The organism is Bowmanella yangjiangensis (genome assembly GCF_017255015.1).
Classification (GTDB): domain Bacteria; phylum Pseudomonadota; class Gammaproteobacteria; order Enterobacterales; family Alteromonadaceae; genus Bowmanella; species Bowmanella yangjiangensis.
This window is the reverse complement of sequence record NZ_JAFKCS010000018.1, coordinates 57672-101915: the sequence shown is the minus strand read 5'-3', so window position 1 is coordinate 101915 and position 44244 is coordinate 57672. Positions and strand designations below refer to the sequence as shown.

The 44244-nt window shown below is 49.5% G+C and carries 36 protein-coding genes, 3 tRNA genes and 1 pseudogene; 8 read left to right on the top strand and 32 right to left on the bottom strand.

Translation table 11 applies throughout. From position 1 onward, the window contains the following. From J0A65_RS16440 to J0A65_RS16415, 6 genes are all read right to left on the bottom strand, one after another. A partial coding sequence (locus J0A65_RS16440; RefSeq protein WP_206595405.1) for a ClpX C4-type zinc finger protein occupies positions 1 to 492 on the bottom strand: 492 nt, incomplete at its 3' end. 99 nt (positions 493 to 591) lie between these two features. Then, positions 592 to 1218: an ATP-dependent Clp endopeptidase proteolytic subunit ClpP gene (gene clpP, locus J0A65_RS16435; RefSeq protein WP_416135314.1), complete on the bottom strand. Its 627-nt coding sequence runs from the start codon at positions 1216 to 1218 to the stop codon at positions 592 to 594. A 138-nt stretch (positions 1219 to 1356) separates the two neighbouring features. After that, a complete protein-coding gene (gene tig, locus J0A65_RS16430) occupies positions 1357 to 2658 on the bottom strand; it encodes a trigger factor (protein WP_206595404.1) in 1302 nt (433 codons plus the stop codon). A gap of 247 nt (positions 2659 to 2905) precedes the next feature. Then, positions 2906 to 2981, bottom strand: a tRNA-His gene (locus J0A65_RS16425). A 34-nt stretch (positions 2982 to 3015) separates the two neighbouring features. After that, positions 3016 to 3092, bottom strand: a tRNA-Arg gene (locus J0A65_RS16420). 22 nt (positions 3093 to 3114) lie between these two features. Next, positions 3115 to 3191 (bottom strand) — tRNA-Pro (locus J0A65_RS16415). Positions 3192 to 3611: 420 nt separating this feature from the next. Here J0A65_RS16415 and folD point away from each other — a divergent pair. Next, positions 3612 to 4466 carry a bifunctional methylenetetrahydrofolate dehydrogenase/methenyltetrahydrofolate cyclohydrolase FolD gene (gene folD / locus J0A65_RS16410; protein ID WP_206595403.1) on the top strand — a complete coding sequence of 285 codons (855 nt, stop codon included), beginning with the start codon at positions 3612 to 3614 and terminating at the stop codon, positions 4464 to 4466. Beyond that, positions 4466 to 5005 carry a DUF1415 domain-containing protein gene (locus J0A65_RS16405; RefSeq protein ID WP_232850011.1) on the top strand — a complete coding sequence of 180 codons (540 nt, stop codon included), beginning with the start codon at positions 4466 to 4468 and terminating at the stop codon, positions 5003 to 5005. The genes folD and J0A65_RS16405 overlap by 1 nt, the downstream gene beginning before the upstream one ends. On the opposite strand, the gene J0A65_RS16400 is transcribed toward J0A65_RS16405, so the two are convergent. The 5 genes from J0A65_RS16400 to J0A65_RS16380 all read right to left on the bottom strand — a co-directional run bounded on the left by J0A65_RS16400 (position 5002) and on the right by J0A65_RS16380 (position 12237). Then, on the bottom strand, positions 5002 to 7626 hold the full coding sequence (locus tag J0A65_RS16400) for a DUF2339 domain-containing protein (RefSeq protein WP_206595402.1): 2625 nt from the start codon (positions 7624 to 7626) through the stop codon (positions 5002 to 5004). The genes J0A65_RS16405 and J0A65_RS16400 overlap by 4 nt on opposite strands. Before the next feature lie 108 nt (positions 7627 to 7734). Next, positions 7735 to 8754, bottom strand: a complete 1020-nt coding sequence (locus J0A65_RS16395; protein WP_206595401.1) for a DUF4340 domain-containing protein — start codon at positions 8752 to 8754, stop codon at positions 7735 to 7737. Continuing rightward, positions 8747 to 10582 carry a GldG family protein gene (locus tag J0A65_RS16390; RefSeq protein ID WP_206595400.1) on the bottom strand — a complete coding sequence of 612 codons (1836 nt, stop codon included), beginning with the start codon at positions 10580 to 10582 and terminating at the stop codon, positions 8747 to 8749. The genes J0A65_RS16395 and J0A65_RS16390 overlap by 8 nt, the downstream gene beginning before the upstream one ends. A 3-nt stretch (positions 10583 to 10585) precedes the next feature. Then, positions 10586 to 11314, bottom strand: a complete 729-nt coding sequence (locus tag J0A65_RS16385; protein ID WP_206595399.1) for an ABC transporter permease subunit — start codon at positions 11312 to 11314, stop codon at positions 10586 to 10588. Continuing rightward, positions 11314 to 12237 (bottom strand): ABC transporter ATP-binding protein, encoded by a 924-nt coding sequence (locus J0A65_RS16380; RefSeq protein ID WP_206595398.1) that lies wholly within the window; start codon positions 12235 to 12237, stop codon positions 11314 to 11316. Before J0A65_RS16380 ends, J0A65_RS16385 begins: the two co-directional genes overlap by 1 nt. A 259-nt stretch (positions 12238 to 12496) precedes the next feature. Between J0A65_RS16380 and tsaA the strand changes: the two genes are divergently transcribed. From tsaA to J0A65_RS16355, 5 genes are all read left to right on the top strand, one after another. Further along, a complete protein-coding gene (gene tsaA / locus J0A65_RS16375; protein ID WP_232850010.1) occupies positions 12497 to 13231 on the top strand; it encodes a tRNA (N6-threonylcarbamoyladenosine(37)-N6)-methyltransferase TrmO in 735 nt (244 codons plus the stop codon). A gap of 182 nt (positions 13232 to 13413) precedes the next feature. Further along, entirely contained in the window at positions 13414 to 15123 is a 1710-nt protein-coding gene (locus tag J0A65_RS16370) for a proline--tRNA ligase (RefSeq protein ID WP_206595397.1), read from the top strand. A gap of 272 nt (positions 15124 to 15395) precedes the next feature. Next, complete coding sequence (locus tag J0A65_RS16365; RefSeq protein ID WP_206595396.1) at positions 15396 to 16244, top strand: MBL fold metallo-hydrolase; 849 nt, start codon at positions 15396 to 15398, stop codon at positions 16242 to 16244. A 9-nt stretch (positions 16245 to 16253) separates the two neighbouring features. Beyond that, a complete protein-coding gene (locus J0A65_RS16360; protein ID WP_206595395.1) occupies positions 16254 to 17381 on the top strand; it encodes a patatin-like phospholipase family protein in 1128 nt (375 codons plus the stop codon). Positions 17382 to 17481: 100 nt separating this feature from the next. Continuing rightward, on the top strand, positions 17482 to 19902 hold the full coding sequence (locus tag J0A65_RS16355) for a two-component system response regulator (RefSeq protein WP_206595394.1): 2421 nt from the start codon (positions 17482 to 17484) through the stop codon (positions 19900 to 19902). A gap of 55 nt (positions 19903 to 19957) precedes the next feature. Here J0A65_RS16355 and J0A65_RS16350 read toward each other — a convergent pair whose 3' ends face one another. The 3 genes from J0A65_RS16350 to J0A65_RS16345 all read right to left on the bottom strand — a co-directional run bounded on the left by J0A65_RS16350 (position 19958) and on the right by J0A65_RS16345 (position 22690). Beyond that, positions 19958 to 22186, bottom strand: a complete 2229-nt coding sequence (locus J0A65_RS16350) for a PAS domain S-box protein (RefSeq protein ID WP_206595393.1) — start codon at positions 22184 to 22186, stop codon at positions 19958 to 19960. 78 nt (positions 22187 to 22264) lie between these two features. Beyond that, positions 22265 to 22396: a TrkA C-terminal domain-containing protein gene (locus tag J0A65_RS27925; protein ID WP_416135313.1), complete on the bottom strand. Its 132-nt coding sequence runs from the start codon at positions 22394 to 22396 to the stop codon at positions 22265 to 22267. 48 nt (positions 22397 to 22444) lie between these two features. Beyond that, positions 22445 to 22690: a cation:proton antiporter domain-containing protein gene (locus tag J0A65_RS16345; RefSeq protein ID WP_206595392.1), complete on the bottom strand. Its 246-nt coding sequence runs from the start codon at positions 22688 to 22690 to the stop codon at positions 22445 to 22447. A gap of 124 nt (positions 22691 to 22814) precedes the next feature. Between J0A65_RS16345 and J0A65_RS16340 the strand changes: the two genes are divergently transcribed. Beyond that, entirely contained in the window at positions 22815 to 23693 is an 879-nt protein-coding gene (locus J0A65_RS16340) for a GGDEF domain-containing protein (RefSeq protein ID WP_206595391.1), read from the top strand. A gap of 18 nt (positions 23694 to 23711) precedes the next feature. On the opposite strand, the gene tilS is transcribed toward J0A65_RS16340, so the two are convergent. From tilS to rpsB, 18 genes and pseudogenes are all read right to left on the bottom strand, one after another. Beyond that, positions 23712 to 25037, bottom strand: a complete 1326-nt coding sequence (gene tilS / locus J0A65_RS16335; RefSeq protein ID WP_206595390.1) for a tRNA lysidine(34) synthetase TilS — start codon at positions 25035 to 25037, stop codon at positions 23712 to 23714. A gap of 41 nt (positions 25038 to 25078) precedes the next feature. Continuing rightward, positions 25079 to 26035 carry an acetyl-CoA carboxylase carboxyl transferase subunit alpha gene (gene accA, locus J0A65_RS16330; RefSeq protein ID WP_206595389.1) on the bottom strand — a complete coding sequence of 319 codons (957 nt, stop codon included), beginning with the start codon at positions 26033 to 26035 and terminating at the stop codon, positions 25079 to 25081. 119 nt (positions 26036 to 26154) lie between these two features. Next, positions 26155 to 29621, bottom strand: a pseudogene (dnaE, locus tag J0A65_RS16325) (DNA polymerase III subunit alpha). Continuing rightward, positions 29614 to 30207, bottom strand: coding sequence for a ribonuclease HII (rnhB, locus tag J0A65_RS16320; protein ID WP_206595388.1), 594 nt, complete (start codon positions 30205 to 30207; stop codon positions 29614 to 29616). The pseudogene dnaE and the gene rnhB overlap by 8 nt, the downstream one beginning before the upstream one ends. Beyond that, positions 30197 to 31348, bottom strand: a complete 1152-nt coding sequence (gene lpxB, locus J0A65_RS16315; protein ID WP_206595387.1) for a lipid-A-disaccharide synthase — start codon at positions 31346 to 31348, stop codon at positions 30197 to 30199. The genes rnhB and lpxB overlap by 11 nt, the downstream gene beginning before the upstream one ends. An 18-nt stretch (positions 31349 to 31366) precedes the next feature. Continuing rightward, positions 31367 to 32137 carry an acyl-ACP--UDP-N-acetylglucosamine O-acyltransferase gene (gene lpxA / locus J0A65_RS16310; RefSeq protein ID WP_206595386.1) on the bottom strand — a complete coding sequence of 257 codons (771 nt, stop codon included), beginning with the start codon at positions 32135 to 32137 and terminating at the stop codon, positions 31367 to 31369. Positions 32138 to 32140: 3 nt separating this feature from the next. Further along, on the bottom strand, positions 32141 to 32587 hold the full coding sequence (fabZ, locus tag J0A65_RS16305; protein WP_206595385.1) for a 3-hydroxyacyl-ACP dehydratase FabZ: 447 nt from the start codon (positions 32585 to 32587) through the stop codon (positions 32141 to 32143). Between the two features lie 22 nt (positions 32588 to 32609). Next, positions 32610 to 33635, bottom strand: coding sequence for a UDP-3-O-(3-hydroxymyristoyl)glucosamine N-acyltransferase (gene lpxD / locus J0A65_RS16300; protein ID WP_206595384.1), 1026 nt, complete (start codon positions 33633 to 33635; stop codon positions 32610 to 32612). Between the two features lie 11 nt (positions 33636 to 33646). Further along, positions 33647 to 34165, bottom strand: coding sequence for an OmpH/Skp family outer membrane protein (locus tag J0A65_RS16295; protein WP_206595383.1), 519 nt, complete (start codon positions 34163 to 34165; stop codon positions 33647 to 33649). A gap of 50 nt (positions 34166 to 34215) precedes the next feature. Further along, entirely contained in the window at positions 34216 to 36678 is a 2463-nt protein-coding gene (bamA, locus tag J0A65_RS16290; RefSeq protein ID WP_206595382.1) for an outer membrane protein assembly factor BamA, read from the bottom strand. Positions 36679 to 36731: 53 nt separating this feature from the next. Beyond that, the gene (rseP, locus tag J0A65_RS16285; protein WP_206595381.1) at positions 36732 to 38084 is read right to left on the bottom strand and encodes a sigma E protease regulator RseP; all 1353 of its coding nucleotides are present in this window, start codon (positions 38082 to 38084) and stop codon (positions 36732 to 36734) included. Next, on the bottom strand, positions 38084 to 39268 hold the full coding sequence (gene ispC / locus J0A65_RS16280) for a 1-deoxy-D-xylulose-5-phosphate reductoisomerase (RefSeq protein WP_206595380.1): 1185 nt from the start codon (positions 39266 to 39268) through the stop codon (positions 38084 to 38086). Before ispC ends, rseP begins: the two co-directional genes overlap by 1 nt. Continuing rightward, complete coding sequence (locus J0A65_RS16275) at positions 39268 to 40131, bottom strand: phosphatidate cytidylyltransferase (RefSeq protein ID WP_206595379.1); 864 nt, start codon at positions 40129 to 40131, stop codon at positions 39268 to 39270. The genes ispC and J0A65_RS16275 overlap by 1 nt, the downstream gene beginning before the upstream one ends. 19 nt (positions 40132 to 40150) lie before the next feature. Further along, positions 40151 to 40876 carry a polyprenyl diphosphate synthase gene (gene uppS, locus J0A65_RS16270; RefSeq protein ID WP_206595378.1) on the bottom strand — a complete coding sequence of 242 codons (726 nt, stop codon included), beginning with the start codon at positions 40874 to 40876 and terminating at the stop codon, positions 40151 to 40153. Between the two features lie 34 nt (positions 40877 to 40910). Further along, complete coding sequence (gene frr, locus J0A65_RS16265; RefSeq protein WP_206595377.1) at positions 40911 to 41468, bottom strand: ribosome recycling factor; 558 nt, start codon at positions 41466 to 41468, stop codon at positions 40911 to 40913. Positions 41469 to 41491: 23 nt separating this feature from the next. After that, on the bottom strand, positions 41492 to 42232 hold the full coding sequence (pyrH, locus tag J0A65_RS16260; protein WP_206595376.1) for a UMP kinase: 741 nt from the start codon (positions 42230 to 42232) through the stop codon (positions 41492 to 41494). Between the two features lie 188 nt (positions 42233 to 42420). Next, complete coding sequence (tsf, locus tag J0A65_RS16255) at positions 42421 to 43293, bottom strand: translation elongation factor Ts (protein ID WP_206595375.1); 873 nt, start codon at positions 43291 to 43293, stop codon at positions 42421 to 42423. Between the two features lie 113 nt (positions 43294 to 43406). Next, a complete protein-coding gene (rpsB, locus tag J0A65_RS16250; protein WP_206595374.1) occupies positions 43407 to 44135 on the bottom strand; it encodes a 30S ribosomal protein S2 in 729 nt (242 codons plus the stop codon). Positions 44136 to 44244 lie beyond the last annotated feature (109 nt).

Below are 44244 nucleotides of genomic sequence, written 5' to 3'. Positions count from 1 at the left end.
CTGGATAATGTTTTCCACGTCTTCGCCAACATAACCGGCTTCGGTCAACGTGGTGGCATCCGCCATAGTGAAGGGCACATCCAGGAAGCGCGCCAAGGTTTCTGCCAATAAGGTTTTACCACTACCGGTAGGGCCAATAAGCAGAATATTGCTCTTACCCAGCTCAACACCTTCGTGTACGTCACCGTTACGCAAACGCTTGTAGTGGTTATACACCGCTACTGCCAAGACTTTCTTGGCGTGCTCTTGACCGATGACATAGTCATCCAGGTGTTTATGGATATCCTGAGGCTTAGGCAGGGCTGCCTGCTTTTTCTTGGGGGCTATTTCTTTGATTTCTTCGCGGATGATGTCGTTGCATAACTCAACGCATTCATCACAAATAAAAACTGATGGCCCGGCTATAAGCTTACGCACTTCATGCTGGCTTTTGCCGCAGAAAGAACAATACAGCAGCTTATTATCGCCGTCCCCGCTGTGACTATTACTCATTTACTCATTACCTCTGTCAGACCTGGGGCTACCTGTCTTACAAGTATTAACCCTTATCGACCAATTTCTCAATTTCTTGGCTGCAATTAGGTCAGCTGACTATTTTTCCTGGTGGGCATCAAGCCGGTTTGCCAGCACCTGATCAACCAGGCCGTATTCCATCGCTTCCTGAGCACTCATGAAATTATCCCGGTCAGTATCCCTGGCAACAACCTCGAAATCCTGCCCGGTATGCTCAGCCATTAAACGGTTCAGCTTCTCTTTAATAGACAGGATCTCGCGAGCATGAATTTCAAAGTCAGAAGCCTGCCCTTGGAATCCGCCCAGAGGTTGGTGAATCATCACTCGTGAGTTAGGCAGGCAGTAACGCTTACCTTTAGCGCCGCCAGACAGCAAAAACGCCCCCATACTGGCAGCCTGACCAACACACATGGTGCTGACATCAGGTTTGATCAGATTCATGGTGTCGTAAATAGCCATACCGGCAGTAACAGAACCACCGGGCGAATTGATATACAGGAAGATATCTTTTTCCGGATTCTCAGATTCCAGAAATAACATCTGCGCCACAATCAGATTTGCCATATGGTCTTCGACCTGGCCAACCATGAAAATAATCCGCTCTTTTAAAAGTCTGGAATAGATATCGTAGGCCCGCTCCCCTTTGGAAGTTTGCTCAACCACCATGGGTACTAAAGAATTTATGGGCTCAAAGGCGTTCTGCATCATATAAGGCTTCTCGTTATTCACCAATGGGACTTCTCCTTGTCACTAAGAATTTCGTCCGCTGAAAATAAAAATGCTCGGTAGGTACCGAGCATTTAAGCAGTTGCTGACTAGTTAAGTCAACGAACAACGAGCAAATTAGGCTTGCTTGTTCATGATTTCGTCAAAGGCTTTTTTCACTTCTTTAACTTTAGCGTCAGCCAATACACTTTCAACCGCCTGGTCTTCCAGGGCGATATTCTGCATTTGCTGCATCAACTCTTTGTTGCCTTTATAGTAGCTTACTACTTCAGCAGGATCTTCATAAGCAGAAGCGGTAGTTTCAATCAAGGCGTCAACTTTGGCCTGATCAACTTTCAACTCTTTCTGCTTGATCACTTCACCCAACAACAAACCAATGCTTACGCGACGACGTGCGTTTTCTTCAAACAGCTCGTCTGGCAGTTGTGGCAGGTTGCCTTGTTGCTGGTTACCAAAGCGCTGCATAGCTTGCTGACGCAGTACATTGATTTCCTGGCTGACCAGAGCCTTAGGCAGTTCAACTTCGTTGGTTTCCAGCAAACCTTTGATAACTTGCTCTTTCACCTGGTTTTTCAGCGTTTGTTCCAACTCACGCTGCATGTTCTTACGCACTTCAGCGCGCAGTGCCTCAACACCACCTTCTTCTACACCGAACAACTTAGCAAACTCGTCATTTACTTCTGGCAGATCCAGACCTTCAACTTTAGTTACCTTGATAGCAAACTGAGCAGCTTTACCCTTCAGTTTTTCTGCATGGTAATCTTCAGGGAAAGTGACTTCTGCTACTACTTCTTCACCAGCTTTTTTACCAACGATTGGCTCTTCAAAACCAGGAATCATACGGCCTTTGCCTAGCTCCAACTGGAAACCTTCGGCCTTACCGCCTTCGAATTCCTCACCGTCGATAGTACCAACGAAGTCGATGGTCACGCGGTCGTCTTTCTTGGCCTTACGTTTGCCTTCTTTCCAGTTAGCGTGCTGTTTGCGCAGCGTATCCATCATGTTGTCCAGATCTTTATCAGTGATCTCAACAACAGGCTTGTCCACCTTGATCTTATTCAGATCTTTGATTTCAACTTCTGGATAAACTTCGAAAGACGCAACGAACTCAAGGTCTTCGCCTTGGTTATCTTTCTTCAGTTCAAACGCAGGCATGCCAGCAGGACTCAGTTTCTCCTGGATCACGGCTTCGTAGAAATTACGCTGCATCACTTCACCAGCGATTTCCTGGCGAACAGCCTGACCAAAACGCTTCTGGATAACAGTTACAGGCACTTTGCCAGGACGGAAACCGTTAACCCGTTGGGTTCTAGCCAATTGCTGCAAACGGGATTTTACCGCAACATCGATCTTCTCTGCCGGTACGGTAATGGTAAGACGGCGCTCTAAACCTTTTGTCGTCTCAACGGAAACTTGCATTCTTCTACCTCAACTTTGCGCACTTAGGCGGCTTTTCTGTATGCCCACCCATTTCCTTATAATCACGCCCAAAATTGTGTGGCGGGGATCAGGTTTGGTGAAGGGTGAACTTGGACCTGATAAAAAGACGCAGCATTATAGCGGCAGCAATAGGTCAATTCCAGTTGTAAAAATGAAAAAATTGCGTAGATAAACGCACAATTTAAAGAAATTTAAGATTGAGATTAAAATAAGGAGGAGAGAAGAGTGGGGTGGACGATGGGACTTGAACCCACGACGACCGGAATCACAATCCGGGGCTCTACCGACTGAGCTACGCCCACCACTGATTCTCTTTTTGGTCACGCCAGATTAGAATGGCGCGCCCGGCAGGATTCGAACCTGCGACCCACGGCTTAGAAGGCCGTTGCTCTATCCAGCTGAGCTACGGGCGCTCTTCGAACCTGAAGCAAGAGATGGTCGGTGAGACAGGATTTGAACCTGCGACCCCTTGTACCCAAAACAAGTGCGCTACCAAGCTGCGCTACTCACCGACTCTTGCTGTAGCAGGGTAAACATTTACTGGCTGCTACGGGGCGCGAATATTACCCACATGACCTATGACCGTCAAACACTTTTTCAATAAAAAAAGTTCGCATGCGCACTTTTTCAGCACAATGGTGATTATTCGGCTTAATCGTTGTCGTTTTAGCCAATTTCAGTCCTTAATCCCGGTTTCTCCCCCTTTTCCTCGGCGAATTCTCCTTTGATGTTTATAGCAAAGAATCCCAGACGGTATTTTTTTTGTTTTCGCTATATAGATAAGAAGAACCCACGCTCTATATATAAGACCCTGAACCCACTTTCTCTGGAAATAATCAAACAAGCCGACGGGCCATGATCAAGTACTTAATGGAATAGCAATTCTGTGGGACAATATTGCCAATCATTTTTTGACAACTGATTCCAAACCTATGCCAGCACAACTCATCGACGGTAAACTCATTGCTAAACAACTTCGCCAGAACGTCGCCAATCAGGTTGCCTCCATCCGGGCATCAGGAAAACGGGCGCCGGGCTTGGCTGTTATCCTGGTCGGTAGTGACCCCGCCTCTCAGGTTTACGTAGGCAGTAAACGTAACGCTTGTGAAGAAGTCGGTTTTACTTCCCGCTCCTATGATTTGCCGGCCACCACCAGCCAGCAACAGCTACTAGAGTTGGTTGATGAGTTAAATAATGACAATAGTGTCGATGGCATACTATTACAGTTACCTTTACCTGCGGGTCTGAATGCCGAGCAAATTTTAGAGCGTATTCACCCGCATAAAGATGTTGATGGCTTCCACCCCTATAACCTGGGACGATTGGCACAGCGCCTTCCTGCCTTGCGCCCCTGTACACCCAAAGGCATTATGACCTTGATCGAATCCACCAAACGTCCGGTTAAAGGTCTGGACGCTGTGGTGGTTGGGGCCTCAAATATCGTCGGCCGTCCCATGTCCTTAGAATTATTATTGGCTGGTTGCACTATTACCGTCTGCCACAAGTTCACCAAAGAATTACGTGCCCATGTAGAGCGAGCTGACTTGCTGGTCGTCGCGGTAGGCAAACCGGAATTTATTCCTGGTGACTGGATCAAGCCTGGCGCCATTGTTATTGATGTAGGTATTAACCGCATTGATGATGGCAAACTGGTTGGCGATGTGCAGTTTGCCGAGGCTGCAGAGCGCGCTGGCTGGATCACCCCTGTGCCAGGCGGTGTAGGCCCTATGACTGTGGCCAGTCTGATTGAAAATACCCTGGAAGCCTACGTTAAATACCATAGCTGATGGACGACGCGCTTATCATTAAGCAAACCCGCCACTGGGTTGAAACCTTGGTGGTGGGGCTTAATTTCTGCCCTTTTGCTAAAAAAGAATTGGCCAATACCCGTTATCAAGTGTGCCATCAAAGCGGTATGGTTCAGGCTGTCGAGCGCTTGCTGGAGGAATGCGATTTTCTTGATGCGCATCCAGAAATTGTTACCAGCCTACTGATACTGCCTCATTTTGCGGACTTCGAGCTGTATTTGCAGTTGTTGGATGAAGCAAACCTGAGTCTGGACAACAATGCGCTCAGGGGCACCTATCAACTCGCCAGCTTTCATCCTGAGTATTGGTTTGAGGGCGAGGCAAAAGACTCCCCCGCCCATTTTACCAATCGAGCGCCTTTTCCAGTCCTGCATCTTTTACGTGAGTCCAGTATTGAACTGGCCGTGGCAAAATTCCGCGACCCGCAAAACATTCCGACCAGAAATATCGCCACCGCACAAAAACTTGGCCGCGAGCAACTGCAAGCCATGCTGGAGGCCTGCAAACAGCAAAGCTAATTGCTGGTCGCTGGCTCAGCGGCCTGTCTGAGCCGCTGAAACAGCCACCCCAGCAACACCAAACACAGCCCCAGACCGATAAAGGATAAGGCGCGCAGAAGTCCCTGCAGATTCGCCATATCCAGAATAAACACCTTGAGGATCACCAGCAACATCAGGCCAAAGCCAACACGTTGCCAGGTTGGACGAGACAGACGGTAGGCCAAGGCAACCAACGACGAGGCTAATATCAACCAAATCAGTGAATAGCTGTAGTGCTCAGCATCTGAGGTGGCTTGCCAGATTTGAATATCACTGCCATTCCAATACTGTCGGATCTGGCCGTTAATAAACAACATAGCCAGCAGTCCACTCCCCCACCCGGCCACCTCGGCGGCCTTACCTTGCAAGTGCTGCCGGGACAGATGCCAAACCAATAGAGCAGGAATTCCCCAAAGTGGAATTAACCAGTTAAGTAACGGCCATTCACCAATAGCTTGGTAGTCGATAAAAGGGTTGTCGCCAAACAGCAGTTGTAACTGCAACAAACCACCACCTAACCACAACAGCCCACCGGCGGTGCGGTAAAGCCCCGCCAGCACACCGGCAAATTGCATACGATACAGATACAGGCTGCCCAGCAGCCACCAGTTCATAGCCAACAAAACAGTCTCTTCAAAGATCAACTGACCTGGCCAGGGGTAATGCCCAACCAACCAATAACTGGTTTCTGTGGTAACTAGCAAAGCGACTAAATGTAAGATAGCCCCTTGTAACCAAGCTTGCAGCTCGGAGTCCTGCCATAGACGGGCGGTGGCATAGAACAAACCAATTGCCACAGGATAAATCACTAAGCTCCAATGTACGCCGAGCAATGTCAGGTCTTCATACCCTGGTGTCCAGGGCGCTAAGCTCAAGCGCAACAGCACCAAACTGACCAGCACTTTAATAATCCAATGGGGCAATGCCAAAGCACGTTGTTTGGCCAGATAGCTTACCGCCAGCACTTGTATCAACAATGCCAGCGTCAGGGTGCTGCCATCCAGCAGCATGGTTAAACTCAGCGACAGATTGGCATTACTGCCAGCCAGGTAACAAAAGGCCTGCCAGTTGTCCGTGAGTCCCTTGGCCCGCATCGCCAATACCATCGCCATCAGCAATAGCACAGTCGCCCAAAGCGGATAGAGCATGCCGGTATCGCCTTGTGGCGCCATGGCATAGCCAACACCAATGAGTACAAAAGGGGCAAAGGCGGTTAACAGATGGAAGACCAAGCGCGTTGGCTGGGCGCGCCCGTACCAAAATCCGTAAGCGAAAATCACCAGACTGCCAGCCAGCACCAACAAGTAACCGTCTTGCAATAACTGGCTGATATCCGTCACAAGGCCGGGAGGCGGCACGACCCAAACACCCACCAGCAGGCATAGCACGCTAAGTAATGCCGCATGATCAAAACGACTGCTCAGCAGCGGCAGGCTGATTAGCATGATGGCCAGCGTCAGCACCAACATCAAACTGCCAGGCTGATAAGCTAAACTCAGACAGTGCAGCAGAGCCGGTATCAATAACGCGGCCAGCGCCAGGTTAACGCGGTTAGGTTGCCAAAGCCGTTTAAATGGTTTGGCCGTACTGTCTCGCTGATTAAGTAGCCAACCACATTCCGGCACAATAACCAGCGCATAGAAAGTCAATAAAATGAAGCCAGCAAAAGTTAAGCTGTCTGCAGGCTGCCCAAGCCAAAGCGCCGCTATATACCAACCGAAGTGGCCAACAAATAAGGCATTCCACAACCAGTTCTGTTGTACCCGCTTAGCCAGCAGCAATACCGACAAGCTGACAAAACTCACATAGCTGAGTAACGCCAACAAGTTACCACTGTCGCTGCTAACCCACAGGGGAACTGTATAAGCGCCGACAATACCAATAGCAGCCAGTAAAGGCCCTAGCAGCAATGACAAATAGCTGGCAGCCAAGGCGATAACCGCCAGCAACACAAAAGCCGGCAATTGTCCCAGCATGGCATAGTTATGGTAGGACAACAGCACCATGGTAAAGCAGGTAATAAAACCACCACTGGCGAGGGCTGCGGGGGTGTAATTAGCCCAACCTTCAAAAGGCACGGCGCGGCGATGTAACCAAACTGAAGCGGCAATCAGAGCCACGCCGAATCCAGCCCCTAATATTATTCTGGCCACAGGGGACAGCAAGCCCATTTCCAGGCTGTACTTGGCCAGGAATATCCCGCCAAGGGCCAAGGCCAACGCACCAATCCACACCATACCGTTTTGCTCAAAGCGCTTTTGCCAGCCTTTGAGCGTATCAGCCAAGCTAGTCGTAATGCGGTTTTGGTGGGCAGACTCAGAGGAAATGGTCACGGCCGGTTTAGCTGGTAGGTGATCGTCCCCTGGCATCAATTGGCTGTTGCCAGGCGATGCAGCAGCATACTGCGCATCGGGTTTGGGAGCTACACTGGCGGGTTTAGCAGGCGGCCGCGCAGGTAAAGGCAAGGATTTACCTTGCTGCAGGATTTCCACTTGCTTACGCAATGCATCCAGATCCCGGCGCAATCCAAGCACTTTAAAAAAGGCCACCACACCAGCAATCAATCCCGAAATACAAATAAGGCCTATCAGTGCATCCATGCTTACCTCCGGTCACCACAGCCTGTTGAAAGCAAAGACAATACGCAATTCCTGAAAAAAAACAAACCCGCCATAAGCGGGTTTATCTTTTAGCCTGTTTATTTAGGGCTAGCGATGGGGCGCTTCCCCTTCCTCTACGTGGCCAACCGGCAATTTATTTTCAGGTGCAGGTGGCTCAGCCAGGAAGTCCTCAACTTGCTTGTCCAACTGATTGGCGGAAAAACCGGAAATCAGATAAGTCTCACCTTGCCAATACGGAGCACTACTTTGAGAGGTAAAACGCACATAATGTTTTTCCTCAGATTCGAGTAGGCTTAGGTCAACTTGCTGTCCATCGAAAGTGACTAGCTGCATGCTGGCCTGCAGGGGCGCTTGCCAGAATTCTTCGCCAACCACCAGGCGCTCCTCAAAATTAAGGTTAAGCACATTGGCTAACAGCGAATCGAGCACGCTGGCGTATTTAAGTTCCCGACCGGAGGGGAGCTTATTCAGCACAAAGTCTGTCTGCTCTGCCGACTCTCGACTGATACGCCAGCCTTTACCGTCCAAACGACTGATGCTGGCAATCTGCTGTTTATCAAGATTTAGAATAGGTTGGCGCATCCAGTCACGCACCGCCATTGGCAGCGTTAAGTCCTGATCTATCAGCCAGCTCTGGTTGTCATTGGCAAAACGCACATAACGCCCATGCCCACTGGCTGGCGTATTACCCACCAGTAATTGCCAACTGCGATCGTCAGTTTCAAGCGTTAGCTGACTTACCGTGCTGCCTGGCGCATCCAGCGCCTGTAATCCTAGACGATGAAACTGATTAACCTGTCGGGTCTTGGCCTGCAAGCGCTTGGCATCAACCAAGGCTTGCAATAGTTCAGCAAGCTTCTGCTCATCAGCAGGATACCCACCTTCACTGCTGATCAGCCACTTGCCGTCAACCTGCTCGGCTTCGATGGACAAACCTTGGGCATCCAACATTGCCAGACGCTGAATCTTACTGCCCTGCTCTGCCAACTCAGGTAGTAGAGGCCCTTGTTTCAATACATCTGGTTGGCTGTCCTGCAGAAACAAAAACCAGCCAGCACCAGTGCCCAGTAGCAGCACCAAAAACAAACTGAGAAGATGTTTAGCCATGTTTAACTTTCCCCGCTTTTCTGCGCAACAATCTGGCCATCAAGCCCAGCAACAACACCAATAAAATCGGCGCCACCGCGATATTAATAAATTTCAACCAACTACCTAGACGCTCAATATCCTTATCTAACTGATGGCGCACATCCCGCAGGGCGCGACGAATCTCAATTTTCTTCTGCATAAAGTCGTCCAGCGCTTGCTGTTGCTGCGCATCAAGTACGAGGGCTCCACCTTCGCTGCGCTGCCCCTGTAGCTGTGCCAAAGCCTGCTCGGTCTCATCCAGTTCACGCTGCAGCAATTGTTCTTGATCTCTGAACGCCTGTTCGGCTTTCACTGTGAGTGCCTGAACCACATCAAAGGGACGCGAGAAGGTACCGCGACTGCGGATACTGATCAGGGCATTGCTACCGCCTAGGTTCTCTACTGCATTGGTCAGAAAATCCCCATTATTAGCAAAAGGGGTAAAGATGGTTTGACCGAAAAAGTTGCTCTGACTAACCCAGAACCTGTCGGTTAACAGGTCTGTGTCACCCACCAGAATCACGTTGATCTCACCCTCAGCGCGCCATTGTGAGACCTCAGCACCTTCAGGAGCTGAATCAAAGGCTGACTTTACTTTGCCCGCCAGTCTTGCCGCTAACACATATTGCTGGTCACTACTGACAAAGTTATCCGCCAGTTGCTTGGCATCGCGAGTCATGGCGTAGGACATATTATCCATTAAGCGGCTGGATGCGGAGGAATGCAGCAGGGGATGCCAACTTAACCCTGGTCCTTTGGGGGCACTAAACTGACCAAAAGACGCACCGTTAATCAGTTCCAGACCACGAGTAATCACATCCGAGCTATCCAACTGCTCAGCGCCCAATCCCAAAAAGCCCATATGTCTTGTTACACCCGACTGGCTACGAATATCCAGCCCGGAGGCGGCATCCAGCACCACCTGGTCAGCATCGAAGCCGATGCCCCAGGCATCAAATAGCTTATGCAGATCCGACCCATTAGCGCCGCCCATCGCCGCCATCGGGTCTGACTCATGATGAGGGTCAACGAAGACCATCAGCTTGCCACCGTTAAGTGCATACTGGTCAATACTAAATTGCAGAGCGTCGGTCAGATTTTTGGGATGAATAAGCAACAACACGTCTGTGTCGATTGGCACGCTTGCCGCATCAGAGCCCAGCACCTGTAAATCATAAAGCTGCTGCAACTGGCTGATACTGGTCCAGGCCGGGTCAAATCGGCCGGTCATGGGGTTTTGACCGCCTTGCACCTGCAAGTCCGTTATCAACGTCACTTTCACTTGTTTTGGATCGCTCAGCTGATAAATCAGCTTACTGATTTCATATTCAAGAAAGCTTTCCTGTTGCGGATCAAAAAAGCCGATCACTTTTTCATCATCAAAGGCATTACGCGCCGCCAATCCCAGATAAATGGCATCACCGGCCGCACCAACACTGGCGGCAGTTAAACCAAAACGACTGGCTTCGTCTTCTGCCTCAGAGAAGGGTTCGGGATCCACTTTATGCAAAATGATCTTGCCCTTTGACGCGGAGCGATATTCTTCCAATAGACTTTCCACCCGGTTTGCGTAATTTCGCAGTCCGGTCATGCCCTTGGAGGCCTTATCAGAGAAAAACAAATAGAGGTGAACAGGCTCATCCAGCTCGTTCAGTACTTGTTTACTGCCCTCTGACAGCGAGTAAACCTGATTTTCTGTCAAATCCAGGCGTGCAGATCCCAGCAATTGATTGTTTAGCAGCACCAATACAAAAAACACCAGCAGCAAGAGCACACCGGCAACGAAAGTCGATAATCGGTTCAACATGGGTTACTCCGCCTTCTTCTGCTCAACGGCTAAAAAGCCACCGTATAACCAAATTCCAATGGCGATCAGGAAATACCCCACATCATTAAGCGCGATTACGCCCTTTGCCATGGACTCAAAATGGGTCAGGAAACTAAAAGAAGCCAAAGTGTCTAGCATCATGGGTGACATCCAGCCTTTAAAGGCATCCAAAACAATACCACTGCCTGACAAAACGAACAGAAAACACACCACGACGGCCAAGATAAAAGCCACCACCTGGCTTTTGGTCAGTGCCGACATGCACATACCAATCGCCAAAAAAGCGCCGGCCATCAGCCAACTACCTAAGTAGGCGGCCAGAATAATACCGTTATCCGGATTGCCCAGATAATTGACCGTTAACCACAGCGGGAACGTCAGTATCAAGGCAAGCCCCAATACCATCCAGGCGGCCAGGAACTTACCCAGCATGACCTGCCAGATAGTGACAGGCAGTGTCATAATCAGTTCTATGGTGCCGCTTTTACGCTCTTCTGACCAACTGCGCATTGCCATGGCGGGTACCAAAAACAGGTAAAGCCAGGGATGAAAGTTGAAAAACGGCAGTAAATCAGCCTGACCGCGTTCATAGAAATTACCGATGTAAAAACTGAACACGCCGCCCAGCATCAGGAAAATCAAGATAAACACATAAGCCACTGGTGTGGCGAAGTAACTGGCGAATTCTCGCCGAAATAATGTTCCAACCATTATTCACTCACCTCAGCTGTCATTTGTCTGAATACATCGTCCAAACGCCCCTGCTCTTCATACAGGCGGTCTACCTGTAATCCTCGATCTCTTATGTACGCTGATACTACCGGCATGATGTCCTGCTGGCGCTCAGGGAACAGCACGACCCGTCCGCTGTGCTTTTCAATTTCCATATCTTCCACACCAGGCAGTTCCGCCAGGCCGGAAATATCCGTCATTTGGGTGAAATGCAAGCTAATGGCCTTGTAGTAACGGGAACGGCGTTGTAAGTCGTCCGGGCTGGCATCAAACAGCATTTTGCCACCGGCGATAATCATGGCGCGATTACATACCGAGGTCACTTCCTCAAGAATATGGGTGGAGATGATCACAATTTTGTCTTTCGACAGATTCTGAATCAGTTCCCTGACCTGGTGTTTTTGGTTGGGATCCAAGCCGTCTGTGGGTTCATCCAGAATCAGCACTTGAGGGTCGTGCAAAATGGCCTGGGCCAGCCCAACCCGGCGCTTAAAGCCCTTGGACAAGTTCTCGATAGGTCGATCGAGCATACTGCGCAGTTCCACCATGTCGATAACCTTAGCCAGCCGCTGCTTTTTCTGCTCGCCCTTAAGGCCACGCACATCGGCAATAAAATTGAGAAACTGCAGCGGTGTCATGTCTCCATAGGCTGGAGCACCTTCAGGCAGATAGCCCAAGCGGCGCTGTATTTGCTTGGCAGACTGCAGAATGTCCTGGTCGAAAATACGGATCTCCCCGCTGCTGGGGGGCAAGAAGCCAGTCAACATTTTCATGGTGGTGGACTTGCCCGCGCCATTGGGTCCGAGAAAACCGACGATATCGCCCGGCCTGACCTCAAAGGAGAGGTTATCGACAGCCTTGAAACTGCCAAACTGTTTACAGAGGTTCTTTACTGAGATCATAAGATTCCTTAAATGATCAAAGAGTTAGAAAAATCATTAGCCATATGGGCACTGCCGCCCAAATTTCAACCCCTGATAGACAGTAAGCCTGGTTCAAAGGTTTCCCAAAGAGATTCAGCATGCCTGATCGACAAAAAAAAACCCACCTAAAAGGTGGGTTAAAAAAACCAGTCCGGGAATGAGCATTGGGTCTAAATCCAATACCTGATGGATAATCTACCGACAAAAGGTTTTGTAATTATTACCGCCAGCACTGAAAATGTTGCAAATTATGACACCTAATCTGGCTATGCAACTGACTCCAATCGGTATTATCCACACTCCCTACAAAGAAAAATTTGCCATTCCCCGCCAACCCGGCTTGGTAAAAGAAGCTGTGGGGGAGATTCATCTGCACGCCGATTTCGCCGATCCCAACGCGTTTCGGGGAATAGAGGAATTCTCGCATTTGTGGTTGCTGTTCCAGTTCCATCAAACCGTGCACAGGGGGTGGAGCCCATTAGTTCGTCCGCCTCGCTTGGGCGGCAATGCCAAACTCGGCGTCTTTGCAACGCGCAGCACCCACAGGCCCAATGGCATCGGTCTGTCTGTGGTTGAAAATCTAGGCCTCGCACAAAAACAAGGTAAAACATTTTTAAAAGTGCGCGGTATGGATTTGATGAACGGTACCCCGATACTGGACATCAAACCATACCTGCCCTATGCGGACGCGATACCTGGAGCGAGCGGTGGTTTTGCCAACCAGGCACCAGAACCTGACATGCAAGTGCAATACGCTGCTGAGGTAATTCCCAACCTGCTGCAAGCCGAACAGCGACAGCCAGGCATTACCGACTTGATAAAACAAGTTTTAGCACAGGACCCAAGACCGGCATATAAGAAAAAACAGCAGGACATACAAGAGTTTGGCATGCATTTGGGAGAGTTTAACATCCGCTGGCAGGTCAAATCAGGCCAAAGCCTGGTGACACAAATCATCGCCACAAACTCATAGCGGCAGATAATCCACCAGACAATACAGTTTTGCCTTTAGCCCCTCTCAAAGCGCTGCTAGAATGTCGCCACTTTTTTCTGTCAGGCACCTGACAGCAACCACAATCTGCTCCACGTAAGACGGTAAAATGGCCAAACATTACCCGTATTGGTGAGCACTTTAGATACCAGGTAAATAGAACTATGCGTAGTAGTCAGTATTTATTAGCGACTCAAAAAGAAACGCCAGCCGATGCCGAAGTTATCAGCCATCAGTTGATGCTGCGAGCAGGCCTTATCCGTAAGCTGGCTTCCGGACTCTATACCTGGCTGCCAAGTGGTTTACGGGTACTTAATAAAGTTGCCGGCATCGTACGTGAAGAGATGGATAAAGCCGGCGCTATTGAAGTGCTTATGCCTGTGGTTCAACCGGCTGACTTGTGGCAGGAATCGGGTCGCTGGGAAGAGTATGGCCCTGAGCTACTGCGTATCAAAGACCGCCACCAGCGAGATTTTGTGCTGGGCCCCACCCATGAAGAGGTGATTACCGATCTGGTTAAGCGGGAAGTAAGCAGCTACAAGCAGCTGCCTATCAATCTGTATCAGATCCAAACCAAATTCCGTGATGAAGTGCGCCCTCGCTTTGGTGTTATGCGTGGTCGTGAATTCACCATGAAGGATGCGTATTCATTCCACCTGAGCCAGGAATGTTTGGAAAAAACCTACCAGGACATGTACCAAGCCTATTGCAATATATTTGAGCGTATTGGCCTGGAATATCGTCCGGTTATTGCAGACACAGGTTCCATTGGTGGCAGTATGTCTCATGAATTCCATGTGCTAGCTGCCTCGGGTGAAGATGATATTGCCTTTAGCAATGCCTCTGAATTCGCCGCTAACGTCGAGATGGCCGAAGCATTGGCCCCTGCCGGTGAACGCGCCGCCCCAACTGCAGAGATGCAACTGGTGGATACACCTAAAGCGAAAACCATTAACGAACTGGTGGAGCAATTTAATCTGCCAGTAGAAAAGACCATTAAGACCTTAATTGTTAAAGGTAGCGAAGAGGCTGGCAGTGAATTGGTAGCCTTACTGGTTCGCGGCGATCACGAACTTAACGAGATCAAAGCGGATAAACTGCCTGAAGTCGCTTCTCCTCTGACCTTCGCCAGTGAAGAAGAAATTCGCGCTGCCATTGGTGCAGGCCCAGGTTCGTTGGGACCGGTCAACCTGAATATGCCGGTTATTGCTGACCGCGCGGTAAGCCTGTGTAGCGATTTTGGTGCAGGTGCCAACCAAGACGGTAAACATTATTTCAATATCAACTGGGAGCGTGATGTCGCGCTACCCAAAGTGGCAGATATTCGTAATGTTCAGGCTGGAGATCCATCTCCTGACGGCCGTGGCACCCTGGAGATAAAACGCGGCATCGAAGTGGGCCACATCTTCCAGTTAGGAGAAAAATACTCACAAGCGATGAACTGCGGCGTTTTAACTGAATCAGGTAAACACCAGGTACTGACCATGGGTTGTTACGGTATCGGCGTGTCACGTATTGTGGCTGCAGCTATTGAACAGAACCACGATAAATACGGCATTATCTGGCCAGACGCTATCGCACCTTTCAAGGTGGCGTTGATTCCTATGAATATGCACAAGTCGCATCGTATTCAGGAAGCGGCTGAGGCCCTCTACAAGCAATTGCAGCAAGCCGGTATTGAAGTGCTGTTTGATGATCGCAAAGAGCGCCCAGGGGTGATGTTTGCAGACATGGAACTAATGGGTATTCCCCATCATATCGTGGTGGGCGAGCGCAATCTGGATGAAAATCAGGTTGAATACAAGTGCCGCCGCAGTGGTGAAAAACAACTTCTGGATCTGAATAAGGTGCTGAGTTTTATTCAGGCACTGTAAGCTTGTATTCTCTAACTTAAAAGGGGCTTGAGTGCCCCTTTTTGCTACTCGCGATTAGCTTCTGGCCCTGTTCGCACCGTTATAAATAGCTTAAAGCCGACATATACCTCTTGATAAATAAGCATACCCGCTGACACTTACAGTAAATTCCCCTTGGTTTATACTCAGCCTTTAATTAGAGTAATGATTAGTCAAAGGATTTCCTTATAAATCAAGGGAGAGCAGCAAGTACCTTGGTGCTGATTGCTGAACAATATGCAGCAGGTTGAGGCATGAAATTAACATTTTATGGTGTCAGAGGGTCAATCCCGGCGCCGGGTGCAGCTTTTGTCCGCTACGGCGGGAATACAGCCTGTGTGCATATTGCATTAAACGACGGCACAGATATCATCCTGGATGCAGGTACCGGCATCAAAGCGCTTGGCGGTAAACTAGTTGCGCAACAGAATGATATTCACTTGCTGCTTACTCATAATCATTGGGACCATATTCAAGGCTTCCCTTTCTTTGCCCCCATTTATCAAGCAGGTCGCCGGATCCACATTGTACCGGGGAAGACCCAGTTAAATGAGCAGGATGCGATCTTACAGCAAATGACCGGCAGTTATTTCCCGGTCCACTACCAGGATCTGCCAGCCCATATTACTTTGACTCCAGTTCCAGATGAAAAAGACAGTTGGCAAATAGGTAGCGCAACTGTGTCGAGAATGGCAATGAATCACCCTGGTTGTGGCAGTTCATATCTAATCGACGCCGACGGCGTCCGTATAGCCTATATCACAGATAATGAACTCTATCCGCCTTACCAGCGAGCCACCAGCTTTCTTGACTGGGTTAATTTTGCCAGTGGCGCCGATTTACTTATCCATGATGCTCAATATCAAATTCAGGATATGCCCAGGAAAGCTGGTTGGGGACATTCAGTCGCTGAAGAGGCGGTAAAACTAGCCATGGCGTGCAGAGCCAAGTCTTTAGCCTTGTATAGCCATGACGATATGCGAACGGATGACGAAATTGACCAAATCCAGCAACATTGCCGTGACATTATTGATATCGGCCAAATGTCTGTCAGCGTTTTCGCCGCCGCAGAAGGTATGTGTATTGACTTCGATCAGCGTTGAGTAAATTGGATGTTACAACGGCATAGATTTGCGCTTTTACTTACCGGTGGCGGGGCTCGTGCGGCTTATCAGATTGGCGTGCTGAAGGCTATTACCCAACTGCTGCCTCGCAATCACAGCCTCCCCTTCCCGATCATTTGCGGTACCTCAGCCGGAGCCATTAATGCGACAGCCCTGGCTTGTTTCGCATCCTGCTATCACCTCGGCGTACGCAAACTTGAGTGGGTATGGAAAAGCTTCCACCCTCAGCAAGTTTATCAGAGTGATATACTGCCCTTGTTTAGCTACCTGGCGGCTAATCAATTGCAGATGTTACGCGTGTCAAATAACGGTGGCCGTCCTTCCAGCCTTTTGAATAACCAACCACTGCGGCAGTTGCTGAAGAAGACTTTGGATTTCAGCCGTATTGACCGAAATGTGCTGACCGGTCACCTAAAAGCCATCAGTGTTACCGCCTCTAGTTTCAGCACTAATGATTCCATCAGCTTCTTTCAGGGGATCCCTGAGCTATCTGCCTGGCAACGTTCAAAACGCCAAGGTGTAAAAACACAGCTCAACGTTGAGCATCTGATGGCATCTTCAGCTATCCCACTGGTGTTTCCACCGGTTAAAATCAGTGACCAATATTTCGGCGATGGCTCTATTCACCAACTTTCGCCCTTAAGTTCGCCTATTCACCTGGGCGCAGAAAAAATATTGGTGATTGGGGTTGAACAACCCAGGCCGGATAGCCGCCACCAACTTCAGGATTATCCAAGCAGTGCCATGATTGCCGGTCACCTGCTGGATACTATATTTGCTGACACCTTGCATTCAGACTTAGAGCGGCTGTACCGGATAAACCATACCCTGTCCTTACTAAATGACAAACAGCGCAAAGCCACGCATCTGAAACCCGTTGAATGCTTGGTCATCAACCCAAATGCCAATATCAACGAACTGGCGATGGACCATTATAAGCGCCTGCCCAATGGAATACGTGCATTGATGCGCATCATGGGCGCCAAGCCTGATTCGCAGTCAAGTTTGTTAAGTTATCTCATGTTTGAAGGGCATTTTTGTCAGGCCGTGATGGATCAGGGACTGCGTGACGGCTTGCAAAGGTTGGATGAAATTCGTGCCTTTCTGGAAATCTGACCAGTCTTCGACTAAATCTGAATGAAGGAAGATCTCTGCAACGGAGCGTTTTCCATTTCAGACAGACATCCAACCGATTGCTGTGCAGCAAGGAAGAATAATGGAAAGAAGCACGTTGTTGATTGTCGAGGACGAACAGCTTATCGCCCTTAACCTCTCTTTAGATTTACAGGATTGCGGCTATCTTGTCTGCGGTATTGCCAGTTCAGAAAAAGAGGCCTTTAACATGGCCTCTGAACACAAGCCGGATTTGGTAATGATGGACATCAATCTTGGTGCGGGGGGCGACGGCATCAATGCTGCGCAACGTATAGGCTCAGAGCTGCGAATTCCGGTTGTTTATCTGACGGCTTATACCAGTGATGACCTTATTCGTCGTACCGGCCTGACCGCCCCCTATGGCTACATTGTAAAGCCTTATAATGTCAGGGAATTAAAAGCCAGTATCGAGACCGCATTATCTCGTCATAAGTACGAGAAAATCACTGAGCGTTCCGAAAAACGCCTCAAAGCGGCGGTACATGCGGCCAAACTAGGCCTGTGGGAATACAATGTACAGCGTGGCACCATATTGTTTGAAGGGCTGTTTGGTGATCAGGTCAACATCAAAGGTGATATGGTAGAGCTCCAAGCGTTGGATTTTTTCACTAAACTGGCGCTGGAAAATGTCGATGAGTTAGACGAGCTCGAGTCCCTCCTAAAAAGCGGCCAAAACGTAAGCCGCACTATTAAACTCAAAAGTAAGGACGGTGCAACAAGCGAAGACCGCTGGATTGAGTTGTACCTTAGCGACATGACGCTGGAAAATGGTTTAATCCGCATAGGAGCAGTCAAAGATGTCTCTGAGCGGGAAAACTTTGTTAACGAGCTGAGAACCGCCTACAACATCCTCGCCAATATAGACGAGTCAGTCATTATACTTTATTCAGACTTTACCATTCGCTCAGTTAACAAGGCATTCTACAAACACACCCATTTTTCGGCTAATGATGTAGTTGGCACACCAGTTTCAACGGTACTTTCAGGAAATCGACGGCATGATGAAATGCTTTTCGATAATGAAAAGAATACCCGACATGAAGTGGTCGTGCATCGCAAAGACCACAGTCACTTTCACGCGCTGCAAACCATTACCCGAATTCGAGAAACGGATCATAATCCAGAACTCTACATTATGATTCTTACCGACATATCGTCGCTCAAGAAAGCCGAGCGTGAACTCAACCGCATGGCCTATCGTGATAGCCTCACCGGCTTAGGTAATAGAAACCTGATGAATCAGGTACTGGCCGATATGGAGTGTGGTGAAGAGAACAACATTGGTTTATTTTTCATAGATATAGATTCATTTAAATTGATCAATGATTCTATGGGACATGAGCCGGGCGATCAGCTGCTCGTAGAGTTTTCCCAGCGCTTACAACAAACAATGCGAGCTGAAGATATTCTAATTCGCCTTGGCGGCGATGAATTTGTGGTTATTGTTGAACAGATAGAGCGACACGAGGACTTCGAGCGCCTGGCACAAAAGATCATCGAGATATGTAATGAGCCTTTCAATATCAGCGGCAGGGAAATCATGGTGACCTGCAGCATTGGTGTAGCCATTGCCGATGAAACCGTAGATTGCGCAGCCTCATTGCTTAAACATGCCGATGCGGCGATGTACGAGTCAAAGCGCAAAGGCAAATATACTTATACTTTCTATTCTGACGATTTAGTTGATGTGGTGCGCTACCGCCTGTTCATCGAGCAAGGGCTGCGCAGAGCGCTGACCGAAGAGAGCATCACCGCCTTCTGGCAACCCATAGTGGATGCGCAGTCTGGTGACGTGGTGGCCGTTGAAGCATTGTGCCGCTGGATAGACAAGGATGTGGGCATGATATCCCCCGATGCTTTTATTCCGGTTGCAGAAGAAACAGGGCTCATTCAAAGCATAGGTCTGCATATGCTAAGAGAAGCCTGTATGCTTATAAAGCTTCTCGAAGAACAAGGGTTTGGCGGCATTCGCGTAGCAGTTAATGTATCAGGTATTCAATTGAAGGATGCCGAAATACTGGAAGCTCTTACTGAGATGCTTCAGGATTCACAGGTCAATCCAGCCGACCTGGAGTTAGAAGTCACAGAAAGTACTTTGCAATCTGAAAATGCCACCTTGTTACTTTGGCAAATTCGTAAGCTGGGCATTAACATCGCAATTGATGACTTCGGAACAGGGTATTCATCACTATCCCGGTTGGCGGAAATGTCGGTAAATAAACTTAAAATAGACAGATCCTTTGTGGACAACCTTAGCCAGGATGGCCGCCATCAAATTATCATTGAAGCCATCATAAATTTAGCTCGAGGCTTAGGATTAGCCATTACCGCCGAAGGAATAGAAACCAAAGAACAACTAGAATACCTTCGCGACAAAGGCGTCGACAGTATGCAGGGTTATTACTTCGCCAGACCTATGCCCTTGGCTGAACTATTAAAATTTCTACCCGACAGGCATCAAAGCGCCGGGCGTCTATTTTAAAGAAAATCGCGAGTCCGCGTGGGCACACTCCCAGCAAGGCAACAGGCTCAGCTAACTACTCAATTACCAACTCAGACAATTTCACACAGGTTCCTTTTTGCCCATCGACCTGAATACTAAATCCGGCCTGTTTGGCAAAGGTCTTCATTAAAGTAAAGCCAAGTTGGCTGGATAAACTGGCATTTTCAAACAGTGCGTTGTCAAAACCAGGACCATCGTCACATACTTCTAACTGCAACAAACCATTGCGGCGTACCATTCTAACCGTCAGCATCCCCTGTCGGTGATGAAACGCATACTTAAAAGCATTGGTGACCGCTTCACAAATCAGTAACCCCAATGGCACCATCTGGTTAATGTTAATATTCAACGGCTTCCCTTCGTCTATCAGATTCAGATTTAATTGCTCTCTGCTCGACTTGCTCAGAGTGTCTCCGATAAGATTTACCAGCCGGTTCACATAACTCTGCAGATTAATCGAAGCCAAACTGTCATTCTGATACAACAACTCATGAATAAGGGCCATAGCCCGTATACGGTTTTTCAGATCACTCAGCGCCGCTTGCTCTTCCTTTTTGACCTGGCGACTTTGAATATCCATCAGGCTACTGACAATTTGCAGATTATTTTTCACCCTATGGTGAACTTCATTAAGTAGTGACACCTTTTCCTTAAGCGCACTTTCGAGCCGCTGCTCCGCAAACTTCAGCTCCGTCACATCACTGCTTGATACGACCACTCTGAACCAGTCACCGAGCACATCTGAAATAGGATGCACGTCAATTTGAAACCAGCGACCTTCCACGGCGTGAACCAAACCAAATGTGCCTGATTCACCGTCTTCCCGAACATTACCTAATAGATAGTCGCGCAATCTGTACATTACGCCGCTGCGGTCCAGTTTTTCCAGTAAGGTCAGAGGTTGCGGCTCCAACTGCGAAGCATCAAGACCGAGCATAGCGGCAAAGCGATGGTTGATGGCTGATAACCACACCTCGTCATCCTCCCGCCAGTCCAACACCAATAAACCACTTGAGGCGCCGGTGAATACTGACTCCAAAAATGCAGATTTATGCATCAAAGCCGCTTCCAACTCTTTTTCATCCTGCACGTCAGACACCATACCCGACATTACAACAAGATTACCTTGCTCATCGCGTTGGCTATCACCTCGGGTATTAAACCAGTGATATGTGCCGTCGGCAGCCCGCCCCAAATAATTAATATCGTACTTATTCCCCTGCTCTACGTGCTCCCGCAGATGAGTCATTACCTTATCCAGATAATCCGGATGAATATGCTCCTTCCAGGTATCAAAATGCGCAGGCACATTAGCCGGCCAACCCAACAGCTCCAAAAAACGAGGAGAAAACCAGTTGCTGTTATCTGCTGGATACCACTCCCAGGGCGCATCACGCGAACCCGAAATTACCCGTTCAAAACGGTCATTGGCTTCCACCAGTTTTGCCTGATAGGACAAGCGCTCACTAATATCCACTACCGTAGCAAAAACCCTAACCTCACCATCCAGTTCGCTACGATATAGGGTGACTTCAACGGGTATTTTCTTGCCTGTTTTACCCAGGCCATACACCACGCGCGAAGTCATTAAGCCAGAACTGCGTATACCGACACTGATGTCCTCGACCAATTTTCGATGTTGGCTTCGCTGCTCTGGTGGCAACAAGGTATTAACGTGCTCGTTAAGTAAATCCTGCTCGTCATAATCAAACATACGGGTCAGGGCAGTATTGACCATACGAATATGCCCCAGCGCGTCTGTCACCAACATGCCAAAAGGTGAACCCTCTACCGCTAAACGCACTGTGGCAAGGCGCTCTTGTTCTCTAATGAGTTCCAACCTATCCAGCTCAGCCTGATAGACCAAGTCCTTGTGTTTGGCATATTCACTAAGACTAGGAATACTGATGAGGTCAGGTAAGATTTTAATCAATACATACGCCGTGCTCAGCGACACAATCGCCGTTACTGCCTTGGCGATACCATGGTATCCGTAAGCGCCCTGCCACACAGTGTAGATACCAAATAAATGGGTAATTCCACAGCACAGGATAAATGCCGCAAACAGGTACAACATCCAGCCAAAACGGATATCCTGGCGTTGTCGGACAAACAGATAAAGAACAAAGGGGATAGTAAAATAGGCGGCGGCGATAGCGGCGTCCGATATCACATTCAGCCACAGAATATCAGGCTTCCAAAGATAGCAGTGGCCGTGGGGCATGTAATCGGTGCGAAAGAAGTCAGTAACCTGCTGTTCCATCAGAGCTCCTTGTCCATTCAACATGAATTATTATTGTTCTATCAATATAGTAGTCATTACAAGCTGCGCCCCGAAAGTTCAGGGTCCTTTCAATAAATAACGTTCAACACGCTCTACTCTGCGCGGTTTACCGGCAATCCCCAAAACGTCCTGCGCTTCAAACCGCCAGGATGCATCTGGGCTGGCTAGCTCTCGTTCATTGCGACGAATCCCTTTAATGACATTCTGACAGCCTCCAATTCAAGTTGGCTGAATGTTTTACCTATAGCCAAGGCATTCGGCAGGGAAATTCCAGTCCCAGGGTAAAGAGCAAAATACAATCCCTAACTCGGCGACAAAATGGATACTCTCTTCATGATAAAAGAGAGCGAGTAAGTCAGGGCCCGCCACTAACCCACAGGCGAGATACGCCAAGATCGGCGGTAAGTTGACGCGTCGGAAACTCCACACCATGCTGATGGCAATCCCCATCAACAGCAGCAAATGAAAAAAACTGTTTTCCATTCAATCCCCTGAGATAGCGTCATATTACAGGCGTACCGAACGGCACGCATTTTGCTAAACATTTCCCAGATATCAATTTAGCACAGGTTGTCAGCCAGAGCTGACATATGACCGGGAGCGAACATTGGAACAGCTTACGCCAATTCTCGATAATGCCAGTTACGACAGCTTCTTCCGCTTCAGCCAACATGACAAGCTGATCTCTGACGCTGAACGTTTGTCCTTGCTCGAACACCTTATGGGTACGCTTGAGTTACAAGCGTTCGGTCATGCGCTACTTTCGCAGCTCAGTGCCAGAGTCCAGATTAGTGGCATTGCTATTAGTGGCCCCTCAGCTACAGCACTATGGGGAACCGATGCAACGTATAGAAAACGCATCAGTATCAAAGGGTTTGCTGACACAGCGGTGAGCTACTACTTTACTAAGGTGCCTGATGCTCTTGAAAACAAGTTGCTTGATGAGCTTCATCAATTGCTCGAGCCACTGACTAAGAATGCCCTGGAACATGAAAAGATCCGCTGCTTGGCCAGCAAAGATAGCCTGACCGGCCTTGGTAACAGAGCGGCCTTTAATGATGTATTGGCTCGTCAATTCAGTGTTAGCCGCCGCACCGGGGCAACCTTTGGCTTACTGATGATTGATATGGATAAGTTTAAAGCCATCAATGACCAGTTTGGCCACCAGGAAGGTGACAAAGTATTGGTTGCCATGGCCCAGGCAATCAGTGCCAGTCTGCGTGACACGGATTTTGCCTTTCGCTTTGGCGGTGATGAGTTTTGTTGCATCATTGAAGATGCCGACACAGTAGCACTGCGTCGAATTGGCCAGCGGATCCGTCGCACTATGTTAGATCACGCCATCCTTTCCAGACATCAAATGCGTTGCAGCATTGGTAGTAGCCTCTACACCAGTGGTGATGAACCTGCGAGTTTATTTGAGCGTGCCGACCGTCAACTTTATCAGGACAAACACAGTCATCACCCGCTTAGCCGCACTGCATAAAAGCGGCAGCGGCTTGCCCTAGCCGGCAATGTCCAGCCGCCAGGCTTGACTACCGGCTACTGGCAGTGCAAAGCGACGATCCACCTGCCAACCTGCCACTGCCGCAAGCCGGTCTTCCACCATCAAGAGCGGCATTTTCGTTCTTTGCCAAGGAGGGATGTGGGCTAACTTCAGCCACTGCTTTAACGGCTTGTGATGCTGCTGGCCCATCGGACAAAAAGCATGAGAAAACTCGCCAAAACGTACCTGCACTTTTTGCGAGGGTAAGATATACAAGCAACCGGCATCCCCGTCCTGTGCCTGAGTAAACAATAATCGCCTGCCATCATCTAACTGAAGCTGAGCTTGCCCCACCCAGTCCTGGCTGACATTCTGAACAAGCGAGCGGCTATCCAGCAAATAAAGACCTTGCTGAAAACGCCGTAATTGCCAACTTCCCCAGGCTAAGCATGGCTGTGCATCGGGTTTAGCAGCATAAAACTCGCCGGGCAGACGCTGCAACAATTGCTGCGGTGGCACCTGGGCCTGCTGTTTTTGCAACCATAAACGGATGATTTGCTGCTGCCAGAGCCAACTAAAGCTCTGTAGTTTGCGGATGTCCAGACAATCGTCCGCGACTGCCACCAGTGCCAGGCGCTCATCGCTAACCTCTTCCAATAACAGTTGCTGTTCGGCGCAGAGCCTGGCACTGCGCGATACTGTAGTGCCAACCGATGGCCAGCGGGCTTTTAATAGCGGCGTTATGCTATGGCGCAGAAAATTACGCTCGAAACGCTCATCCTGATTGGACTCATCGTCAATCCAGCGCAAGTTATACTGCCGGGCATATTGTTCAAGGGTGGCTCTGTCATATTCAAGTAACGGCCTGAGATAGCAGCGACCGGCTCGTACCTGCCTGGCTGCCATCGCCGAGAGCCCTTTGGGGCCAGCGCCGCGTTTTAGCTGTAGCAAGAAGGTTTCCAACTGGTCATCCTGATGCTGACCAAGCAGGATATGCGCATCCTCAGGTGTGACATCCCGAATGGCCTGATACCTGGCCTCCCGAGCAACAGCTTCCAAACTTTGCCTGCTGTCACAGGCCAAAACAACGCGCTGTCCGAAAAATGCCACATCAAGTGCCTGGCATTGTGTTTCGCAATGGGCTAGCCACAGGTCAGCATTTGGACTTAAACCGTGGTGGATATGCACCGCCCGAACTTGAACCTCAGGCAACGCTTGTCGAACCCGGCAGGCCAAATGCAACAACACAGTAGAGTCAAGCCCACCGCTGTAGGCAACCACTAAAGGCTGAGCGGTGTAAGCATCGATAAAATTTTTGAAATGAATATAAAGCTTATCAGACATAAAAAAGGCCGCTAATCAGCGGCCCATTCTAGGGGATTTACTTAGCAATAGCCAAACGACATCAAGCGCTCGTAACGCTCATTCAGCAAATCCGTTTTAGACAATTTCTGTAACTGTGCCAATTGCTGCTTAAGGCAGGCTTTAAGATTAGCCGCCATACCATCGTGGTCACGATGCGCACCACCTAAAGGCTCATCAATGATATTGTTAATTAGACCCAGCTTTTTGATTTGCTGCGCACTAACACCCATTGCCTCAGCAGCCAGTGGTGCCTTCTCGGCACTCTTCCACAGGATAGACGCACACCCTTCCGGAGAAATAACCGAGTAAGTGCTGTACTGCAGCATGTTAACGCGATCGCCGACACCGATTGCCAGTGCGCCGCCTGAACCACCTTCACCGATAACCGTACAGATAACAGGCACTTTCAATCCCGCCATCACTTTCAGGTTACGGGCAATGGCTTCACTTTGGCCACGTTCTTCAGCACCAACACCAGGGTAAGCCCCTGGCGTATCAATAAAAGTAATTATCGGCAGATTAAACCGCTCCGCCATTTCCATCAAACGCAACGCTTTACGATACCCTTCTGGTTTTGGCATACCAAAATTGCGTTTGATCTTCTCAGCCGTGTCACGGCCTTTTTGATGACCGATAACCATCACAGGCTGGTCGTCCAGCTTAGCCAGACCACCCACTATGGCTTTATCGTCAGCAAATGCACGATCACCAGCCAGCTCGTCGAACTCAGTAAAAATACGCGGCATATAGTCCAAGGTATACGGACGCAAAGGATGACGGGCCAATTGAGAAATTTGCCAAGCCCCCAGATCGCTAAAAATCTTGCGAGTCAGATCTGCACTCTTTTCCTTGAGCTTGGTTATTTCCTCTTCCAGACCCACATCAAATTCACCGCCCCTGTTGACCAGGCGCAGCTCTTCAATCTTGGCTTCCAGCTCTGCAATTGGTTGTTCAAAACTCAGATAGTTCAAACTCATCCCACTACCTTTTATGGTTATTTGGCTCCCGGCATTCCCGGTCAGCCCTAAATTCTATGGATGAAACCGGCCCTTGACCAGCTTCATAGGTATTTTTTGTCGTTTTTCAAGCGCTGCTATCAGTGAAAGGTCAAACTTACCTGTTCTTCACCCAGTGTTACCCGCAAGTCGTAGAGTAATTCATCTTGAGGTACCACATACCATTGCGCCCCCACCATAAGCGTGGCACTTGCGTCGGGGTGGGTATAGCACAACTGAATCGGACAGGCTCCGCCCTGATATTGGCTGAGCAGCGTCTTAAGTCGGCCCACATTGTCGGCATTACACCATGCCTGTTCCAACTGAAGGACAATAGCCCTGGCATTTTTTTCTCGCGCCTGGACAATATCCAATACATCGCGGGCCGTCATTGTATTGCCCCCGGAATATTCATCAAAGCTGACCTGTCCGGAGATAACCAGGATCCGATCTTTTTCCAATACGGCCTCAAACTGCTCAAACATATCCGGGAAGAAACGCACATCCAGTCTGGCACTCTTATCATCCAAAGTAACAATAGCCCAACGGCGCCCTTTCTTGTTCACCATTACCCGCATATCGATCACCAGCCCCACCGCGGTAACACTGCCGTCTCGCGGAGTCGGCTTGACATCCACCAGTCGGGTTTTGGTGTAATGCTTAAGCTCTTTTTGGTACTGATTAATAGGATGGCCGGTCAGGTACAGCCCCAGCGTTTCACGCTCACCTTCCAGCCATACTTTTTCCGCCCATTTAGGCACATCGGCAAAGGCTTGCTCTACCGCTTCAGGCTCGGTGGTGAGTAAACCGAACATATCACTCTGACCAAAGGATTCAGCCTTGGCATGTTGATCGGCAGCAGCAATGGCTTCCGGCAAGGTTGCCATCAAGGATGCACGGTGCGGCCCAAGATTATCCATGGCGCCGGAATAAACCAGCTTTTCCAACACGCGTTTGTTGACCTTCTTCAGGTCAACCCGGGCGCAGAAGTCAAACAAATCACTGAATGGTCCATTTGCTTCACGCGCTTCGATAATGGCTTCAATGGGACCTTCACCCACCCCTTTAACTGCACCAATACCATATACAATCTGGTTCTGTGGATTTACCGTAAACTTGTACAGGCCGGTATTCACATCCGGTGGCAACACTGTCAGTTCCATGCGCTGGCACTCGTCCACCAGGGTCACTATCTTGTCGGTGTTGTCCATATCCGCTGACATCACCGCAGCCATAAACTCGGCGGGATGATGGCGCTTCATCCACAGTGTTTGATAAGACACCAGAGCGTAGGCGGCGGAGTGTGATTTGTTAAAACCGTAGCCAGCAAATTTTTCCACCAGGTCAAAGATCTTCATCGCCAGGTTGCCGTCGATGCCGTTATCTTTTGAACCGCCTTCGAAAGTGGAGCGCTGCTTGGCCATCTCCTCGGGTTTTTCTTACCCATGGCCCGGCGTAATAAGTCGGCGCCGCCCAGGCTGTAGCCTGCCATCACCTGAGCAATCTGCATTACCTGCTCCTGGTAGAGGATAATGCCGTAAGTGGGCTCCAGAATTTCTTTCAAGCACTCGTGCTGATATTCTGCATCCGGATAAGAGATTTCTTCACGACCGTGCTTACGGTCAATAAAGTTGTCCACCATGCCTGACTGCAAAGGTCCAGGGCGGAACAAGGCCACCAAGGCGATAATATCTTCGAAGGTATCTGGCTTTAGGCGCTTAATCAGATCCTTCATACCGCGCGATTCAAGCTGGAACACCGCGGTAGTTTCGGCGTTTTGCAGCATCTTATAGCTAGGCAGGTCATCCAAAGGAATGGCTGTGATATCAATGTCCAATCCCTTGGTTTGTTTGACCATATCCAGTGCCCACTGAATAATGGTCAGGGTGCGCAGCCCCAAGAAGTCAAATTTGACCAGTCCAGCCGTTTCTACGTCGTTTTTATCAAACTGGGTAACCGGGTTTCGGCCTTCATCATCACAATACAGCGCGGCAAAATCGGTAATTTTGGTTGGCGCAATTACCACCCCACCGGCATGTTTACCAGCATTGCGTGTTACACCTTCGAGAGTACGGGCCATATCAATCAGATCCCGCACTTCCTCATCCTGGTCGTACAACTCAGGCAACCGTGGCTCAACTTCAAAGGCTTTAGCCAGGGTCATGCCAGGGTCACCTGGAATCAACTTGGAAATTCGGTCCACAAAGCCATAGGAGTGCCCTAATACCCTGCCCACATCCCGCACCACGGCTTTGGCCGCCATAGTACCGAAAGTGATAATCTGAGATACCGCTTCACGGCCATACAACTCGGCCACGTGGTCAATAACTTCATCCCGCCTGTCCATACAAAAGTCGACGTCAAAGTCGGGCATGGACACCCGCTCAGGGTTAAGAAAACGTTCGAAAAGCAGGTCGAACTCCAGCGGATCCAAGTCGGTGATCTTCAGTGCATAAGCCACTAGTGAACCAGCACCTGAGCCCCGCCCTGGTCCAACGGGAATACCGTTGTCCTTACTCCACTGGATAAACTCCATTACGATCAGGAAGTATCCAGGGAAACCCATCTGGTTGATAACCTGCAGCTCAATAGCCAAACGCTCGTCATACTCGGGGCGCTTCTCAGCTCTAAGCTGCGGATCCGGGAACAAAAACTCCAGACGCTCTTCCAAACCTTCCTCGGATTTTTTAACCAGGAAGTCTTCAATACTTAAATCACCGGTGGGGAAATTTGGTAGGAAATATTCACCTAAACGTATGGTTACATTGCAACGCTTGGCAATTTCTACCGTGTTTTCCAATGCCTCGGGAATATCAGCAAAAAGCGCTGCCATTTCCTCAGCACTGCGCAGGTATTGCTGCTCGCTATAACGCTTGGGACGACGGCTGTCTTCGAGGGTGAAACCATCATGAATACACACCCGCACTTCATGTGCGTCGAAGGCTTGTGGTTCAATAAAGCAGACTTCATTGGTAGCCACCACCGGCAGACCATAGCGCTCTGCCACGTCGATGGCGCGATGCAGATACTCGTCTTCACCGGCACGACCGGTGCGCATCAATTCAAGGTAATAAGCGTCAGAGAAATGTTGCTGATAAAAATCCAGAATATGTTGCGCCATATCCTGATTACCCTTGGTCAGCGCGATCCCCAGATCCCCTTCCCGTCCTCCGGATAAGATCAGCACCCCTTCGCGATGCTCCACCAACCAGCTTTTATCCACAACAGGTCTATCCGGGTGAAAGCCGCGCTGATAGGCGCGGGAAATCAGCAAAGTGATATTTTGGTATCCAGCATTATTGCTGGCCAGCAGGGTCAGGCGAAACAGCTGATCTTCAAGCTCGTCGCTTTTAACCCAAATATCGGCTCCCACAATCGGCTTTATGCCTAGCGCATGGGCTTCACTGTAAAAGCGCACCAGACCGCAGAAATTCATCTGATCGGTAATGGCCACTGCTGGCATATTCAGGGCTTTGACTTTCCCTAAAATAGGTTTGACCTTATTCAGACCATCGCGCATAGAAAAATCACTATGTACGCGCAGATGCACAAATTGCGGATCAGCCATGCAAGACTCCCTGCCGACTGGCAAGCGCCAGTTGTACCGGTTTGAAACTAATGCGGTGCAGCGGCGTAGGCCCAAGCTCAGCTAACTTTTCTAAATGCAGTGCAGTGGGATAACCTTTGTGTTTGGCGAATCCATAATCGGGATAAGCGGCATCCAGTTCCTGCATTTCGGTATCACGGGTCACCTTCGCCAGAATAGACGCTGCGGAAATAGCCGCTATCAGCCCATCACCTTTTACCACGGCTTCACTGGAATAACGCCAGGGTGGACAGCGGTTACCATCCACCATCACATGCTCAGGCTGGATTGCCAGCCCCTCAACAGCACGGGTCATAGCCAGCATAGTGGCATGCAAGATATTCAACTGGTCAATTTCAGCCGGGGTTGCCCTGCCGATACACCAGCACAGTGCCTTCTCACGGATTTCGTCCACAAGACGCAAACGTTTTTTTTCTGAAATGGCTTTGGAATCAGCCAACCCGACAATGGGACAAGCAGGATCTAATATTACCGCGGCAGTAACTACGTCACCCACCAGTGGGCCACGGCCGACTTCATCGACCCCGGCAATTAATCTATTTTCCATGGGATTCAATCAAACTCATGATGGCATCAGCCGCACGTTCATCGGCGTTTAACTTAAGCTGTTGGTGAATGGCGGTAAATTTCGCCTGTAAGGCGGGGGCGCCATCTTTCAGCATCGGTTCGAGAATATCTGCCATCCTGCCGGGTTCCACCTCATCCTGCAACAATTCCGGTACCAGAGCTTCTCCAGCGAGCAAATTGGGCAGTGAAAAGAACTTAGCCTTTACCATCCGCTTGGCAATCTGATATGTCAGCCAATTGAATTTATACGTCACCAACATCGGCTTTTTGCACAGCATGGCTTCCAGTGTGGCAGTGCCTGAGGCCAATAAAATGGCATCGGCCGCTGTCATGACATCGCGGGATTGACCATCGACAATCTGAATATCCACCTGACTGTCGGTTTGCGTCAAATAGCGTTCAATCTGCTCACGTCGTCTGGCATTGGCGGCAGGAAGTAACACCTTCAAACCCGGCAAAGACTGTTGCAAACGCGCGGCAGTCTGCACAAATGGTGCCAGTAGCAAATTAACTTCGCCGCCACGACTGCCGGGTAATAGCGCCAATACCTTATCGCCCTGCTCTACACCCAATCGTGCTCGTGCAGCTTGCGTATCAGGCTCAAGGGGTACCGCATCGGCGAGGGTATGGCCAACAAATGTGCAAGGCACCTGATGCTTGTCATAAAACGCCTTTTCAAATGGCAGCAGACTCAGTACCAGATTGGTGGCCTTGGCTACCTTAAACACCCGTTTTTCGCGCCAGGCCCAGATAGTCGGGCTGACATACTGGACAGTCCGAATACCGGCAGCTTTCAAACGCGTTTCTAAACCCAGATTAAAATCCGGGGCGTCTATACCCACAAACAGGTCCGGCGGATTGGCAATGAAGTGCTCAGCGACCGACTTACGTATATGTAATAAACGCCGGATACGGGATAGCACTTCCACTAATCCCATAACAGACAGTTCTTCCATATCGAACAGCGACCGACAGCCCTGCTCTTGCATACGCGGACCGGCAATGCCTTCAAACTGAATATCGGGATGACGTGCCTTAAGCGCTTGAATTAGACCGGCACCAAGAATATCGCCGGAGGCTTCTCCGGCGACGATACCAACTCGCAAAGGGGTTGAAGACATGAAATAAATGCTTGGCAGTTAGCGAACAATGCCTCTGGGTGAGTTAGCGACGAAATCCGCCAGTATCTGCACCTCAGGGGTTGTTTTCGCCATTTCGTTCAATTCCACCAGGGCCTGCTCTACGGTATTACCATTGCGGTACAGTACCTTGTAAGCTCGGCGAACCTGCAAAATGGCTTCTTTGGAGAAACCGCGACGACGCAAGCCTTCCGAGTTAATGCCATGGGGCGTGACATTCACCCCGCCAACCATGACGTAAGGCGGCAGGTCTTTGACCATAATTGAACCGGCGCCAACAAAACTGTGGGAACCGATATGGCAGAACTGATGCACTCCGGACATGCCGCCCAGAATTACCCAATCACCAACATGCACATGACCCGCAGTACTGGCATTGTTAGCGAAAATATTATTGTCGCCAATCATGCAGTCATGAGCGACATGCACATAGTTCATAAACAGATTGTTAGAGCCAATGCGAGTCAGTCCCTGGTCCTGGATGGTGCCTCTGTGTACCGTGACGCATTCACGAAACACGTTGTTATCACCGATTTCCAGACGAGTAGCTTCACCTGCATATTTCTTATCCTGACAATCCTCACCTATGGAGCTAAATTGGAAAAAGTGATTCGCTTTACCAATTTTGGTTGGACCTTTGATCAGGACGTGAGATTCAATGCGGGTATCGTCACCGATCTCTACATCAGCTTGAATAACCGAATAAGGGCCTATCTGGACATTCTTACCCAGTTTGGCGCTTGGATGGACAATGGCAGTCTGGTGAATCACCTGTTACATCTTCCTCATTGCACACATAAACTCGGCACTACAGGCCTCCACACCATCCACACTGGCTACACCGGCAAATTTCCAAATGCCGCGCTTTTCCTTCACCAACTTTACATCAAAGTCTAGTCGGTCCCCTGGCACCACAGGACGCTTAAAGCGGGCGTTGTCGATACCAGCGTACAAATACAATTCATCAGAATTCCCAACCGTCTTAAAGCCGAGCACGCCGGCAGCCTGTGCCATTGCTTCGAGAATTAACACACCAGGGAAAATAGGCTTACCAGGGAAATGACCGGTAAAGCAGGGTTCATTAAAGGTAATGTTCTTATAGGCACGAATTGACTCGCCTAAGGTATAGTCTGTCACCCTATCTATCAGTAAAAACGGATAGCGATGGGGCAACAGCTGCATAATTTCTTCGATATCAATCAGATTCAGTTCGTTAGCCAACAGCTTGTCTCCAATGCGCGGGTCAGTCCCGCTCAGCACACTTCTTTTCTAAAACTTTGACACGTTGACCAAGTTTGTCCAGGTTACGCACGTTTGCCACCGCCTTGCGCCATTCCTTGCTGCTTTGTGACGGTAAACCAGATGAATACAGCCCGGGCTCGGTAACGCCCTTGGTGACCATACTCATACCGGTAAAATGTACATTATCGGCGATTTCCACATGGCCGGTAATCGCACTCAGGCCACCGATAGTGCAGTTACGCCCAATTCGGGTACTACCACCAATAACGCTGCATCCGGCCATCGCGGTGTTCTCACCAATAACGACATTATGGGCGATCTGGCACTGGTTATCGATAATGACCCCATCGTGCAGAATAGTATCTTCCAATGCCCCGCGGTCCACAGTGGTACTGGCACCAATTTCAACACGATTGCCAAGAATCACGCGACCAAGCTGCGGGATTTTTATCCAGCGGCCGCGATCATTAGCGTAACCAAATCCGTCAGCACCTATTACTGCGCCTGATTGCAACAAGCAATCTTCACCAATTTCAACGTCATGATAAAGGGTGACATTGGCCCACAACTTGGTACGCGCGCCAATCCGGCTGTTACGCCCAATCACACAACCCGCACCGATCTGCACCCTATCACCCAGCACCACACCAGCTTCAATAACGGCATTGGCACCTATCACCACCCCTTCGCCTAACACGGCATCATCAGCGATAACTGCGTTAGGGGAAATACTATCTGCTGCGGCCGGGGTTGTGTCCATCAGTTGGGCAACCAGCGCAAAGCCGACATAGGGATTATCCAATACCAAAGCGGCACATGGGCAATGTGGCAAGTCGTCTTCACCCAGAATGACGGCTGATGCCGACGTGTCAGCAAGTTGGCTACGATACTTGCTGTTAGATAAAAAGGAAATCTGACCTTTGCCGGCCCGGGAAAGGGTAGACACTGACTGGATCATCAGCTCCCCATCCCCAACCAGCTTGGCGCCTAAATGCTGCGCGAGCTCGCGCAAGCTAACTGGCTTCATGCAATGGTCCGTTACTTAATTTTGCTGACCTGATCGATAACCTGTTGTGACAGGTCGTTCTTCTCATCTGCAGTATAGAGCACTGCTTCAGCATTAAGTACCAGATCGTATTTTTCTTTGGCAGCAATGCTGTCGATGGATTGCTTAATCAAACCCAGGATTTTGTTACGCTCTTCCATCTGACGGCGCTGAGCATTTTGCTGCAAAGGCTGAACTTTGGCTTGATAATCGTCACGCAGACTGATCAACTTTGTTTCCAGCTCTTTCTTTTCTTTGTCGCTCATGGTTGCCGCGTCGCGCTGCTGTTTCTCAAGATAATACTTGATGTCTTTTTCCAAACGCGCCACTTCCTCGAACTGATCTTTAAACTCAGTACGGATAGATTCTTGGATCTGGGCGGCTTGGGGAAGAGATTGGAATACGCCCTGAACATTGACAAACCCCACCTTCTGAGCCGCCATAGCAGCAGTACTCATCAAGGAAGTCGCTAAAATTGCAGCGGTCAGTGCACTTTTGTTAAGGGATTTCAAAATAAGTTCTCCTTTAAATCGTCATTATATGCGCTCTTTCGGCGCTGTTATTAGAATGTCTGGCCAATATTGAACGAGAAGAAACGGCTTTCATCGCCATCTTCTTCACGCAGAATCCGCGAGAAACTGAAGATCATAGGACCCATAGGTGACAACCACTGCACAGACACACCGGCAGAGGCACGGAAACGGCCTGGGTCTTCAAAATCAGCAATATTGGCTCGCTGGCTATCGCGAAGACCATTGTAATCAGATAGTCGGAACTCAGTGTCCCACACATTACCCGCATCAACAAACAGACTGGTACGCACAGAGTTATTAAACTCTTCGTCAACAAAAGGTGTTGGGACTATCAACTCAAGACCAGCCAAGGCTAATGCATTGCCCCCTATGGAGCGCTCAGAGACAACAACGCTGTCCTGATCGGGTCCAAGAGGAATAAGGGTGCCATCCGGTGCGGTAATAGTGGTCGGACGGCGGTAAATAGCACGCGGACCAACAGTGTTGCTCTCGAAACCGCGCAATGAATCACTACCACCGGCACGGAAGTTATCCCAGAACGGCAGAATCTGGTCATTACCGTCAATATCGCCGTAACCATTACCGTAACCCAGCTCTAATCTTGCCAGCACTGACCAACGTTGATCCCGTGACAGCGGGAAGTAGAAACGAGTATCAAAATTCAGCTTGAAGTAATCAACATCAGAAAACGGTGCCGTTACTTTAGCGGTTGCCCGCTGAGAAGAACCGGCAGTAGGGAATATCCCACGGTTCAATGTTGTGCGGCTCCACCCGGCACTGAACTCATAGCTGTTGAACTCAATACCCGCATCCGGATCTTCCGGATCTGAGAATAAATCATAGAAGTTACGAATTTGGTCGTAAGTTTGTAACTGCGAGATCTCGTTATAGCGGTAAGTAAAACCGAAATTCAGGCGGTTATATTCGTTGACCGGATAACCGAAGTTAGCCCCTAGTCCCCAGGATTTATTTTTATATTGCACCAGGTTGGCACTGCCGGCATCAAAGTCAGAATAGAAAATCGTGCCGCCCAGGCTGATGCCATCTATGGTGAAATACGGATCGGTATAAGAGATAGTGGCACTGCGCTGATAGGAAACCGTATTCAGATTAAGTGCCAGGCGTTTACCTGTACCCAGGAAGTTATCCTGTTGAATGCCCGCCTGCAAACTCAGCTTAGTGCGGTCACCGTAGCCGATACCGGCGTTAAATGAACCTGATGGTTGCTCTTTGACCTTAAAGTCAACATCCACCTTGTCCTCTTCGCCCGGCAGCCTGATGGTATCAAACTCGACCTCTTCCACGTAGGTCAAGCGCGACATATGGCCTTTAGAAGCCTCCAGGGCAACGTTAGACAGCCAAGCCCCTTCCATCTGTCGAACTTCACGTCGTAACACTTCATCTGCGGTAACCTCGTTACCCTGGAAGTTGATACGGCGCACATAGATACGTTTGCCTGGATCAACCGATAAAGTCAGCTTAACGGTTTTATCCTCGTCATTAATCTCTGGAATGGTCGTCACGGTTGGAAAAGCGTAACCAAAGCGCCCCAGGTACTTGCTGATGAACTCTTCGGTATAAGTCACTTCTGCCAGGTTATACATTTCCCCGCTACGTAGCGGTAGGATTTGTTTGACAAAGTCTTCCTGGCCAAGTAGATCGCCCACCAGCTCCACGTCTGAAACTTTGTACTGTTCACCTTCAGTAACATTCAGCGTGATGTAAATACCTGATTTATCAGGTGTCATAGACACCTGAGTAGAATCCAGGTTGTATCTCAGGTACCCCCTGTCCATGTAATAACTGCGCAGAGTTTCCATATCACCGGTCAGCTTTTGCTTCTGATAACGCGTTTCAGACAGGAAGTCCCACCAAGGTGTATCAAATTTCAGCTCAATTTGATCCATCAGTTCTCCGTCTGAGAACTTGTCGTTACCCACTACGTTAATCTGACGAATCTGTGCTGCATCGCCTTCTTCGAAAGTCAGTTTTAAATCGACCCGATTACGTGGCAATGGCGTGATAATGGCATTCACCTCTGCATTGTATTTACCAATGCTGTAATAGAAATCTTTTAAGCCATTCTCAATGGAGGTAAGAACCGTCTTATCCAGTGGTTCACCTACCCGGACCTTACTGTCATCCAGACTTTGCTGTAACTGCTCATCCTTAATATCTTTGTTGTCTTCAAAAGTGATATTGCTGATGGTCGGACGCTCTTTCACCTGAACCACCAAAGTACCGCCATCTCGCAGTACTTTAATGCTCTCAAAGTGCGTAGAGGAATACAGTGAACGGATAAGTTGTGACACACGGAAGCTATTTAAGCGATCGCCCACTTTTACCGGCAGATAGGTCAGTGCAGCACCCAGCGCGACTCGCTGCAGACCTTCGACCTTAATATCCTCAACGATAAATTCACTGTCGTTGTTGGCGGAAGCTTGTGATGCGGTGGCCAGCATTAAGGCTGCAATTAGAGGTTTTAACTTCATTTACTATTATTCTTCCAAACTTCTGGGTTTCGCTGAATGCCTTACAAGGCAGCCTACAAGCGAGCTATATCATTGACGATGGCTATCGTCATCAGTAGCAACAGCAATGCTCCACCGATGCGAAACCCTATTTCCTGAACCGATTCCGGTACCGGCCTACCCGTTAAAAGCTCAATAAAATAATAGAGTAGGTGTCCGCCATCAAGTACTGGCAACGGTAAAAGGTTAATGATCCCGAGATTCACACTAATCAACGCGAGAAAGCTCAGAAAATATACCAGTCCATATCCGGCACTGGCCCCCGCCCCTTGGGCTATGGAAATCGGACCACTAAGGTTTTTAACCGACACATCGCCACTAATCAGTTTACCTATCATTTCTACACTCAACACCATCCAACGCCAGGTCTTATCGGCCCCTTCGACTAAGGCACCGACTGGCCCATATTGGTGTGTGAAACGATAGGATTCCGGCCATGCATCCATGGTTGGCACTACGCCAAGATATCCTTGCGAGCCATCTTGCCCTTCGCGTTCACCTAACCGGACATCAATACGTGTTAAGTAACCGTCACGTTCCAGTGCAAAAGGTAAAACCTGATTGGGATGTGCACCAATCAAGTCCACTATTTGTTCCCAATTTTGCACGGGAGTTCCCTTTATCTGGACAATTTTATCGCCGGCCTTCAATCCCGCGAGCTTTGCTGGCGAGTCGTCAGCGACTTGTGCAATAACGCTTGTAATAGCCGGACGGTATGGTACCAGCCCCATGCTAATAAGTGCAGAATCTTTGTCGGGGTCAAACTGCCACTGACGAAGGTCAAAATTCAGACTCAATTTCTGCCCGGAATCAGGCCAGATAGCCTCCACCGTCATGTGTTCCTTACCGATGTGTGACACTAACTCCAGATTAACCGCTTCCCAATCTGGAGTCTCACGGCCACCGACATGGGTAATCTGCATACCTGGTTGCATATAAGCGCGGGCGGCAATGGACTCTTTAGGTACTTCACCGACAACAGGTTTCACCGTTTCCACGCCCAGCATATACATAAATGTCAGAGCAAGGATGGCGAACAAAAAATTGGTTATTGGACCGGCAGCAATAATAGCGATGCGTTTGTAAACAGACTGGCGATTAAAGGCGCGAGGCAAATCGGCATCCGATACCGGTTCCACCCTTTCATCCAACATTTTCACATAGCCGCCCAGCGGGATACCGGCTAACACAAACTCGGTGCCATGACGGTCAACTCGACGCCACAACGGCTTACCAAATCCAACCGAAAAACGCTGAACCTTAACGCCACACCAACGCGCGACGATGAAGTGCCCCCACTCGTGCACCGCGACCAGAATGCCCAGTGCAATAACAAAAAACAGCAGATTATTTAAGATAGACAACATCACCCCTGCCACCTGGTAACAAGAGATTTGGCTAATTCACGGGCCTGGCTATCTACTTTCAATACAGTGTCGATATCGTTTAACTCTGTGGCATTAATGGATTGCAGAACTTGTTCATTCAAGCCGGCAATTTGGGTAAATCGAATACGTCCTTGCAAGAAGGCGTTCACCGCAACTTCATTGGCGGCATTCAAACTGGTGGTGGCATACTGCCCCGCCTGACATGCATCAATAGCCAACTTGAGGTTAGGATAACGCGTATAGTCTGGATACTGAAAGGAGAAATCCGCCAAGCTGGCAAAATCCAGCGGCGCTACACCAGCTTCGATACGATCCGGATAAGCCAGAGCATGAGCAATAGGCGTACGCATATCCGGATTCCCCATCTGTGCCAGCACTGAGCCATCCTGATACTGCACCATGGAATGGATCACGCTTTGAGGATGAATAACTACCTGGACCTGCTCGGTCGTTAAACCAAACAACCAGCACGCTTCAATAAACTCCAACCCCTTGTTCATCATGGTGGCCGAGTCCACCGAAATCTTGCGTCCCATGCTCCAATTTGGATGCTTGCAGGCCTGCTCCGGCGTTACGTTATCCAACTCGCTTAAGGCTGCGTTTAAAAATGGGCCGCCTGAACCAGTGAGCAAAATCTTGCTGATGCCCGAAGACGCCGGACTACCATAAACGTAATCATGAGGAAGACACTGAAATATCGCGTTATGTTCGCTGTCGATGGGCAGCAAAGTGGCCTGATGTTCATGCACTGCCTGCATAAACAATCGCCCCGACATAACTAAGGCTTCTTTATTGGCCAGTAAAACACGTTTACCTGCTTGAACCGCGGCTAAGGTTGGCAACAACCCGGCCGCACCAACTATTGCGGCCATTACCATGTCAATATCGTCATGTCCGCTGACAAAGGCTAAAGCTTCCTCACCGGCTAACACCTCACAGGCAAGGCCGGCGTCAGCAGCAAGCTTTGCCAATGCTGAATAATCTTGTTTGTCTGCCGCGACTAAATAGCGAGGTTTATGCAATTGGGCCTGTTCAACCAGCAGAGTTAAATTGCGATGGCCAGTTAATGCCAGCACCTCGTAGCGTTCCGGATGACGTGCCACCACATCCAGGGTACTTTGCCCTATGGAACCCGTAGCACCGAGCACACAAAGCCGTTGCATCAGGTCATCCAAATAACGTAGCAAAGGGCAAATACAGGGAAAGCCGCCGTCAGGCTGTCAATCCGGTCTAAAATGCCACCATGGCCAGGTAGTAAAGTGCCGCTGTCCTTACAGCCGACACAGCGCTTAAACATACTTTCATTTAAATCGCCAAGGGCTGACACACCGACGGTCAAACCGCCAATCAGAATATGTGTCCAGATCATGCTGGCATTGACCTGATAATGCAGGGCGGCAAAACCTATGATGGCCGAAGACGCCGCGATCCCCCCCAACAAACCTTCCAGGGTTTTGCCGGGAGAAACATTAGGGCGAAGCTTATGGCGGCCAAATTTGACGCCGACAAAAAACGCACCAATATCAGCAGCCCAAACAATGCCCAACACGTAGAAAATCAACGATGCCCCATAGAAGGGGTCAATGTCGTATAGTTTGGTACGCAGCGTGACGATTGCGACCCAGGTGGGAATTAAGGTAAGCAGGCCAAACAAGCCGCGAATAGGTACACTGTTTCGCCACATGCTGGTGTAACGAGGGTAAGCAATAATCATCGCCAGCGCCAACGCCCACCACGCAGCAGCAACCGATAGAATCCAGAAGTAAATCGGACTCAATTGCCCCTGCACCCAGATTTCCTCAGTAGGAATAGACCAGGTCAAAGCAACACAGATACCCATAACCAGCAGCGTATACAGCCCTTTGGCTTTGCGACTGGCAAGACTCATTAAATTGGCCCATTCCCAGGCCCCTAAACCAACAATCAAGCCGATACAAAGCTCGAAGCCGGTTAAGGGCAGGAACAGGATGGCACCAAGCGCCAGGGGGGCCAACACCAAAGCGGTGATTATACGTTGTTTTAGCAAAGGGTTGATCCTCGGAACGTCATGCCTCTATCTGTTCACCTGTCTTTCCGAAGCGCCGTTGGCGCGCAGAAAAATCGGCGACAGCCAGCTCGAATTCCTCTTCATTGAAATCCGGCCACAGGGCTGACGTAAAGTAGAGTTCAGCGTAAGCCAACTGCCAGAGCAGAAAATTGCTCACTCTGCTCTCGCCTCCGGTTCGGATCAACAAATCCAAATCGGCTAAACCTGCCAATGAGGTATGCGCATCGAAACAGGCTTCGTCAATCTGGTCACAGGCAAGCTGCCCGGCGCTGACTTTCTCTGCCAGTTGTTTGGCAGCCTGAACAATGTCCCAACGTCCACCGTAGTTAGCGGCGATGTTAAGTACCAAAGAGCGGTTTTCGGCGGTCAGAGCTTCGGCTTCGCGGATGCGCTCGACCAATTTAGGGTCAAAACGGCTGAGGTCACCAACGACCTTCAGCCTGACATCATTTTTATGCAGGCGTTTCACTTCGCTTTTCAAGACAAGCTTGAACAGCTCCATTAACACACCTACCTCGTCGGCAGGACGATTCCAGTTCTCACTGGAAAAAGCAAACAGGGTAAGAACTTCAATCCCTTTTTTACGCGAATAGGCCACCGCATTGCGCACAGACTCCACCCCGGCCTTATGACCGAAGGTGCGAATCTTGCCACGTTGCTTAGCCCAACGCCCGTTGCCGTCCATAATAATGGCTACGTGCCTTGGAATGCTTTGTGAAGACATACTGAAAATTGCTCCGATAGCGATCTGAAATCGATCAGATTTCCATCAGTTCTTTTTCTTTTTCCACCAGCAGTTGATCTATCTGCTTAATGAAATCATCAGTCAGCTTCTGCACATCATCTTCTGCGCGACGGCCATCGTCTTCACTGATTTCTTTTTCTTTCACCAGGTCCTTGATACCGGCATTGGCATCACGGCGCACGTTACGGATACCCACACGGCCCTGCTCAGCTTCACCTCGAACCACTTTGATAAGGTCTTTACGACGCTCTTCGGTCAATGGTGGCAAAGGAATGCGAATAACCGTACCTGTGCTCATGGGGTTCAAACCCAGGTCAGACTGCATAATGGCTTTTTCCACGGCCTGAGTGGCGGCCTTATCAAACACCGTTAATGATAAGGTGCGAGCGTCCTCGGCTACCACGTTAGCAATCTGACGCAGAGGCGTGTCTGAGCCATAATAAGACACCATGATACTGTCCAGTAGGCTCGGATGCGCACGGCCAGTACGAATCTTACTGAATTGGCTCTTAAGGGCACTAATGGATTTGCTCATGCGCTCTTTGGCGTCGTTTTTAATTTCATTAATCATGCTTTCAATCCTGTCTGCAGTGCTTAGTTGATGTTATCCAGGTGGTCGATCAAAGTACCTTCATTCTCTCCCATTACCACAGCCTTCAAACAGCCAGGCTTGTTCATATTGAACACGCGAATAGGCAAATTATGGTCGCGAGCCAGGGTAAAGGCGGCCAGATCCATCACCTTGAGTTCTTTCTCAAGCACTTCCTGATAACTTAATTGCTCATACATAACGGCGTTCGGATTCTTAGCCGGATCCGAGTCGTATACGCCATCCACTTTAGTACCTTTGAGTACGGCGTCGGCTTCAATTTCAATACCGCGTAAACAAGCAGCGGAATCGGTAGTAAAGAACGGGTTACCGGTACCGGCGGCAAATATAACCACACGGCCGGACTTAAGCAGGCTGATGGCTTCCGCCCAGTTGTAGGCATCGCACACGCCATTCAATGGAATCGCGGACATCAGACGAGCGTTCACAAAGGCGCGATGCAGAGCATCTCGCATAGCCAGGCCGTTCATCACAGTTGCCAGCATCCCCATATGGTCACCTACCACACGATTCATACCAGCTTTGGCCAGACCTTCACCGCGGAACAGGTTACCACCACCGATAACCAAGCCTACCTGTACACCTAATTCAACCAGCTCCTTGATTTCCTGAGCCATGCGATCCAGCACTTTGGGATCGATGCCAAAACCTTCTTCGCCCATCAGGGCTTCACCGCTGAGTTTCAATAATATGCGTCGATAGGCGGATTTTGGATTGATACTCATTGAAAAGATGCTTCCTGTAATATCTGGTTGACCTGCGCCCCAGCCCTAAAATTAGTCGCTACGGCAGTAAAGTCTTGGGGGCTAGTGGCAAATTCTCTCAGAAAATCCACCACATAGTAAAAGGCACCCCAATTGAGGTGCCCGTAGTTTATATGACAATGCCTTGAGGCAAAAGTCACAGACTCTATTTATTTCTTGGCAGCAGCCATCTGAGCCTGTACTTCTGCGGCGAAGTCTTCGGTCTTCTTCTCGATACCTTCACCCACTTCGAAGCGTACGAAGTTGATAGCGTCAGCGTTAGCTGCTTTGAGCAACTGACCAACAGTTTGTGAAGGATCTTTCACGAAAGGCTGACCAGTCAGGCTGATTTCGCCAGTGAATTTGCTCATGCGGCCGGCAACCATCTTCTCTGCGATGTCAGCAGGCTTGCCGCTTTGCATAGCGATGTCGATTTGGATCGCCTTTTCTTTCTCTACCACATCGGCAGGTACTTGCTCAGGCTTAACAAATTGCGGGTTGCTGGCGGCAACGTGCATGGCAACGTCTTTGGCCAGGTCGCTCTCGCCACCTTGCAGGATAGCCAGAACACCGATACGGCCACCATGAACGTAGGCACCCAGGTTGTCACCTTCAATGGTTACTACGCGACGAACGTTGATGTTTTCACCGATTTTAGCCACCAGGGTATCACGTACGTCAGAAACTTTAGCGCCGTCGATTTCCAGACCATTCAGCACTTCTACGTCGTTAACTTTATTGGCCAGAGCCAGAGCAACAACTTTAGCACCGAAAGCCAGGAAGCTTTCGTCACGGGCAACGAAGTCAGTTTCGCAGTTCAGTTCCATCATTACCGCGGTGTTGCCTTCAACGGCAGTCAGGATCACACCTTCAGCGGCAATACGGCCAGCTTTCTTGGCGGCTTTAGCCTGACCAGATTTACGCATGTTCTCAATCGCCAGTTCAATATCACCAGCGGTTTCTTCCAGCGCTTTTTTACAATCCAGCATACCGGCACCGGTACGCTCACGAAGTTCTTTTACTAGGGCTGCAGTCACTGCCATTTTGTTTTCCTCAGTAGATTTGTTCGTATGGAACACAAGGGCTTAACGCCCTTGTGTTATGACATCCTCTGGACAGGCCAGTGTTCCAGCCTGTCGTGACAAAGGAATGACGATTATTCAGCTTCTACGAAGTCGTCGCTTTCAGCCTGAGTTTCCAGGTTCTGTTCGCGACCCTGGTTAACAGCAGCAGCAGCAGCATTCAGGTACAACTGAACGGCACGGATGGCGTCGTCGTTACCTGGGATGATGTAGTCTACGCCGTCTGGATCAGAGTTAGTATCTACTACAGATACAACTGGGATACCCAGGTTTCTGGCTTCAGTGATGGCAATGTGCTCATGGTCGGCATCGATCACAAACAGAACATCAGGCAAACCGCCCATGTCTTTGATACCACCCAGGCTGGATTCCAACTTTTCCATTTCGCGAGTCAGCATCAGCGCTTCTTTCTTGGTCAGCTTCTCGAACGTACCGTCCTGAGCTTGCTGTTCCAGATCTTTCAGACGCTTGATAGATTGACGAACGGTTTTCCAGTTAGTCAGCATACCGCCCAACCAGCGCTTGTTCACATAGAACTGGTCACAGCTCTGTGCTGCTTCTTTAACAGCTTCAGAAGCCGCGCGCTTAGTACCAACGAACAGGATCTTACCTTTACGGGCAGAAACGCCAGACAGGAAGCTCAATGCGTTGTTGAACAAAGGAACGGTTTTTTCCAGGTTGATGATATGAACCTTGTTACGTGCGCCGAAGATGAAAGGTTTCATTTTCGGGTTCCAGTAACGGGTCTGGTGACCGAAGTGCACGCCGGCTTGCAGCATGTCACGCATAGATACGTTTGCCATTAGATTTTCCTCAAATGGGGTTAGGCCTCCATGCATCCCAGTCTTCGATCCTTAAGGGTAAACCCCGCCAGACACCCCGAAAACCGTGTCGATGCATGTGTGTTATTTA

Bases quoted from the DNA above. Each gene is read 5' to 3' on its own strand.
- bamA (WP_206595382.1), bottom strand. From the start codon at position 36,678: ATGAAGTTAAAACCTCTAATTGCAGCCTTAATGCTGGCCACCGCATCA.
- tsaA (WP_232850010.1), top strand. From the start codon at position 12,497: ATGTTGCAAATTATGACACCTAATCTGGCTATGCAACTGACTCCAATC.
- lpxD (WP_206595384.1), bottom strand. From the start codon at position 33,635: ATGAAGCCAGTTAGCTTGCGCGAGCTCGCGCAGCATTTAGGCGCCAAG.
- frr (WP_206595377.1), bottom strand. From the start codon at position 41,468: ATGATTAATGAAATTAAAAACGACGCCAAAGAGCGCATGAGCAAATCC.
- J0A65_RS16360 (WP_206595395.1), top strand. From the start codon at position 16,254: ATGTTACAACGGCATAGATTTGCGCTTTTACTTACCGGTGGCGGGGCT.
- ispC (WP_206595380.1), bottom strand. From the start codon at position 39,268: ATGCAACGGCTTTGTGTGCTCGGTGCTACGGGTTCCATAGGGCAAAGT.
- rpsB (WP_206595374.1), bottom strand. From the start codon at position 44,135: ATGGCAAACGTATCTATGCGTGACATGCTGCAAGCCGGCGTGCACTTC.
- J0A65_RS16370 (WP_206595397.1), top strand. From the start codon at position 13,414: ATGCGTAGTAGTCAGTATTTATTAGCGACTCAAAAAGAAACGCCAGCC.
- J0A65_RS16355 (WP_206595394.1), top strand. From the start codon at position 17,482: ATGGAAAGAAGCACGTTGTTGATTGTCGAGGACGAACAGCTTATCGCC.
- uppS (WP_206595378.1), bottom strand. From the start codon at position 40,876: ATGTCTTCACAAAGCATTCCAAGGCACGTAGCCATTATTATGGACGGC.
- tilS (WP_206595390.1), bottom strand. From the start codon at position 25,037: ATGTCTGATAAGCTTTATATTCATTTCAAAAATTTTATCGATGCTTAC.
- J0A65_RS16390 (WP_206595400.1), bottom strand. From the start codon at position 10,582: ATGTTGAACCGATTATCGACTTTCGTTGCCGGTGTGCTCTTGCTGCTG.
- J0A65_RS16345 (WP_206595392.1), bottom strand. From the start codon at position 22,690: ATGGAAAACAGTTTTTTTCATTTGCTGCTGTTGATGGGGATTGCCATC.
- tig (WP_206595404.1), bottom strand. From the start codon at position 2,658: ATGCAAGTTTCCGTTGAGACGACAAAAGGTTTAGAGCGCCGTCTTACC.
- J0A65_RS16380 (WP_206595398.1), bottom strand. From the start codon at position 12,237: ATGATCTCAGTAAAGAACCTCTGTAAACAGTTTGGCAGTTTCAAGGCT.
- clpP (WP_416135314.1), bottom strand. From the start codon at position 1,218: ATGCAGAACGCCTTTGAGCCCATAAATTCTTTAGTACCCATGGTGGTT.
- J0A65_RS16350 (WP_206595393.1), bottom strand. From the start codon at position 22,186: ATGGAACAGCAGGTTACTGACTTCTTTCGCACCGATTACATGCCCCAC.
- J0A65_RS16405 (WP_232850011.1), top strand. From the start codon at position 4,466: ATGGACGACGCGCTTATCATTAAGCAAACCCGCCACTGGGTTGAAACC.
- J0A65_RS16400 (WP_206595402.1), bottom strand. From the start codon at position 7,626: ATGGATGCACTGATAGGCCTTATTTGTATTTCGGGATTGATTGCTGGT.
- accA (WP_206595389.1), bottom strand. From the start codon at position 26,035: ATGAGTTTGAACTATCTGAGTTTTGAACAACCAATTGCAGAGCTGGAA.
- folD (WP_206595403.1), top strand. From the start codon at position 3,612: ATGCCAGCACAACTCATCGACGGTAAACTCATTGCTAAACAACTTCGC.
- lpxB (WP_206595387.1), bottom strand. From the start codon at position 31,348: ATGTCTTCAACCCCTTTGCGAGTTGGTATCGTCGCCGGAGAAGCCTCC.
- J0A65_RS16385 (WP_206595399.1), bottom strand. From the start codon at position 11,314: ATGGTTGGAACATTATTTCGGCGAGAATTCGCCAGTTACTTCGCCACA.
- J0A65_RS16365 (WP_206595396.1), top strand. From the start codon at position 15,396: ATGAAATTAACATTTTATGGTGTCAGAGGGTCAATCCCGGCGCCGGGT.
- J0A65_RS16395 (WP_206595401.1), bottom strand. From the start codon at position 8,754: ATGGCTAAACATCTTCTCAGTTTGTTTTTGGTGCTGCTACTGGGCACT.
- rseP (WP_206595381.1), bottom strand. From the start codon at position 38,084: ATGTTGTCTATCTTAAATAATCTGCTGTTTTTTGTTATTGCACTGGGC.
- tsf (WP_206595375.1), bottom strand. From the start codon at position 43,293: ATGGCAGTGACTGCAGCCCTAGTAAAAGAACTTCGTGAGCGTACCGGT.
- pyrH (WP_206595376.1), bottom strand. From the start codon at position 42,232: ATGAGTATCAATCCAAAATCCGCCTATCGACGCATATTATTGAAACTC.
- rnhB (WP_206595388.1), bottom strand. From the start codon at position 30,207: ATGGAAAATAGATTAATTGCCGGGGTCGATGAAGTCGGCCGTGGCCCA.